A 57,671-nucleotide genomic window follows, 5' to 3' on the forward strand; every position below is an offset into this window, starting at 1 on the left:
TATTATTATGGATTTAAGAATCTCTAACTGCAACAATTTTTTCAAAATTAAAGGTATTCTAAACAAAAATAGTTTAGAAGTATTTCAAAATGAATTCAATAACATTTTTGAGAAAGTAAATAACCTAACTATTAGTATTCAAGATATAGAAAGTATGGATCGTTATGGTGTTAATGCATTGGCAGCACTTCATAATGAAGCCATTCAAAAAAATAAAAGCTTATCAATTATAGGTTTAGGGTGTAAAGACTTATATAATCATTTTAAAGCGGAAAACGCTGCGTAGAATTAGAAGGCGTTTTTTTGATGTTTAAAAAATGCATCGGCTTGAAGTTGCATAAGCTCTCTCACTTTTTTGCGCTTATAAGTATATAATTCGTCTTCTTTTTCTATGTCACCATAAATACGGTCGTTAATGGCATGATCTGTTTTTAAAAGAGCCTCTCTCTGGTTTTTATTTTGAAGGACATTCGTTTTAATGGCTGTTTCTTGGTCTTCTAACCTAAAATCGTACGCACTTTTAGGAGCTAATAATTTTGCAATGATTGGGGACGTTTCAATTGCTAAAAACAACAAGAAGATGAAAAAGGAGGGTAGCCAAGGCAACTTGCCTAATGCATTTACGCGGGCCATTAAGCCACCAAAATTATTAATAATGGGTTGCGATGTTACAATTTGGGTTTCATAATCACCTTTAAGGGCAGCTATTTGAGTTTCCTTAGAGGTGATCTTAGCTTTGTTCTCGGCCTTTAATACTTGTAATTCGGCTAGTAAAGCGTCGTGTTTTTCTCTTTTTTCTTTGTAAACAGGTCCTTTTCCTAACAATTTAGTGCCAGCAGTACCTTCGGCTTCAGCAATGTAAGTGTCGTATAATTGGTTTACCTCGGCTTCCTTACTATTTATTTCATTTTGTAAATTGGTTATATCGCTTTCAAGTGCCGTGATATTAGGCGTGAATTGCTCGGCAATTTGATTTTTATTTGCTAAGGTTAATGCGTTTTTTTGTTCTAAAAGTACCTGGTTGATTTCTTTTTCAAAAATCTTTAATTCCAAGGGTTTAGAAATAACAATGGCTATAATAATAGCTAATATGATCCTGGGTGATGCTTGTAAGAGTTCGTCTGTGAAATTCCCCGTTTTTTTTATAGTAGAAACAATATACCGATCTAAATTAAAGATGAGCAACCCCCAAATAAAGCCAAAGGCTATAGCAACAAAAAGATTGTCGAAAACAGTATAAAGCGCATAACTGCCCGCAATGGCAGCCATTAATGCTGTGAAGAAAACAGTCGCACCAATACCAGCATATTTGTTTTGTTCGCCTTTAGAACATTGTTCTAAAATATCGGTATCTGACCCTGAACAGATTATAAAAAATTGTTTTAACATATTCGTTTGATTTGATTGACTGACTATTAGAACGTCAAGGCGATCAAATTGTTACATGTTTGATGCAAAAAAAGACCAGTCAGGTTTTAAAAACCTGACTGGTCTGCTAATAAAATTTATATTCTTTTAAATATAGCTGCCGTTTCTTTGTTGTTTGGTGTTATTGATATGAAATTCCCCTTTTTTAATATACTCTATTCGTATCCTTTTCGAACTGGATAAGGTAAATTTGGGAAAATTTCAGCATTAATTTTTTCTTCGTTACTTAATTGCTTATAAAGCGAATATAAAAGCTGTATCTCTGGACGAGAGTAACGTTGACCACTAGAGTTAGGATTATTGTATTTTTTAGCTAAGGCATTATATTTTTCAACTTTTTCTGAAACCGTTTTGTTTTCCAGAATTTTTACTTTGTCTTTTGTTGGTAAAGCAGGGGCTTTAGGCGGATTATAATCCTTAATTTCTTTATCTGAAAAATTAGTATACAGGTTATCTAATTGAGTTTTTAGAATACGTAATTCTGAATTGTCTGAATGATTTGAGGTTGAAAAAACATCAATTTCGTTAACATATTTAATTAGAAGTCTATGGTAATCATTAAAATTCTGTTTTAGAATGATGTGTTTAAACCCTTCTTTTGTATATAGAGAACATCCATTTGGAGTAAAATTTTCATTTTTATTTTTGCGAGGTTTATTTGAGGTTAGCCTAAAATAAACAATATCAGAAGGAGTGTAATTGCTTAATTCGGTATTAGTCATCCGTAAACCATCTAAAGAGATTGTTAACTCAGTCGAATTTTTCCAAGAATCTAATTCGGATTGTGTAGGGTGTTTTAATTTTATTTTGCCAGGGTTAAAACTTCTTAAAAATGTTTCAGGATATTTTTTTACTGTCGCTCTTTGTGCATCGGTCATGAGAGAATAAATAGCAGCAGCCCTTTTAAGTTTATCATGATGGATGCTTTTAGTGTTTTCATATTCGGTCATATAATCATTGTATTCTTTCATCATGTTTTCTGTAGCTCCTTCTATTGATTGGTTGTCTTGAAGACTTATTTCTTCAATAGATTGAGGTTTTTCGACGGTAACTTTTTGGCTAAAACCATAGATAGATAAAGCTAGTATTGGTAAAATAAGAAAGCTTCTTAAAAATAATGCTGTTTTTGATGTTTGTGTTTTCATAATTGTAAGTCGTTTTTTGATTAATGAATAATTGATGGCATTTGACAAGCTATACTGTTTTGCATTTGATGAGAATGCTAATAAAATATTTTGATAATTTGATGTGTCTAAACCAGATTTTAAGACAGTATGGTCTGCTAAAAACTCATGATTTAGCTTGATGTCTTTTTTTATGAAATAAAGCAATGGATTAAACCAAAATACTATTTGAATAATTTCTATAAATAAAATATCTAATGAGTGTTTTTGCCTTGCATGAATTTGTTCATGCAATAAAATTTCTGTTGGAATAGTATGTTGCTCAAAGCTTGTTTTATTAATAAAAATGTAATTAAAAAAGGTATGAGGTATTACAGGATCTTGTAGTAATACATGAATAAAACTTTCATGTTTATATTTTGGATTATGACTGATTTTCTTGATCAATAGATACAAATTCTTAAAGAATCTAGATGAGAAAAGAATAACACCAAAGCCATAAAGAGACCATAAAATATAGGGCAAATAATCATGAGATATTTTGGTTTCTTCAATCTCATAATTTGGAATATTTGCGTAATTTAATGGTAGTGATGTATCTACTAGTAATGGTTGTGTTTCAATGTAGTTCGTAAACGTTATAAAGGGGATGCCAATTGAGATTAGAATAATACCAACTAAGTAAATACGCTTAAATTTATGAGCACTTGTTTGTTCTAAACAGATTTTATAGAATAACATAAAAATAGCTAAACAAGCGCTAGATTTTAATAGTAATAAAAGCATAGCTATTTATTTTTAATTTCGTTATCAATTATTTTTCTTAAGTCTTCTAGCTCTTCTTTTGTAAGGCTGGTTTCTTTAGTAAAAAAAGAAGCAAATTGAGAAGCACTATCGTTAAAAAAGTTTTTTATAAGACCGTTTACGTGTTTAGAGAAATAATCTTTCTTTTTAACTAAAGGATAATACTCGCGAGACTTTCCAAATAATTTATAGGCGATAAAACCTTTGTCTGTCATACGCTTTAAAAGTGTTGCGACCGTTGTTGTAGCTGGTTTAGGATCTGGATAAGCATCTAGTAAATCTTTCATAAAAGCTTTTTCTAGTTTCCAGAGGTAATTCATCAAGTCTTCTTCGGTTTTTGATAATTGCATATTCTACATATTTAGAATTAACTCTACAAATGTAGAGTTAATATTTGTATTCTACAAACGTAGAGTTAATTTTAATTTGATTATTTTAAATTAACCTTTCCTAGACCGAATACTCTCTATAATAACAGTTGATAGAATTAAAGTACCTCCAATATAGGTATTGAAAGCGGGAATTTCATTTAAGAAAATATAGGCTAGAATAATACCATAGATGGGTTGTGTACTCAAAATGATACTGGCCGTGCTTGCTGAAAAGCGTTGTAAACTTTTAATAAATAATGTATGCCCGATAGCTGTTGCCAGAAGTGCTAATAATATAATGTATGGGTATTCTGCATTAATATTTGAGGTATCCATAAAATATAGTATGGGTGAAAACACAATGGTTATTACCAAAAGTTGATACATCATTACCATTGTGCCATCATACTTTAAAGAGCCTCGTTTTAGGATAATGTTGCGCAGCGAGAAAAATAATGCTGAAATAATACCCCAAACAATGCCTTCAAAATCGGAATTCTGTATGTTAAACTCTGGGGCCAATACATATATACCAATTAAAACTAATAGGGCTAAAAGCAAATGGACTTTGTTAAACTTGGTTTTTGTAAGTATGGGTTCTAAAATCGTGGTAATTGCTGGAAATGTAAACATAGAGAGCATACCAATAGATACATTGGATACTTTTACAGAGTGGAAATAGGTAATCCAATGTATCCCTAGAAATATGGCACTAAAAAAGAATGTACGCTTATCTCTGTTTGTGTAAAGCTTTAGATTTATTTTTTTAATTCGACAAAAGATGTAAATAATAATTAGTGCCAATGCAGAACGCCACCATATAATGACTGCAGCTGGCATATCTATATGTTTTCCTATGACAGCAGCAGAACTTATAAGAAGTGTTGCGAAACTAAGTTCTAATAGGTTTTTTATATGCTGATTTTTCATAGATTGTTCTGGCTTGTGTTAGCGATTGTAGCGATTAGCTTTTGGTGAGGTACGCATCGAGCCAAAACTACTAGTGTAAAGCACGACCGCTTGCTCTGAGCGTTGTCGAAGAGTGTGGTAACACCCAAATTATTTTGATAGTTCGGTAAAATATTTATAAAATAATGGAATGGTTTCGATGCCCTTCAAATAATTAAAAATCCCAAAATGTTCGTTTGGTGAGTGAATAGCATCACTATCTAGACCAAAGCCCATAAGTATGGTTTTGCTTTTTAGTTCTTGTTCAAAAAGTGAGACAATAGGAATACTGCCCCCGCTACGTTGCGGGATAGGCGTTTTGCCAAAGGTATCCTGATAGGCTTTACTTGCTGCTTGATAACCGATACTATTTATAGGTGTTACGTAACCCTGACCACCATGATGAGGGGTTACTTTTACTGTAACGCCTTTAGGAGCGACACTTTCGAAATGTGTTTTAAATAATTGCGTGATTTCTTTCCAGTCTTGATGTGGTACCAGACGCATAGAGATTTTTGCATAGGCTTTACTAGCAATAACAGTTTTAGCACCTTCGCCTGTATAACCACCCCAAATACCATTAACATCTAGAGTAGGGCGGATGGAATTACGTTCGTTGGTAGTATAACCTGTTTCACCATAAACATCATGAATATCCAAGGCTTTTTTGTAAGTATCTAAACTAAAAGGTGCTTTAGCCATTTCTGCACGTTCTTCTTTAGAGAGTTCTTCTACTTTATCATAAAACCCTGGGATAGTAATATGGTTGTTCTCATCATGAAGCGATGCAATCATTTTGGTTAAAACGTTAATGGGGTTGGCTACAGCGCCTCCATACAATCCCGAATGTAAATCGCGATTAGGTCCTGTAACTTCAACTTCTACATAGCTTAATCCACGTAGCCCAGTGGTAATAGATGGTACATCTTGAGCGATCATGCCTGTATCTGAAATTAAGATGACATCATTCTTTAATTTGTCTTGATTGTTTTTTACAAACGTTGCCAAATTAGCACTACCCACTTCTTCTTCACCTTCAATCATAAATTTTACATTGCACGGTAATTGGTTTGTAGAGATCATAAACTCTAAAGCTTTTACATGCATATATAATTGTCCTTTATCATCACAGGCACCTCGAGCAAAAATAGCCCCTTCGGGGTGCCATGCCGTTTTTTTAATTACGGGTTCAAAAGGTGCTGAATCCCAAAGGTCTAAAGGATCTGGCGGTTGTACATCGTAGTGTCCATAAACCAATACAGTAGGCAGGTTTTTATCGATAGTTTTTTCACCATAAACGATGGGATATCCCTCTGTTTTACAGATTTCAACCATATCGCACCCTGCATTTTCTAAGCTGACTTTAATGGCCTCGGCTGTGTTTAAAACATCATTTTTATAAGCAGAATCGGCACTTATAGATGGTATTTTAAGCAGTTCGATTAATTCATTTAAAAATCTGTCTTTATGGTCTTTTATATAAGTTTGGATATTATTCATGTAGTAATTGTATAGTTTGCTCAAAAGTATGAAAAAAGAATGTTTTTAATGATTCATACCAATTTGATTGCGATAATGATTTTATCAATTAATTTTGTAATTAAATTGGTGTATCAGGTTTGCAATTTAAAAATCTTGTTTATATTTGCATTCCTTTTGCGGGCGTGGTGGAATTGGTAGACACGCTAGACTTAGGATCTAGTGCCGCGAGGTGTGAGAGTTCGAGTCTCTCCGCCCGCACTTTATAAAGGAAAGCTTCTTGGGAACGGGAGGCTTTTTTATTGTTATAAATTGTTTGTTTTTAAATAAACTTATTTCGAATAAAATCCACAAGGCTCGTTGGTGTATGCGCTTCTAAGGTTCGAGGGGTTGCATAGGCACCGTTAGGGTCACCCAATGCGTTATAGAGGTCGATCAATTCTTTTTGAACGGTGTCATTAGCACCAAATTGAGCAAATTGATTTTTTATATCGTCATAAGTTATCTGTTTATATACAATCTCTTGCTGTAACTCCTTCGAGAAAATTTCTGCCGCCTTCTTAAGTGTAATGTTGCTTGGACCCATAACATTTCTGGTCCATTGCCCAGCCCAATGTGCGTCCATAAGATATTCTGCTGCCAAATCTCCAATATCGTCTGCACTTACAAATGGAATATCATGATCTGCGGCATACGGAAAGGAGAAATAACCATTTTCAAGAATATCATTCTTTTGTAATAAGAAGTTTTCCATAAAGTAGCCAGGCCTTAAGAAAACTACATTCGATGCAACTTCTTTAAATGCTTTTTCCAGATTTCCTACATAAGTTACAGTTCCCAGATTATCGGAAGCTCCAGCACCTAGAGAAGAAATAGCTACGACACGGGAAATCTTATTTTCTTTAATGGCAGCTACTCCCGCAGCAATAATACGATCATACCATTCTTTTAGGCTTGACACTCCAAGTACTGGTGGCACAAGCCAGAAAAATGCATCTGCTCCTTTTGTGTGTGCTACGACCTGCTCTGCGTTACTCATATCGACTTCATATGATGAAGAATTATGGATTTTCAAATTTTTTAAAGCGTTCAGTTTGTTCCCTAATAATATAACTGAATGATTTTCTGAACCTACTTTTTTTGCGATACGGCTGCCTATATTACCTGCGGCTGCCCCGATTACTATTTTCATAATTTTATTTTTTAGGTTTGTCATTAAACATTTTATTCACCTCTTTATGACTTCCCATAGCAGATATCGCCATGGGATTCCAGTATTCCTTATAGTGAATGATTTTTCCTTTTTTAAGTTTTATACAGGCGACATAATCTTGTTGGTATAGTTGATTTGTCGATGGGATAATCACTTCTCCATGAAATTCGGCCCATATGATATGATTTTGTGATACATAACTTTTCACTTGAGAGAACGCTATATCGGGCATATTAGCAAGTGCGCCTTTTAAGTAATTGCCATATTGTGTTTTGTTCAATAAAGAAGGCGTACCCAAAGAATGTGCATACGGATATTCAATAATGGCTTTTTCATCAAAAAGTTCAAGTACATTTGCAGCACCCAAATTAAAGGCTTTCAATAGGTCTTGAACTATTTTTTCTGGTTTCTTTTCATTTGTTTTTATAGTCTTATTAGTTGTTTCGGTTTGCTTTTTTTGAGCTTGAACCGAATACATATCTGTCAGAAATAAGGCAATTAAGATTACCAGTACTGGATTGAATGTTTTTGTTTCCATCTTATTTTCTTTTTAATTTCTTATTATTTTACAAATTTATGTGGTATACTTGTATTGCACAAGAGGGCACTAAATAGTGCATAACTTACTTTTAGGTAGTAAATGAATAAACAATAGTAATGGAGGCGGAAAAAAAAATAAAAAAAATTTCATACTTGGAATCTTTGAATGCCAGAACCGTTTTTGATGAGAACTGTATTATACAGGTATCTTTTGCATTGATAGCCGATAAATGGACTTTATTGACTTTAACTACTTTGATGCAAGGCACAAAACGGAATAGTGATCTTCAAAAACAGGTTGTTGGTATTTCTCCTAAAATGCTATCACAGACACTGAAAGCACTACTGAAATATGGAATGATTTCACGAAAAGTATATCCTGAAGTTCCACCTCGCGTGGAATATACTCTAACAGAGTTTGGAGCAAGCCTTGTTGAGCCATTGTCTGGTTTCTACAATTGGTCAGTGGATTGGGAGGATAAGCTTCGCGCTGTTTACAAAAAAACAAAGGGAAAAAATGAGTTGCTGATTTAACTTCACTATTTACTAAGATACTGGCTTTTTATTTGAACCGCTGCAAAAGCTCCAAAAATCAGCGTCATCACAGGGAAAGCTCTTTTTATATATGATTGAAGTATATAGGAAGAGACTGGCTTAACCCCTTTTTTGATAATCTCCTTTTCAAGCTTTTTTAGAAGTTTAATATCTCCTTTATTATTATTCAACTCCTCTTTAGCTATAAGCTCATCGTAGAACAACCTGTTATTGATTTTGTTGTGTTTGTTACTAGGAAACAGCAAAAGCCCTCCTTTCTTTTTCAACTTAAATCGATATTTCTTAGAGATTAATTTATTCACATAATGAAACAGAATTAGTTGAACAAGCCCCCATCTGAGTTCCCCAAATTAGAAATATGTAGGGCATGTATTTGCTCTTTATTGACAACAACATTGGAATCGCTGTTAGGAATAGGATGGTATGATGAATATAAGTTGGATTCCGAAACCTTTTAGGTCTTTATAAACAAAGTTTTTTGGCAATAATTGGTTGTGTGCTTTTTCGGCATTTTAAAAAAGTTAGGTTCAGGTTACAGAAAATTGAAAAACAACTTCCAAAAGAAATAAAGCGTTTTCATCAAAGGTGCTATATGAGAATTTTAACAAGATTTATCATGATGTAAAGTCAATGTTTATAGGTAATTAAAAGGGAGCCGTATAAAAGTAAAAATACGATTATTTGGAATTGTTCTAAATAAGATTACCTTTGGCAAAAAAAATTGCTGGAATAATTGTCATTTCAAAAGCCAAATATTACAACTCTTCGTATCACCGACTTTAAAACTCCTAAAAAGTTTGAAAAGGTATACAATATCTATTGGGAAAAAGTCTATGCCATTTGCTATAACAATACTAAAAAAGTTGAGTTGGCTCAGGGCATGACCCAAGAAATATTTAAATCGCTTTGGGAACGACGAGATAGTTTACAGATAAAGAACATTGAAAATTATTTGGCACGTGCCGCAAAACTAAAAGTTTCGGAATATTATAGGAACAAGGCCATCAAGGAAAAAAATTTGAACAAAGCCTGTGAGAATTATTGCGATGCGGCCAATTGTACGGAAAACGATGTCTCTTTTTCATTATTGGTTGAAGAATTGGCTGTTTTGGTAGATAAATTGCCATGTCAATGCCGAAATGTATTTAAGATGAGCCGCGAACAAGGATTGAGCAACAAACAAATAGCGTCTCAATTACAAATAACCGAACGGGCGGTGGAATATCATATCAGCAAAGCCTTAAAGTTTTTAAAATCAAACTTAAGTGTACAACCTATATGATTCAAAGCTTCTAGCATGTCTAGGCTTATTTTATAGCTTAGGAATTTTCCAATAAACTAAAAAAAATACACTTTATACTTCGGTAAAACAGAAGTTATGCTACTACTATAATGAAGCATTAAATACAGCTCTAAATTCAACCCAAAAATTGAACGCAAATGCAAGTAGACGATAAACTTTTGGAAAAGTATTACAAGGGGCATTGTACCAAAGCCGAAAGGGAGGCTGTTGAACAATGGTTGGCATCGGACACTTTTGACGATGTGCCTTTACAACTTTCCAATAAAGCAGAAAAAGAAGTCCATAAACAACAAATATGGCAACAAGTATCACAAGTTTTTAACGTACCTACTGTTTTGTATAAAAAAATAATCAGTTATGCGGCGGCATGCATTATTCTGTTGTTTATAGGCTATAAATCAATGCTCATTTTTAATAACACAGTGGTAAATCCATCAATGGCAATTAATAATGATTGTGTTGAAAGCAGTAAGCAAATTCCTATTAGAGGAACAAACTTCACTTTGATAAACAATGATTGTATTGAAGAAACCATTATTTATTGGAAAAACACAAAAAGTGAAGTTGTCTTTTCTGGCAAAGTAGAAATAAGGCATACAAATACAAGAGCTGTTGCTTATCGAAAGCTTACAGCAAAAAATGCAGGTATAAAACCTGAAAAGGGTTTAAGATATTTTGCTTTCAATGTAAAAGATAAAAATGGAACAGAAAAAACCCATTTAGTGGACGAGGCTGGCTTTAAGGCACATTTTCCCCGATTACAGTTTTTTCTAAGTTAATAATGAATAAATAAAAAAAGCCTAGGTAGTTCGTACCTACCTAGACTGTCCTAAACCATTAAAACGGCCTAGGTTTAACCTTTAACTGTCAACAATTAAAAGTGAACACGCAATATACCAAATATTTGCTATTGGCAACCCTATGTTTATGGGGTTTTATTGGGCACTCCCAAAATAATAGCATTATAATTTCTGGGACAATTAAAACCCAAAACGGAAGTCCTGTAAGTTTTGCCAATGTGAGTTTAAAAAACACTCAACATGGAGCGGTCGCTGATGACTACGGCAACTATAAATTTTCGGGACCCGAAGGAAAATATACCCTTGTCGTATCCTATTTGGGGTTTGCTTCGGTTGAAAAACCGATTAAATTAGAAAAAGGAAAGCATGTAACCCACCATTTTACCTTAAAAGAAGCCTCCAGTGATTTAGATGAGGTCACGGTAATGGGCAAATCAAAATCGCGCCAAACCAAAGAACTTCCTCTGAGCGTTAATGCCATTGAACTAAAAGAACTTTCAAATACCACCTTGAACCTAAACGAGGTACTTAATAAGAGTACGGGAGTTAAAGTTAGGGAACAAGGCGGTATGGGCTCAGACTTTGAATTTTCTATAAACGGTCTTTCTGGCAGGGCTGTTCGGTTTTTTATCGATGGTATTCCTTTAGACGTGATGGGAAGTGGCATGTCTTTAAACAATATCCCCATTAATATTGCCGAAAGGGTCGTGGTATATAAAGGAGTGGTACCCGTTCACCTAGGCTCCGATGCCCTTGGCGGGGCGGTGAACATTATTACCAATCAAAACGTTATGGATTATTTAGATGCCTCCTATAGTTTGGGGTCTTTCAACACCCATAGGTTGTCATTAACAGGGCAGCATAGAAACAAAAAAACAGGATTGGTTCTTAAAGCCTCGGGATTTATCAATTATTCAGATAACGACTATACCATGTACGGGGTGCGTACCATTCGGGTTATCGACCAAGATAATTCAGAGTTCGTTACAGGTGACCACAAAAGGTTTCATGACCAGTACAAAACGGCATTGGGGCAATTAGAATTGGGATTGGTGGATAAATCTTGGGCCGATGTCTTATATATTGGAGGTAGTTATTCCGAAACCGATAAGGAAATTCAGACGGGCACCAATCAAGATATAGTCTATGGCGGAGTAGTGCAAAATGGAAGTGCCTATTCTGGTTCTCTCAGGTATTCTAAAAAAGATATCGTGACAAAAGGAATGGATTTAAGCATTTTCGCCTCGATATCGGAAGATAAATATAAGGTTACCGATACTTTATACAGACAATATTATTGGGATGGTTTTTATTTGGACGACCTTCCCAGTGCCGAACAAGGGGGTGGGGCATCCATATTCCATGTTAAGCGCTCCAAGAAATTCATACGTACAAATTTAAGCTATAAAGTAAGCCCACAACATTCCTTAGGCATTAATTACACCTTTGATAATGTAAAGAACTTTAATTGGGATGCCTTGGATGTAGATGAGGACGACACCCCTGGAAAATTGGCAAAGCACAATATTGGGCTATCGTACCAACAACAATTTTGGAACAAAAAACTCACTAACACTTTTTTTATAAAATATTATGGATTGCAATTAGATGAGCCTTTTGCTTTAGTTGAAGGTTCAAGAGAAAGAGCCATTTTGACCCAATGGAACGATTATACAGGTTACGGTATAGGGTCAAGGTACAATTTCAAAGAAAATTTTGGTCTTAAAGCCTCTTACGAAAAAGCCTATAGATTACAAGAAGTAGGCGAGCTTTTCGGTAACGGATATACAGTTGTTTCCAACAGTGACTTGGGACCAGAAAGCAGTAATAATTATAATTTGGGGCTGTTTTATGGGGCCAATTTTAAAAACCAAAGTCTATTTTTTGAAACAAGTGCTTTTATACGTGATGCTGAAAATTTCATAGCTCCAGTGGCCTATCAATCCAACTCGCGGGTAATACGGTATGAAAACACCTCAAAAGCCTTGGTGCAGGGTGTAGATGCAGAGGTAAAGTACAGTTATGGAAATTTTTTGAATGCCACTGCCAACGTTACCTATCAAAAAACCGTAGACAATACTCAATATCCATTTGGTTCTAATTTGGGCACCGAATCGCCTACTTATAAAAACCAGTTGCCTAATAGACCTTGGTTATTTGGGAATGCCTCCGTTGGAATTGGAAAATCAGATGTATTTAACCAAAAAGGCAATCGCTTGCAATTCAACTGGGATTTTCAATATGTGCACTGGTACTATCTTACTTGGGAAAATTATGGAAACAAAGACAATATAAACACCATTCCAGACCAGTATATTCAAAACGTATCACTTTCCTATTCCTTTAAAGGCGGTAGATACAACATTGCTGTGGAGGGTAGAAATATTACCGACCAATTGGCTTACGACAATTTTAGGCTACAAAAACCAGGTCGGGCTTTTTCAATAAAATTCCGCTATTTTATCAAATAACAAATTACATATCAAATAGGAAAAAAATGAAACAATTATTTAATTATACTATAAAAATGAAACACTTAGTAAAACCCTCTTTTTATGTTAAGGTCTTGTGTGCAATTTTCGCAATAGGACTTATTTCTTGCTCAAAAACTGACAACAGAGGAAGTGAAACTCCTCCTTCTGTAGACGATGGAAAATCTAAATTTGCCATTTGGTTGCAACTGGGTACTTGGCCCAACACCACCCAATATGTTGCAGGGGTGAATGATATCACAACGGGTAGCGTAAGTTTAGATGGTAATGGAGATGAAGTGACCAGTAAGGCCGATTACGGTATAGTTGCCAATGGTGATGGCTACTATTACTACCCAAGCTCTAGTACCGATTTTGGTAAAATGACCAAGTTTGAATATAAAGATGATAAAATGCAAGTGGTAAAAGAAGTGCCGTTTACCTATCAAAATGCTATTAACGACCATTTATGGGTTGATGACACCACTTTGGTTTTCCTAGGATACAATGGTGATTACAACGAGGTTATTTATACCGTTTTAAACACTGAAACCTTAGAAATAAACAATGGCAATCTTGAACTTCCTGCTATTCCAAATGAGTATCTATATCTACAGATTGCCGGTAGTGAATATAACAGCGGTAAAATTTTCCTAACTTTCAATTACACCAAAGAATGGCCAGAAACAGGAGATTTGCCCATTTACTTAGCCGAAATCACTTATCCGTCTATGAATGTTGCTTCAGTAAGTGAAGAAACCCGTACTTTGGGCACTGCTGGTGGTGGTGATATGTGGGAACCCACTTCTACAAAAGACGAATTGAATGATATTTATATGATGCTTGTTCCTTCTTTCGTATATGAAAAAAACAACCCATCTGCTGTATTTCGCATTAAAAATGGAGATAAAACTTTTGATGAAAATTATTTCTTTAATCTTACAGAAACCTTAGGAAGCGAAACAGACGGGATGACCTATATAGGGAATGGAAAAGCCATAATTAGCTACACAGATGGACAAATATCAGAAAACGAATCGTACAGAGGTCGTTTTGCATTAGTCGATTTAAGAACATCCTCATTGGTAAAAAAATTAGAACTTCCCCTAGATAATGCAACTACCGTAAATAGTGTACTGGTAGACAATGGAAAAGCTTATATTATAATAAATACTGAAACTGAAAAAGATTACATATGGGAAGTAGACCCCAGCACCGGAGCCGTAAAACCAGGTATTGAAATTGTTGGTGGTTATGATTATATCTTACGAATTGATAAATTGAAGAAATAGGAAACACTACCATTTCTAAAATTGGTTTTCGTTTTTATTTAGATTTTTTATAAAACCAGTCTATTGAGGCAAAGTCCTTTAGGCTGGTTTAACTAACTGATAGCATTTTAGTCTATTCACTGATTCCATTGTCGACTATTTTATTTCTTGTAGGCTTACCCATATTACAATACTTCAAAAAAGGCGGCACTGTACAAAAATATAGTGGCAAAACAAATACAAAGCTGTTCCTTGTTTTTTAAAATTACGGGGTTGATTATGTGCTTAACGTCCATTTTGGTTTAGGCATAAATGTTTTTATGGAGCTGATTTTTTTGATGACAATATGCAGTCTAGTGGCATTGCTCTTTCCTCTTGTACAACCTAAAAAGAAGTAGATGCCTGCCAACCCAAAACACCTTGAAAAGAACAATTAAATTTTTGTTTAAAAATTTTCTTTGTAAACCTAGATTCAAATTGTAATTAGGCCCGTATAAAAATACGCCTTACCATATTTAACTTCGGCGGCATATTATGCGCTATCACACAATGCTACTCGTTTAGGTTTTGCTTCTCATACTTTTTTGGAAATGGATAGTACATTGGTATTTTGAAAAACATATTAACTAAGCTTCCAAAATAAAGCTTTTAAATAGTTGTATTTTCTTCAATACCAATCTAAGAATTCAAATATTTTCTCTCTTCTAAGCTCTATACCACCTTATTGATCTACCATATCAATAGGATTTTTGTAGAAGGCACTTTGAGTTTTGATTTGTGGTGTAATTTTAAGGTAAAATAGAAAAGACACAGATGCTATAATTATCCATGTTGTGTCCACTAATAAAATATCATATTGATGCTGTTTTAATGTTACCCATAACCAGTTTCCAGAAACTACTCCGTTTATTATTGGTATAAAAAAACCTAAAATAGCACCGAGTAATAAACTGTATTTATTAGTAAGATAATTATCTCTTTTAAATCTAAAAACCAAGATCGCAATTAGCCATGTTATAAAATAAAAGCAATATATGGCAGTCTGTTTGTCTGTAAAATATCCGTTGGAAACCTTTACAAAAATGAATGCTAACGCAGTTACAGGGAGCATGGATAAACAAATAGCAAGGTAAATATGACCTACTTTTGCAGTATAAAGTCTTTGTTTAGTGGTCATACTTTTTTTATTTCTGGCTTCAATCCAAATTAGCACTCCGGTAATAATGACAAAGCAAGTGACCAATGCTAAAATAAAATATATTATTTTTATAGGAAGCCCTCCAAAATTTGCAAAATGTAAACGGTCCATTAGGCGCTGCGTATCTTGAGTATATTTTAAGTTATTCGGGTTTTTTTTCCTTTCAATTTTTCCAGTATATGGATCTAAAATGAAATATCCTAAACCAATAAAACGCTCATTATCTTCGAGTTCTCCAGTTAGGATATATTTCATGTTTGTTCCTCCATAGTTTTTTATAAAACCTCTTTGCAAATGAAAATGGTCCCAACGAGAGGCAGATCTCTTTATAAAATCATTAAAACTAGGTATTTTTTTATCAGATGTTGCAATCCATTCATTATTTACTCTATCGGGGCGCAAATCTTCCATTAATTTGTCCTGATTGTTATTGTATAATATGTTTGCAGGAATCAAGGTAAAAATAGCCAAGCACATATAACAACCAGTAACGGCAAAAATAAACTGAAAAGGAAGCCCAATAATTCCTAGTGCCGTATGCGCATCGGTCCATACGCGTTTTAAAGCTATTTTGGGGTTGAAAGCAAAAAAATTAGGAATGATTTTTTTCCAATGGACTATAACACCAGTGATTATAGCAAATAGAAAAAATAATGCTGCAAATCCAGATAAGTACATGCCAATGTTAGGTAATTGGGCAAAAAAATGTAACCGATATAAAAACTCTCCTAAGCTGTATTGTTCTGAATAAGTGTGAGATTCAACAGAGTTTATGTCTACATATAGGTAATTACTTTGTTTCCCTTTTTTAGAAGCTAAAGAATCCTTGCTAGCCTGCATATAAATGAATGTATGGTCACTTTTACCTTCTATATTTAGCTGCAGGTCTCTACCATTTAACTCATATTTAGTATCTAGTTTTTTTAAAATATGGTCATAATCAATATTATGCCTTTCTATATTTGAAATTTGATGCCCTTCTTCCCAAATCTGTATTTCTTCTTTTATTAATGCAAACGCACCTGCAAAAAAAATAATATATAGAGCCACGCTAATAACAATACCACTTACGGTATGTGTGTTAAAAAATACATTGTAGTTTCTTTTACTCATTATACAAATGGGTTGTTTTGATTTCCTAAATAGTATATTCCAAATAAAACAAACATTATAACAACGTATAATAACCACGCTTTCCAACCATTTTTATATAAAAAGGGAATTATAAGAAGCACCCCCCATAAGATAAATGAAGTAAATATGGATGTAATTAATATTTCTCGATGATTGGGTAACCATAAGGCTAAAGACATATGAAATAATGAGGTAATAATGTAGCCTCCAACAATTCCTGCAGAAATTTTTGCGAATTGATGCCATGGTGATTTTGTAAGGTGTTTTGGATTTGCTGGCATGTTTTAAAATAATAGTTCAAGAATAAAAAAGCCTGAAAATAAAATGATAATATGTTTATAAGCTATTTGTTTTAAAGGGTAGATGATAACAATAAGGCCTAAAATTAAAATAGAAGATAAAAGCCAAAACAGAATACCAGAAGTTAAACCAAAAGTTAGAATGGTGATAACACAGGCCATGATATAAAAACATAACCCTGCAATTTTTGATGAAAAGCGATTGTTTTGTATCCCCTTTTCAATATTCAAATTTGAACTTAATACTACCGCCTTGGAGGTGTTGTACAGTATAAAACTTCCTAAAAAAATGAATAAAATACTACTTGTTATCATCTTGTATTTTTAAAAGCTAAGCAACCCTAGGTTTGTTTATGTTTCCTAGAGTTGCTTGTTAACTAAACTAACTCAAAATTTATAAATCACATTTCCTAAAAATGCTCTAGGTTGTTGTGGTATTATGGTGCTCCATCCTTTGTAATAAACTTCGTCTGTGAAATTGTTTGCCTTTATTCCAACTCTAAATGTTGAGGTTTCGTAATAAACAGATGCATTAAAAATGGTATAACTAGGTAACTCAAATTGCCCCGACACACCATTGTTCATAGTATTGTATTTAGAAGCTCCATTAAGACCTACTCCTAAGCCTATATTTTTTAAAAAGCCATTTTCTTGAAATTGATAATCTACCCAAGCTGTATACACATTTTCTGGACCAGATTCAATATTCCGCCTTCCTAAAAGTTCTTGTGAAATGGTTTTGGTAATTTTGCTGTCGTTATAAGAATAGCCTATTCTTAGGTTTAGCCCATCAACTGGATTTGCATTGACTTCAAACTCTATACCTTGGCTAACTATTTTGTCTATATTAATACTGGTTTGACCATTTACTGGGTCGTTGGCCCTCATATCTTCCACCGAAATATTGTAATAACTCACGCCCAAATTTAATCTGTTATTAAAAAGATTATTTTTAAATCCAAATTCATATTGTGTGGCTTTGGTTGGGGGTAAAGTTTCAACAATGGTTTGTCCAGAATTAAGGTCTACAGATATTCTAGGATCATTATTTATAAAACCAGTTTGATAATTACCAAATACAGAGATTATGTTAAGTATGGGCTGGTAAACAATTCCAAGTTTTGGAGCAAAAGAGGTTTTTGTATAGTCATCATCTTTGGTAGATTTATCCCCGTTTTGGTTAAAGTAGTCTAAACGGAGCCCTATCATCGCGGATAATGATGGTGTGAAGTTAATAACATTAGAAGCGTAGAAGGCAAAAGTTTGAGATTTTGTCTCTATATTGTTTGCAGGAAGGTTTGCAAAAATAGGATTAAAGACAGACTGGCTATGTGGGTATTCTGTTTCTACAACATCTGGTGTAAGTGGACTGTCTATTAAAGCACCATTGGGTAAAAAGAATCCATTTAGAAGAGGAAAACCAGTACTGGGATCATTTTCTTTGTTTCTATTATAGGATGTGTTTTTTACATAATCAAGGCCTAATACAAGTCTGTTTCTTATTTTTCCTAATTTAAAATCCCCAGTAAAGTTTTGTTGTAGATTTAAACTTTCAATACCGCTATCCTGTTCTAAAACCAATCTAGTGAGGATGTCTTCTTGTAATAACCCTTCAAAAAAAAGATTGCTTCCAACTATTAAAGGGTAAGTAGGGTCACTGGGGTCTGGTAATGGTCTTAAAAAGAATTTACCAGCACCTTCCAATAAATAGGAATAGTAGCCTTCACTTTCGTAACTACCACTTGAAAAAGCCGTTTGCGATGTCCATTGATCTGATAATTTATAATCTGCTATAAAACGTGTATTTAAAACAGGGTTTTCAAGATAGATATTATTATTTGTAAAAGATGCTTCGGGATTTACACCAAACTCTTTTGGAGAAGTACCATTAAGTGGATAACCTCTTCTTAAAAATATCATACTGGGGTTAGTTTGTTTTGTTTTAGAATATTCTATACCTAAGGATATGTTAAGTCTGTTATTTACTCTATAAGAAAGAGATGGTGCAATAAAGAATGTTTTTATGAATCCAGCATCTTGAAAACTTCCTTGATTTAGGTATGAACTATTTATTCTAAAATAAGGCCCGTTTTTACCGCCCAAAGGTGTGTTAAAGTCTACCGAAATTCGATGAGAATCGAAAGACCCCATTATATAGGAAACACTTCCACCAAAACCTTCAAAAGGCTTCTTGGTAACCACATTTATGAGGCCTCCCAACGAATTAGCCGTACTGCCAAACAATGTGGCCGACGGTCCTTTAAGCACTTCTATTCTTTCAATATAAGAGGGATCTACCGAACTAAAAACAGAACCAGGTACACCATCAATAAGGCTAGGTTGTACAGGGAAACCTCTTAAAGAATAATAGCCTGTACCGTCTATTGATCGCCCTGTTGCTTGCCACAGTGTACTTAAACCTGTTGCATTTTTTATGGCTTCATCAAAGTTTATGGTTATTTGCGACTCTAATAATTCTGAAGTAACCGTACTATAAATTTGTGAATTTTCTAAATCCTTAAGTGGTAATTTTGAAACATAGGCTGTCTTTTTACGAGAAAATTTATTCTTTCGGTTGCTATTAACTATAACTTCAGAAAGAAGTTCGTTTCCTTCGTATAATACAACGGTTCCTAGAGATTTATATTCGTTATTTGATATGGTAAAGTTAATTTCTCTTGTTTTAAAACCTATGTAGGAAAAAACAAGTGTATAATTGCCGTTTACAATATTTGTAATTTCAAAGGTTCCATAGTCATTGGATTGAACACCTTGAGTGGAATTTTTAACTAAAACATTAACCCCTGATAGTGGCATTTGTGTATTGTTTACAATAATACCTTTTACATTTCCTGTTTGTGCATAAGAAAAGGAAAATAGTAAAGACGTTATGATGCTTATCCCTGTAAAAATATTTTTCATTCAATAAGGTTTGGCGCTTATAGATTCGTTATTTTTATTTAGAACAAATAAAAATAATATGCTTGCGCAAATCTATTAAGAATGATTATAAATAAATCGTTTTTTTTACTTTTTTTTTTATGAAAATATTTTTCAGGGCTGAAAATCAGTTGATTAATATGCAGGAAAAGTTCAATAAGATTAACTAGCTGTCTACTAACGTGTCGAATATGAAACGTGGTGTACTGAAAGCCACCATGATTTCATATTCATTGTTGGGTGTAGTTTTTATTCGGTCATTCTGTTTTTCAGGTCCATTCGCTCATGAAGTATTCTTATAACTTCAATTCTATTAATTGAAATTATTTCATAGAATATAATATGCTTTCCAGATTTAAACCCGAGAAGATTTTTATTTATTCCGTCATATTCCTTTCCGACATTAGGATTTTCTCCAATACCATTACAGGCAATTTTTATTGTTGCGTAATATTTGTCAGCTTGTTTTTCCGACCATTTTTCAAAAGTATAATCCCAAATATTGTTTAAATCATTTATGGCTTTTTGTCTTAAAATAACTTTAGCCATTTTTTCTTTTTTCAGATTTTAATCTTTTTAAATTTTCGTCAAAGTCAAAATCTTCAACTAGAGGACTATTTAAACCCTCTTGTATTGCATTTCGTAAAGCAATTACTTTACTTTCTTCATTTTCTAAAAGTCGAAGTCCAGCCCTGATAACTTCACTTACATTTTTATACCGTCCCGCTGAAACCTGACTTTGTACAAATTGATCAAAATAATTTCCAAGTGATATAGATGTATTTTTCATCATTTATAATTTTATATTCAAATATACCAAAAATTGGTAAATTGATCAAATTGCATTATTTAGTTTGAATTACACCCAAATTTAATATATCTCTACCATTGTCATCCTGGTCGTTTTGGTCAAAAGCTTCATAATGCAAACCTAATAAAATCCTAAACTTGCTGTAGCTTATTGAATTTTGTAAATAGATACCTTTATAACTGTTTTAAGGCAGAATTCGAAGCAATTTGGACAAAATTAAGTTTAAGTCACTAATATTTGAGTAAATGCGTCAATTATTAAATGATGAGTTTTTAATTACATTATTTAAAGTGTTTAAGCTATTTTTCTTGGTCTCTTTACTAATTTAATTTCTGTTTTATTGATTACTTTATTGTAAGAGGTTAAAATTATTTTTATAAATTTGTTAAAACAAATATTGTTTTGGATAAGCATATGGAACTAAGCAAAATTGTAGATATAGAACAAATAAAAAAAGATATAACGCCTAGAGAAAAGGTGGTTGCCAATATTCAAGTAAGAGGTAATCGTTTTTTTTCGTTATTTGCTAAGCACTTGAAACCGTATGGTATTAGTGAAGTACAATTTAATGTGCTAAAAATGTTGAATACAAAACACCCAAAACCGTTATCTGCAGGAGAAATTTCGAAACTTTTAATAAGTCAGGCATCCGATGTTACAAGAATTATAGATAGGATGTTGAAAAAAGGCTTAGTAAACAGGGAAGTACCACAAGAAAACAGACGAATGATTTTAATCTCTTTAACAAAAGAGGGCTTGAAGAAAGTTGAGGAAACAAAAAATGTGGTGAATGACATTGTAAGTGCCACCCATGTATGGTCTGACCAAGAAGTAGATATTTTAAACAAGCTATTGGATAAGCTAGAATAAAAAAATTTTACCCAATATTTGTTAAAACAAATATTGTTAAAACATTAATTTATGAAAAAAATTAAAAAGTATATCATATTAATTACAGCATTTGTTTGTTGGAGCAAATTAATGGCCCAACAACCTCCATTGCCTGTGGAAATCTTTGGAGGACACAGGGCACTATCGTATCAGCATGTTATAAACAAAAAAATATTTGAGAAACGGTTTGGTTTTTTTAATATCACCACCTTTGATGCAGAATATAAAGAAGATCCCAGAAATGTATACCTCATTTCAAGTATGTTTTCTTATAATATAGGCAAGGGTTTCTCCGCTGGCCTAGGAGGTGAAATACAAAGACCAGGTGCTTTTGTATATGTAGGGGCACAATATGCTTATACCACACAACAATTGTTATTCGTTTTATTTCCTTCTATGAATCTTAATGGGTATAAGCAATACTCTCAGTTTGCTTTATTAGAATACCGTCCTAAGCTTAATGAAAATTACAGAGGCTATTTTAAAATGCAATTTCTTGTTACTACAGATTTTCATAATTACGATAGAGGGTATCAACAATTTAGGTTGGGCTTACAACGAGAGAATATCCAGTTTGGATTGGCAACTAACTTTGACCAGTTTAATTCCAATGCCATTACAACTAACAATTTCGGTTTCTTTGTAAGAACATTATTTTTTTAACTACTAGCATTTAATAATTAAAAATGAAGGAAACGATGTGTCGTCTTATTAAAAAAACAAAGATGTCAGAATTTGAATTTATTGCTTTAATGGCCTTTTTAATGGCTAATGTTGCATTAGCTATAGATGCCATTCTACCTGGTCTTACAAATATAGGGGTGTCATTAAATGTTGCAGAGGGTTCAGATATACAGGGTGTTATAACGATGATTTTTTTAGGTATTGGAGTTGGTGAATTAATTTTTGGAACACTTTCGGATAGTTTTGGACGAAAACCAATGGTATATTTAGGTGTCGGTTTATTTGTAATAGCAAGTATTATCAGTGCCACAGCAACAAGTATAGAAACAATGCTTTTCGGAAGAGTTTTACAGGGAATTGGGCTATCGGCACCAAGAACAGTTAGTATGGCTATAATAAGAGATTCTTACCAAGGCAATCAAATGGCCAGAATCATGTCTTTTATTTCAGCAATATTTATCTTAGTTCCTATGGTAGCTCCAATGATTGGACAATTAATTTTAAACACACTTAATTGGCAAGCTATTTTTTATTTTCAGATACTTTTTATACTGATAACAATATTTTGGTTTAAGTACAGACAAGAAGAAACGTTGATTAAAGAGAAACGAACAAGATTATCAAGAAAGCTATTTACTAATGGATTTAAAGAATTCGTAAAGCATAAGCAAACATTAATTTATACAATAATGGCGGGTCTTATGGAAGGTATTTTTATTCTTTATTTGAGTACTTCCAAACAAATTTTTCAAGATCAATACCATCTTATAAAAGAGTTTCCTTATGTGTTTGCGGCATTGTCCTTTGTTTTTGGGATTTCTACATTTTTAAACGGGCGTTTCGTTGTAAAGTATGGAATGCATAATTTGGTCACCATATCTTTATACTTGTTTTCTCTTACATCATTGATCTATTTATTCGCTTTTTATAATTCAGAAAATCCAAGTATTACCATATTGATGTTATTTCTCTTTTTTCAGTTTTTGTTCCTAGGATTTATTTTCGGAAACCTAAGTGCATTAGCTATGCAGCCTATAGGCCATATCGCTGGTATTGGTGCTGCGATTTTTAGCTTCGTCTCCATGGCTTTAGGAGTGTTTATTGCAAATCTTATAGGCGAATTTATATTGACCACTGTACATCCCTTGTTTTATGCTTTTTTTGCAACAGGTTTAGTAGCTTTGATATTATTAAATATTATAATTTTTGGGAAACAAAAATTGGAGAAATTTCAGTTGTTAGATTAAAATAATTGATTAAGCAGGTTATTAGTTAAAAGTCATAAACACCTATGGCTTCATAATTCTTCATTTCAAAACTTGTTGAATCCAGTAGTTTTGCAAATTTAACGGCATCTTCATCTTGCATGAATGTTTTTTGTACATTTTCTACATCCTCTTGACTCCTCCATAAAAAAATATCCATATATCCCACTTCGGTTTTAACTAAATGTCTGCGAATAAGCCCTGGGCAACGCATACAATAGGTTTTGTTAAATTCTAGTGAAGCTTTGTTGAATTCATCTTCGGTTATTCCGTCTTTGAGCTTAAATTTGGTGATTTCAATAATCATATTCATGTTTTTTATGTTCATTATAGGAAAGAGATACCAAGCATGACTGTTACCGCTAGTAAAAATATCTTTCGTATGTTACTAAGCATCTTTTAACAAAAACGATTGCTATTTTTTCATATCATTTTATGGCCCAAACCTAAGCATAGTTTTTGGAGCGAAACAATAAGATAGTTTAAGAAAAATATTTATTTACCTGATAGCTTTTTTCGTACCATACTCAAAAACTCGGGAGTAACACCTATGTAGGAGGCTATTTGCACGTTGGAGATGCGATTGGATAGATTGGGATATCTTTTTAAAAAATACAGATACCGTTCTTGCGTTGTCGAACTAATAGTTTGAAGTACCCTTTTTTGCTGTTCAATAAATGAGTTTTCAATAATAATGCGAATATTTCTATCAAATAAGGAGGAATGATCAAATAAATGAAAGACATCATTTTTTTTGATTTGTAAAAGGAGTGATGGTTCTAAGGTCTCAATGTTTAAGTCGCTAGACTCATTATTGTAAAAGCTTCCATAGTCGGATATCCAATTATTCTCCACAGCAAATTGAAGGTTGTGCTGGCTTCCTTTTGTGTCAACTTTATACATTTTCAAGCAGCCTTTAACAACAAAAGTAAAATGGTTGCACACTTCACCTTGTTCTAATATAAAAGCTCTCCGTTTCAATTTTTTTTTCAATAATTCGATCGTTAAGAATGCCGATAGCGAGATCATCTAAAGGCCAATAATTTGAAAAGTATTCAACAACGGGAGCAGCGGTCATTTTTTATAATTAAGTCGTGGGAAAGTGTATGTTTAATATTATTGTATAAATATAAATAATCACGAAATATATTTGTTTGTTTTTTGAAACCCTTTATGAGAAAACGATTTTGTGAAAGTTTCTTGTCAACAAGAATTTTGTGATTAAAACCAAATCCTATTTCTTTTGTTAACGCTTTTAGCCAAGCTTCACTGTTTTGTCTTATTTATAGATTATAACTTTGAGGGATAAAATAATTGGAGTAAAATAATGGAGACTGAATTATAAGTTGTAAATCAAATAATTCAGCCTCCGTTAGCTTTAATAAAATGTTAAAAATTATAATCCAGGGGCCTCTGGTATAATTTGTTCTGCATCTGTAAAATATGGTCCATCCCACGAAGCTGGTAATTGATGTACACTGTTACTCAATTTAAGCTTGTATTCTTCAATACTAGTGTTGCCTCTTTCTGTAAGTCTGGCACCGCCTAAAATAACTTCAACGTTATATTGAGAAGCGAAGTTGTTATTCTCTACAATAACATCATGAACGCCTTGTACTTTATTACCATTTTCGGCACAAACCGTCATTGCCCATCCATTAGGTTGAGGTTCACCATTGCCCATTGTGTTATTAGCTACTACAACCCATCTAGTCGCACTAGATAGACTGTTTTTCACTAATCTTTCATTTTCATTTTCTAAGATGCCTTCTGCATGTATTTTAATATTGTGTTTAGTGCGAGCTGCTCTGTATAGTAAATTATGAGCAATAAAAGCTTTTACTAAATATGCAGTTCTAATATTATGTTCTCTAGGGTCAGACATTTCAACTCCTAATATATTAAGTCCTCTAGATAATACCCATGCTCCAACACCTCTGGATTCATAAATAAAGATGTTTTCTGGCCATATTAAATCATCATTTCCTTTTTCTACTACCCAATGTTTAACAGAGCTTCCAATACTAATACCGCCATTAGAACCTCTAATAACATAAACATCTTCCGATGAGTTAGGAATAGTAACGCGTTCCGAGTTTAAATCTGATATAACCACTCCCTTTGACCAATTTGAAGGAGCCGTTCCACGGTCTACGTTGACTTGTTTAACAATGGGATCTGCACCAGAACCAATTTTTCCAACCTGTATATTTTCATTTTTATATATACGAATATCTCCAAACGAAGAAAAATCTTGCCCAGCCATTAGTAAGTAACGTTTTCCAGATTCCCATTGCGGCCAGCTTGTTTGGTTCGTTAATAATTGAGCTCCAGATGGTGCTCCACTCGTATTGCCAGTCTTACTTATTACCACAGTTTTCTCACCGCTGAAAACTGTATCTGGATCGGTAACAACAATAATAACAGATTCGTCATCAAAATTACCCGCACTATCCTGGGCTCTTACCCGAACTGTATATGTTCCAGGCGTTTCGAATACGTGTGCAGCAATTGGACCTCCAATCTGAGAGTTTTTAGATTTACCACTGTGCTTCCATGTACCACTAGTAGGGTCATCAAACGTGAAATGATAGCCCAATTCTCGATAAGTATCCAGGTCATCATTTTCATGAGTCGTTCCAATAGCATCAAATTGTACGGCTAATGGAGCAGGGCCACTAAGTCTACTGGCTTTCAATGTTGTTGAAATATTGGTGTTTTCTGTTGGTGGTGGATCCTCTCCTGGGGTGTTTCCGTCAGGGTCTTCCATTACGGGGTCATCAGTAACGCATCCTACAAGGCATACAATAAATAGGAATACAGTAAATTTTGCTGTTTTTTTAATTGTTTTAAATTTCATCTTAATTGTAGATTTGGGTTTAATTTGTTTTAACATATTTTGTTAAAACAAATTTAAAGATAAGAATTTTTTATATTTATTCAAATAATTCTTCATATATACGATACAAATACCATAAATAGATTTTTTGTAGGTTTAGGTGTTTGATATCAAATAGTTTATTTGGTTTTTCTGTCCTTTTTTCTATCCGTTTTTTCTGAAAAAGGTAAATATTTTAGACATTGAAGATTGTATATGAGCACGGTTTTAGACTTTGCTATATTTGTAGGTTTTTAGATTTAATATGACTAGGATTGGTGCTTTCTTTTTCTTTATTCTGTACTATTTGCATTCATTAATTTAAAGGAAAGTATTTATTTAACAAATATGTTAATAGTTGTTATTAAATTATTTGATTTTAGTAATACCTAACAGGTTAAAGGTTATATATTTGCAAAAAATATTTTTTAGATGAAAATCTATTAAATAAAATATAGTATTAATAGTAAGGTATTAAACATAAATCCTAATTTTAAAATGAATAAAAAAATTGATCAGCAGGCAGCAGATAATATTAGAGCATTAGCTGTAGCTATGGTAGAAAAAGCGAATTCAGGACACCCTGGTGGCCCTATGGGAGGTGCAGACTTTATGCATATCTTATATTCTGAGTTCTTCAATTACGATCCATCAGATATGGCATGGCCGTTTAGAGATCGATTTTTTATGGATGCTGGGCACTTATCTACTTTAATGTATGCGCAGTACTACCTTTTAGGAAATTATGAGAAAAAAGATGTTGAAAACTTCAGGCAATGGGGGTCTATAACACCTGGTCATCCAGAAGTTGATGTGGCCAGAGGTATAGAGAATACATCAGGTCCATTAGGACAAGGACATACGATGGGAGTTGGGGCAGCCATTGCGGCTAAGTTTTTAGAAGCAAGATTTGGAGATTGGATCAACCACAAAATTTATGGTTTTATTTCAGATGGTGGTATTCAGGAGGAGATTTCACAAGGTGCAGGTAGAATTGCTGGTCATTTAGGGTTAAGTAATTTTATCATGTTCTTCGATTCTAACGATATTCAGTTATCTACATCAACAGACGAGGTGACTACTGAAGATACAGCTATGAAATATGAAGCTTGGGGTTGGAAAGTTGTTACTATCGATGGACATAACCATGACGAGATAAGAAAAGCATTAACAGATGCCAATAACGAAACTGAAAAACCAACACTTATAATTGGTAAAACTATTATGGGTAAAGGTTGTGTGGCAGCCGATGGTAGTATGTTTGAAGGATACTGTGAGTTACACGGGCAACCTATTGGTAATACAGGAGCAGATTATACAAAAACCTTATTGAATTTAGGTGCTAACCCAGAAGCTCCTTTTGATAAATATGAAGATGTTAGTGCTTTCTACGAAACACTCGTAAAAGAAAAGACGGTAAAGGCAGCTAAGAAGAAAGCAGAAATTGAGGTATGGAGAAAGGAAAACGAAACACTTTCAAATAAATTAGACTTCTTCTTATCGGGAGAACTACCCGAATTAGATTTTGAATCTGTAGAACACAAAGCTGGTATAGCAACAAGAGCGGCGTCGTCTAATGTACTTGGGTATTTGGCCGAGCATGTAGAAAATATGATTGTGTCATCTGCAGATTTATCCAATAGTGATAAAACAGATGGTTTCTTAAAGAAAACATCGGCACTTCAAAAGGGTGATTTTAGCGGTTCGTTCTTACAGGCAGGTGTTGCCGAGTTAACCATGGCTTGTATTGCTAACGGACTTGCACTTCACGGTGGTATTATTCCAGTAGTAGCAACATTCTTTGTGTTTTCAGATTATATGAAACCAGCCATTCGTTTAAGCGGTATTCAAGAATTACCAGTTAAATATGTTTGGACGCACGACGCGTTCCGTGTTGGAGAAGATGGTCCTACACATCAACCGATTGAGCAAGAAGCACAAATAAGATTATTAGAAAAACTTAAAAACCATAGTGGTAAAAATAGTTTCTTGGCATTACGTCCAGCAGATTCAGCTGAAACAGCAGTTGCATGGAAAATGGCTTTAGAAAATACTAATACACCTTCTGGTTTAATATTATCCAGACAAGGCATTAAAGATGTTCCAGCTCAAGGTGAGTCAAGATATCAAGAAGCTTTAGCAGCAGAAAAAGGAGGTTACTTAGTAAAAGAAGTTGAGAATCCAGATGCCGTGTTAATCGCTAACGGGTCTGAAGTGTCAACTTTGGTCGAAGCAGCAAAATTACTTGAAGAAAGAGAGAATATTAAAGTAAATATAGCTTCAATAATCTCAGAAGGTGTGTTTAGACTTCAATCTAAAGAGTATCAAGATAGTGTGATTCCAAAGAACAAACCTTTATACGGTTTAACTGCTGGTTTACCAGTAAACTTAGAAGGGCTTGTTGGTGAAAACGGTAAGGTTTTCGGAGTAGATCATTTTGGATATTCAGCACCTGCAGGTGTTTTAGATGAAAAGTTTGGCTTTACAGGAGAAAAAGTATGCCAAAATGTAATTGAATATTTAAATGAAGCATCTGTGGCTAAAATTTAATCATATAAATAAAACAAAAAAATACAAGTAGATGAAATTTTTTATAGATACAGCTAACCTAAATGATATTGCAGAAGCTCAAGCTTTAGGTGTTTTAGATGGTGTGACGACCAATCCATCATTAATGGCAAAAGAAGGTATTACGGGTGCTGAAAATATTTTAGCACACTACCAAAAAATTTGTGATTTAGTTGATGGTGATGTTAGTGCAGAAGTGATATCTACCGATTTTGAAGGGATGGTATCTGAAGGAGAGAAATTAGCAGCTTTACATCCGCAAATCGTTGTGAAATTACCATTAATAGCAGATGGTATTAAAGCCTGTAAATATTTTTCAGATAAAGGGATAAGAACCAATGTTACCTTGGTTTTTTCTGCAGGACAAGCATTGTTAGCTGCAAAAGCGGGAGCGACTTATGTATCGCCATTTATTGGTAGATTGGATGACATTTCTACCGATGGTTTGAATTTGATTGCAGAAATCAGACAAATTTATGATAACTATGCTTTCGATACTCAAATTTTAGCGGCTTCAGTACGTCATACCATGCACGTAATAGATTGCGCTAAATTGGGATCTGATGTTATGACAGGACCATTGTCGTCAATTAAAGGATTACTTAAGCACCCTTTAACAGATATTGGTTTAGCTAAATTTTTAGAAGATTATAAAAAAGGAAATCAGTAGTTTCCTTTAATTACTCCATAAATAAAAAGTGTCTCAAATACTTATTTGAGACACTTTTTATTTGAATTAGTCTGAGTCGATATTATTATTCTATAGCAAATTTACCATAAACTAAACTTGCCAAAACACCCATTATAGCGAAATGGACTATGTAAATTAGAGCGTTGGCAAGGGTGCCAGATAAATCTAAAAGGTTAGATGTGGAATGATCGATAAGTCCGCTGCCTAAACCTATTAAAATGCCTATCCATATACCAAATTGAATACCGTGAGAGAAACCATGTGTACCCCGTGCCCATTTCGAATATAAGGTGGAAAATGCAAAACCAACGACTAAGCAGCCAATAGCCAGCATAGCCATATCTGGCATTTCTTTCATAAGGCCAGAAGTAACCGTATGATTGGCTAACATGGGGTCTCCTATAATTCCCCAAAGTAGCCAGCCACCTAGAAATCCCCATATGGCAGTAATAATTGTCGAAATTAAATTTGTTTTTGTGAACATAATATTATTTTTAATTAGTTAGTATGTAATTAAATATAATAAAAATTATTAAATTCTTATTTTTTATATAAAAAAATTGTTAAAAATTCAAATTATAAGATTTTAGAGGCGTGGTTTAAAGATTTCTTTTTTAGAGAGGCACTGTTGTAAAAACAGGAACTATAATCAATTTTAATAAGTCGAAATTTATTTGTTTAGCAAAAGACTAAAGGTTTTTTAATTAGAGTTTGTTAGGTAGAAATTAAAAGAATATAAAAATGTAAAATTTAACATTTAAACTTGTAACATTTCTAGTGTTATCAAGTCTAGTTTATATCGACTAACCCAATAATTTGTAAATTTGTATTCTAAGAAATCAAATATTATGGATATTAACGATAATATTGAATCTCCTTTAAATTTAAAAGTGAGCTTTAATTTGCTGCTCAAGCATTATGAAACTTTGGCAAAAAGTGATGATGAATTTGTCGCGGCCAGAGCAAAACGTATTTTAGATACAGCTCAAGCCTACCCAGAATTAAAAGAAGGTTTTAGTGATTTTTCGATATTGAAAGAAAGAGCAAAAGAAATAGCGATTATTCTTGAAGATTCGTTTAGTCCAGTGCTTACTAAGAATGAAATAAAAACGGCATCCGTTCCTTTTCACAATTTAATTTTTAATTCGTCAGAACGATTTAAAAGTATTATTAAAACTGCTGGTGATGATTTTGAGCTTCAAATAAAAAATATGCCGAAGGATGACACATACATTATTGCATGTACTATCATTTTGAACTTCTGTTATGGCCATAATTTAAATTTTAAAAGACCATTTTATTACGAAATACCAGATGCTAATGGTATACTTCGCTATTATAAAATATTGTATAATGCAGATTTTTGTGAAATCGTTCCAACTAAAGCAGCTAAAAAGATTACACAGGAAGATTACGATGAATTACTAGATAATTTTGAAAATATAGATCTTTGGAAAGAGAAATTTCCACCAAACAGCTATATATTCAGAGGGTTTGTCATATCAAATATTTTTGATGTTACAGACGACCAATCTATATCCAATATCAAGTCTAATCTTATAGGTGAAGACAAGAGAAATGATGAAGGTTTTATGGAAGACTTTCATGAAATCTTTAGATCCCTTTTAGGGATAAATGATCTAAAAGTTGGTTTTTCAATCTTTAACGATGAAGAGCAAACATTTGAGCGCGTTTATGGTGTTGGAATAGACAGTTTTTTAATTAATAATTTAGAAAGTGTTTGCTGCGAAGGTGCTTTATGTAGTTGGTCTTACGATAGGTTGCTAAATGAAAATAAATACTTTTCCATTTCAGATGTGGAAAAGGCGTATAAACAATCTAAAGGGAAAGCGCCACATATTGCTGTATTGCACGAACAAGGTATTAAAAGTGCCATTTTTGCACCCATAGCTAACGATAAAGGTTTGATGGGTATATTAGAAATAGTATCAAGTAAACCTCAGGTTCTTAATAGTATAAATGCCAATAAGTTAATTGATGTTATGCCATTTATTATATCGGCAGTTGAAAGATCAAAAAGCGAAGAGGAAAATTTAATAGAAGCGATTATTCAAAAAGAATGTACCTCTATTCATCCAAGTGTGCATTGGCGATTTGAAAAAGAAGCGAAGAATTTTATTAAATCTGAAATGAATGGTGAGCAGGCTATTTTTAAAAAGATAGCTTTTGAAAATATTTATCCACTTTACGGACAGATTGATATTAAAGGATCATCAGAGGCTAGAAATAAAGCAACTCAACAAGATTTAACCCTTCAATTAAATGCTGTTAAAAACATATTTGAAAGCGCTTCAGAAATAGAGAGACTGCCTATTTATGAGCAGTTTATATATCAAGCCAATAATTATTTAAACGATTTAGGAGCTCATTTTCAAGTAGATAGTGAGCAGCAAATCTCTGAGTTCTTTACACAGGATATAGAGCCCGTTCTTAAGCATTTGTATACCATAGATGAGCTAAAAGAACTAATTGATGCTTATTTTGGTAGTATTGATGATAAGGTAAATGTACTTTATAGACATAGAAAAGACTACGATGATACCATTGCATTGATTAATAAAGAAATGGCATCCCTTTTAGATGCAAAACAAGTAGAGGCACAACAAATGTATCCGCATTATTTTGAGCGTTTTAAAACAGATGGTGTTGAACATAATATGTATGTTGGTGAATCTATTACTAGAGAAGATAGCTTTAATCTTATCTATTTGTATAATTTACGTTTGTGGCAACTTCAGGTTATGTGTGAAATGGAAAACTCGTATTATCAAATGCAACCAGATTTTCCTGTATCATTAGATGTTGCATCAATGATATTGGTTTTCAATCAGCCATTATCCATAAGTTTTAGAATGGATGAAAAGCAGTTTGATGTTGACGGTACTTACAATGCGCGTTACGAAATCGTGAAGAAACGTGTAGATAAAGCTTATATAAAGGGCACTACAGAACGTGTTACCCAAAAAGGAAAAATTAGTATCGTATATTCGCAAAAACAAGATGAAAGGGAGTATTTAAGATATATTAAATTTTTGCAATCCAGACATTATTTAGATACAGATGTTGAAATAGTTGAGCTTCAAGATTTACAAGCTGTTACAGGGCTAAAAGCCATTCGGGTAAGTGTGTTGTATCATAAAGATGAAAATGATAAAGCATTTTACACATACGATGATTTAATGAAGGAAATTAGAGCTTAACTTTCAAAACTAAATCAAATAAAGGTTGAAATTAAGACCTCGAAGTCATGCCTCATTATCAGATTGTCTATTTTATTAAACGATTTCTCCTTAAGCCAAAAAAACATTTTTTATATCGATTGGAGTAATCACGCAATACTAAGTTGATACTTGTCAAGTAGCCCAGCAATATTGTCTTTCGAGAATTTTGCGTGCTTCATTTTATTGTTATCAGGATCTAACGATATGTTGTAAGCCGATTTAAAGTCTACCCGCTCCAGTATGGTGCTTTGAAATAGGGTGTTTTTTAAGTTACAGTTTTGAAACGTCGAACCTGTTAAATTGGTTTCCGTAAAATCAACACCCGTTAAATTACAGTCTTTAAAGAGCATTTTTTTTAGAGTTAAATTATAAAATACAGAGAGTTCCAGATTACAATTGTTAAAAGAGACAGATAAAAATAAATCATCACAGTCATTAAAGTGTATGCCTAACAATTTACAATTGGAAAAATAAACATCGTTAAGTACCGCGTGCTTTATTTTGGTTAAACTAAAATGACAACCTATAAACTCGCAATCTGTAAAAGACATATTCGATAGATCTGCATTGGCAAAATTACAGTTTATAAATCTACAGTCTTCATATTCTCCTTTCTCTAAAGGGTTTTTAGAGAAATTTTGATCTTCAAAATCTTTATTTTCAATCAAATTATTTTAAGGTTTTATTATAAGACGTTGGCTCTGGAGAAAAACTGAAATGCAATAGCAAATGAAATAACACTCACTATAATACCCACCATGAATACACTATAAGTTAAACGAAGTATTTTATATTTTTTGTCTAAAACCAGTCCTAGGAAATATAAATCTTTTTTCATGGAAGAATAAAGATATTCTCTGTCTTGCATCATTTCTCCCATGGCCCATTCGAAATCTTTAAGGCTCATTTTATGAAAATTCCCAAAAAACAATAAATTAACTTTTTTATTGGCAACATCTTCCTTGGTAAATTTACCACTAGTCACATTGGGTCTGGTAGCTAAAATGGATAGTACGATAGATATAACTGTAAATACTACAAAAATAATTGTAGGGACAATTAAATAATGGTTGGATTCATTATCTAATTTCGAAACCAAATTAGAAAGCACTAAAGATACGATGATGGCATTGACCGATAGTAAAATATTAGCCTTGGTGTCTGCAATATTGCTTAATGTGATATGGTTTTTGAGAGTCACCCTAAACATGGTCTCAATACCACGTTCTGGTAACGCTACTTTATTTTTTTTAAAGCTTAGTTCTTCTTTTTTATGCTTTAGTTTGGAATTCTCTTGCTTTAATTTATTCTGTGCTTTTAGTAATTGGGCTAGATTTTTACTCTTAGTTTTGTCCCATTTAGCAGAAGCTTCGCTTGTGTAAAAACGATGACTGTTAGATAAAAAGTCAATATTCATACTCAGCCATTCTTCTTCGCTAAGTTTTTTATCACAAGCAAGTTCCCATTCTTTTCTAAGTAACTCGGTGATGTCACTAAATCTTTTGCTTCCAATATGGGCGCAATCGGCATCCCTAATTATTTTTTCTAACCCATTCTTTGGCTCATAGCCCATTTTAGTAGCTAAAATCAAATCGGATATAATTTTTATATCGTTTTCAGGTACATTATGACCTTTCAAAAATGCACTCGTAATTTTCACACTTTCTGCTTCATGATTGTCAATGTTTTTTGTGTAACCAGTATCATGAAACCAAGCACTTAATAATAAAAGGGATTTGTTTGTTTCTTCTAAATTGCTAAGTTCAGCCAATTCATTAGCCTTTTTAACGACATCTTGTGTATGTGATAAATTGTGATAAACAAATTTGCTATCAAGATGCTCATTTAAATATTGGATGACATATTTTTCCGCTTCAGCAATAAGATTTTCCATAGAAAAGAAATGATTTTTAGTAAAAATACTAAACTTTAATTAATGTAAACTAAACGCTATAATTTGTCGTATATTTCAATATTACTTTACATGGGAGCTAATAGATGGATGCCTGTAAGGTATTAAACTTAATTTAGACTAGTATTAAGGTGAAGGCATATTAATATTAATTAAAAAAGAAAGGAAACATTACTATGCTAACTTGGAAAGATGTAATCAATTTTTCTGTAAAGGGAAACCCCACTCCAGACAGACGTGTTGAGAAAACAAATGATGAATGGTACAAGCTATTAACTCCAGAACAATTTAGGATTACCAGACAAAAAGGAACTGAGCGTCCGCATAGCGGTGCCCTTTGTAGTATACATGATGCGGGTAAATATAACTGTATATGCTGTGATGCGCCTTTGTTTGATTCTACTATAAAATTTAGCTCAGGGACTGGTTGGCCCAGTTTTACACAGCCTATTAAGGAAAATGCGATTAAGTACGAAAGAGATACAGCATTTGGTATGGTACGTGTAGAGGTTATGTGTAATACTTGCGATGCGCATTTGGGGCATGTGTTTCCAGATGGTCCAGAACCTAGTGGATTGCGATATTGTATAAATTCCGAATCGATGCAATTGGAAAAAGAGACGGCCAATGACAAATAAAAATTTGCAATTAGCCACATTTGGTGGTGGCTGTTTTTGGTGTACTGAAGCAGTGTTCCAAGAAGTAAAAGGTATTGAAAAAGTAGTGTCTGGTTATTCAGGAGGTCATGCACCTGGGCATCCAACGTATCGTGAAATTTGTTCGGGTTTAACAGGACATGCTGAGGTGATACAGGTAACGTTTGATGCTAACATGATTTCTTATCAAGATATTTTGGTTGTTTTTATGACGACTCATGACCCAACAACCTTGAATCGACAGGGTGCAGATAAAGGAACACAATACCGATCGGTAATTTATTATCATAATAAAAAGCAAAAAGAAATCGCTGAGCTTGTTTTAAAAGAGATGGGGCCTTATTATGATAACCAAGTGGTTACAGAAATAAGCCCTTTAGACGTATTTTATGAAGCAGAAGACTACCATCAAAACTACTACAGAAATAACCAAGAACAAGGTTATTGTAGTTTTGTGATTACGCCTAAATTGACAAAACTGCGCAAGCTTCACGCAGATAAACTGAAATAATTTAAAAAGAAAGGACCGTTATAATGTCAAATCATTTAGGGCAAGCACAAGTGTTTAATGCTCCAGAATTTTATGTTAATGATTGGATTGATGCTCATGGAAATAAAACAGAAGCCATAAAACTTTCAGATTTTAAAGGTAAGTTTAAAATTGTGTACTGTTTTCAAAGCTGGTGTCCAGGCTGTCATAGTAAAGGGTTACCCGATCTAAAAAAAATGGTAGAAGCTTTAGCAGAGTTTCCAGATATCATTTTTTTAGCTGTACAGACTGTTTTTGAGGGTCACCATGCTAATACGTATCAAAAAATGGTAGAGACACAAAAAAAGTATGATTTAAAAATACCGTTTGGACATGATGCTGGAGATGATGGTAAGTCGCGATCAAATATAATGACCAACTATCAAACAGGAGGAACCCCTTGGTTTATTTTTATTGATAAGCATGATCATGTGGTATTTTCAGATTTTCATTTGAATCCAGATGCTGCAATTAATTTTTTAAAAACCATTGATTAAGTTAAAGAGGCTATTAAGCTTTCGACGCAACAAATTCTGTTATCATTTATTGAACACCTCCCCTTTTTTAGGAAAGGTAAATAGGCATGGGTAATATAGAAATTTATATGAACAACGAATTAGATAAAATAGCCATGGGTGGTGGTTGTCATTGGTGTACGGAAGCTGTATTTCAATCATTGGCTGGCGTTACAAAAGTTGAGCAAGGTTACGTGGCTTCAGTTGATGAAAATAGTAGTTTTTCAGAAGCCGTTATTATACATTTTAATCCCGATGATATTTCATTAAAAACACTCATTGAAATTCATTTGCATACACATAAAAGTACAAGTAATCATTCTATGCGAGGTAAATATCGATCTGCTGTTTATTCATTCTCAGAAATACAAAAAAAGGAATCGGAATGTATTATTAAAGATTTTCAGATAGATTTCGAGTACAAGTTAATAACTAAAGTCTTTCCATTTCAATTTTTTAAACCCTCACGGGAAGCCATTCAAAATTATTATCAAAAAAATCCTGACAAACCTTTTTGTAAAACATTTATAGACCCTAAATTAAGGTTGTTATTGCAAAAGTTTTCTGATCAAGTTAATAAAACCAAGGTAGCATTTATGGCTACGACTACAGTATAAAGATTTTTAAAATGAAACGTTCGAAATTAGATATTCAAAATAATAAAGGCTTAAAGCTTCAGGCCTATTTAGAGTTGCCAGCAAATCAAAAGCCAAATTATTTTGCCATTTTTGCACACTGTTTTACATGTACAAGTTCACTTAGTGCTGTTAAAAATATCAGCCGTTCTTTAACAAACCACGGTTTTGGGGTCGTGAGATTCGATTTTACAGGTCTGGGTAAAAGTGAAGGCGAATTTGCTGAGAGTCATTTTTCAGCTAATGTAGACGATTTAATAGCTGTGAGCCATTATATGGAATCTAATTATGAAGCACCTTCCTTATTGATTGGACATTCGTTGGGTGGGGCTGCGGTATTGTCGGCCGCTTCCCAATTAGAAAATATTATGGCCGTTGCAACTATTGGAGCCCCAGCGACAGTGAGTCATGTAAAACATTTATTTTCTCATGGTATTGATGAGGTTAAGGAAAAAGGAGAGGTAGAAGTTAATATTGGAGGTCGTCCTTTTAAAATCAATAAAGATTTTGTTGAGGATTTCGATAAAACCGACTTACCCGCTATTGTAAAGAAGTTACGGAAGCCATTGTTAATTTTACATGCCCCTACCGATACTGTAGTTGGTATAAAAAATGCAGAGCAATTATATCACCATGCACACCATCCAAAAAGTTTTGTAACACTTGATGCTGCCGATCATCTATTATCCAATCCAAACGATAGTAAATATGTAGGGAATGTAATCGGAACCTGGGTCCAGCGTTATTTCGAACCCAAAGAAAACAGCATGCTTGAAACTAAAGGAGAACAACTAGTAGGTCATTTAAATTTAGTGGAGGACAATTTTACAACCTCAATTCAGACTAAAAACCATTTTATGATAGCAGATGAGCCTACCTCAATTGGTGGTGACGATTTTGGGCCTTCTCCCTATGAGTATCTCAATGCTGGTTTGGTTGCTTGCACAGCAATGACCTTAAAGATGTATGCACAACGTAAACAATGGGATTTACAAGAAGTGTTTGTGTATGTAACACATTCCAGAAAACATAGTGATGATCTAGGTGTAGAAACAGACACTCCAACTTATTTAGACCATATAAGCAAAAAGTTAAAATTTATTGGAGATTTGGATGAAAAACAAAAACAGCGTTTAAAAGAAATTGCATCAAAATGCCCTGTACATAAGACTATTGCAAGTCAGGTTGTTTTTAATACAACCATAATAAACGATTAATTAGTATCTTTAATCATTCATAAAACCCTCGTATGAATATTAACTATAAAGCTATCTTAACTTTAATTGCCTTGTTTGTATTTAGTGCTTGCGCTACTTATAAACCGCAATATGCTCAAACAGGTGAAGCTCATGCTTACCCAGATAAAGAGATTGTACATTCCTTTTATTTGATAGGCGATGCAGGTAATTCCCCTCTGGGAACTTCTTCAAAAGCATTACAATCTTTTAAAATGGCATTAAGTAAAGCTTCAAAAAATAGCACAGCACTTTTTTTAGGAGACAACATATACCCAAAAGGTCTGCCTAAAAAAGGAAATGAGGGTAGGGAATTTGCAGAACATCAGTTGAATATTCAAACAGAGGCTGTAAAAGATTTTAAAGGAAAAACGGTTTTTATTCCCGGGAACCATGACTGGTATAGTAACGGGCTTAAAGGCCTTAAAAGGCAGGAAAAATATATCGAAAACAGTTTAGGTAAAAATACATTTTTGCCAGAAAATGGTTGTCCTATTGAAAAAGTAAAAATCTCGGATGATATTGTTATGATTGTTGTGGATTCCGAATGGTATCTAACCGATTGGAACAAACATCCAACCATAAACGATAATTGCGAAATAAAAACGCGAACCAAGTTTTTTGATGAATTTGAAAGCGAAATAAAGAAGGCAAGAGGAAAAACTACCATTGTGGCTTTGCACCATCCCATGTTTACTAATGGTTCTCATGGTGGGCAATATGCTTTTGAAAGCCATATGAAACCCATTCCTGTTCTAGGAACGCTAAAAAATTTAATCCGCAAAACAGGAGGCGTAACAATTGTGGATATTCAAAATAAGATGTATAATGAGTTTAGAAAGCGCATTATTGCATTATCTCAGGAAAATGATAAAGTCGTTTTTGTATCTGGGCATGACCATAATTTACAATATATTGTGCAGGATAATTTACCTCAAATTATAAGTGGGTCAGGCTCCAAAGAAATGGCTACTCGCAATGTTGGAAACGGGCAATTTTCTTACGGAGCACAAGGCTATGCGCGACTAGATGTCTTTAAAGACGGTTCTTCACATGTTCGTTTTTATTCGACGGAAGAAGATGTTATAGTATTTCAAGCTCAAGTTTTAGAAGCGAAGGAAATAAAAGCAGTAAAAAACTATAAAGAACATACGGAAAAAGAAGTTATGGCCTCTGTTTATTCTAAAGAAGAAACTACCAAAGGAGGGGCTTATAAGCTATTTTGGGGAGCACGTTATCGAGACGCATTTAGTACCAAAGTTAAGGCACCTACAGTGAGGTTGGATACACTTTTTGGTGGATTAACTCCAGTTAGAAAAGGAGGAGGGCATCAGTCAAAATCTTTACGATTAAAAGATGTGCAAGGTAGGGAATATGTCATGAGGGCGCTTCGTAAAAAGGCCCTTCAATATTTGCAGGCCGTGGCATTTAAGGATCAATATATTGAAGGGCAATTTGATGATTCCTACACGCAAGGCTTGCTACTGGATGTTTTTACAGGATCGCACCCTTATGCACCTTTTACCATAGGAACATTATCTGATGCTGTTGGCATTTATCATACAAATCCAGTGCTTTATTATGTGCCGAAGCAATCTGCATTAGGTCAATTTAATAGTGAATTTGGAAACGAACTTTATATGATAGAAGAACGTACAGATTCAGGTCATGGAGATAAAGCGAGTTTTGGTTTTTCAGACGAATTAATAAGTACAGACGATTTACTAAAAGAATTAAAAGAAGATGAAGACCATATTTTAGATGAAGCCGCTTATATAAGAGCACGTTTGTTTGATATGTTGATTGGTGATTGGGATAGGCACGAAGACCAATGGCGTTGGGCAGAATTTAAAGAAAAAGGTAAAAAGATATACCGTCCCGTACCAAGAGACAGAGATCAAGCATTTTCTATTATGGCAGATGGCGCCTTGCTCGGTTTTGCTACTACTGTAGTGCCTTCGTTGCGTTTGTTGAAAAGTTATGATGAAGATTTAAAAAGCTCTAAATGGTTTAACTTGGAACCTTATCCATTAGATATGACTTTAATTAGTCAATCTAACAAAGATATTTGGGATGCACAGGTAAAACATATTGTAGATCACTTAACCGATGCTGTTATTGATCAGGCATTTTTAAATTTTCCACCAGAAGTCAATCAAGAAACGATTAGAGACATTAAACGAAAACTAATAGGAAGGCGTTATAATCTACAAACCATTTCCGATACATATTATGACCATATTAATAAGTTTGCTGTTATTAAAGGAACCGATAAAGATGATTGGTTTCAAATAGAACGGATGCCTGGGGGATTCACTAAAGTAACGGCGTATAGAATAAAAAATGGTGAAAAAGCAGAGGTATTTCATCAACGAACGTATAGCTGTGCCAATACCAAAGAAATTTGGGTTTATGGTTTAGATGATGATGATGTATTCGATGTTTCTGGTAAAGGAGATAAACTTATTAGAATACGATTAATAGGAGGGCAAAATAATGATACTTACGATATTAAAAATGGTAAGCGATTAGATATTTATGATTATAAATCTAAAACCAATACATTCGTTACTAAAAATGGGCGAAAAAGACTCACTGATGATTACGAAACAAATGTGTATGATTATAAAAAGCTGAAAAATAGTAGTAATCAATTTATACCTACTTTTGGGGCTAACCCAGATGATGGACTTAAAATTGGGTTTGCTAATACGTTGACCAATTATGGTTTTATGCGTAACCCTTTCACATCCAGACATACTATTTCTGGAGCCTATTATTTCGCAACGCAGGGTTTCGATTTTGGGTATAATGGTGAATTTGCAAAAGTTATAGGAAACATGAATTTGGGCTTTCAGGCCCGGTTTACAAGTCCTAACTATGCGATTAATTTCTTTGGATTTGGTAATAATACACTAAACCCTGAAGCCGACGATAATGATGGCCTAGATGTAGGATTAGATTATAATCGTGTGAAGTTAAAAACGCTAAAATTTGAGCCATCATTAATTTGGCGAGGCCGTTTAGGAGCTAGTTTTAAAATAGGGTTGTTATATGAATCTTATGAAGTAGAAGAGACAATAGGGCGGTTTATTAATGATCAATTTATTGGAGATGATGTAGAAGTTGAAAACGATTTTTATGGCATAGATGCCAAATATCAATATGAAAATTACGATAATCAAGCATTTCCAACTTTAGGAATGATGGTAGCGCTCCAAACTGGATACAAAAATAATGTGAACAAATCCAAAGGCTTTGCATATATCATCCCTGAACTTGGTTTCGATTATAAACTAATGCCTAGCGGACAACTGGTATTGGCAACAAAATTAAAAGGTCATATTAATTTTGGAGATGATTTCGAATTTTATCAAGGAGCTAATATTGGAGCAAATAATGGTTTAAGAGGCTATAGAAATGAACGATTTACAGGAAAGAGCTCTTTTGTACAAAGTACCGATATACGATTAAATTTGCGTAAGTTAAAAACAGGGGTGCTCCCTTTAAATATAGGGTTTTATGGGGGTGTAGATTATGGTCGTGTTTGGGTTGATGACACATTCTTATTAAATCCAAATGATCATTCAAATACTTGGAATACCTCTGTTGGTGGTGGTATTTTTGCTAATGCAGCAGATATGGTTACTTTAAACCTATCGGCATTTAATAGTGATGATGGTTTGCGTTTAGCCTTTAGGTTAGGGTTTGGGTTCTAATCCTGAACTCGTTTCTGGATCTCATTATTTTCCTTTGCCTTAAAAAAATAGGTGAGATTTTATCAATATTACTTTACTACTATATTCAGTCCGACTCATTTTAAAATTAAGACTGTATAATTTTAGCCTTTCTATATAAATAGAATGCATAGCTGACTGTTTATAACGAATCTCAAATAAACTAGAAGGGATTAAGACAACCACAAGGGTATCTTGCAATTTTTCTACGTTTATCAAAAAAATAGAAGCGTTAATCAAAATAGATTAATACCTCTGTGAATAATATATATTTTCGGAGAAACAAAACATAAAATTATGACTTCAATCTCATCTAAAATTGTACTACTTACTGTTTTTTTAGTTCTAGGATACACTAAAATTTCAAGAGCACAAGGAAACCTTCGTGACGAAATAAAAAATGATAAAATAGCTGCTCTTTTGGAAGAAAAGCTTGCTTTTTTTCCCAATCAGACAGAAATATCACTTGCATTGATAGATAACAAACAAAGTGAGTTTTTTGGAATTATTCGAAAAAGTGATACCCTGCAAACCAAAACTAATCAAAATGCTATTTTTGAAATAGGTTCTGTTACAAAAGTATTTACGTCTACGCTTTTAGCAGCATTGGTTATCGAGGAAAAATTATCATTAAATGATCGCGTCGTAGATTTACTTCCTTTTAAGCTGGAAACACCATCTGAGGATCAAGAAAACATAACATTAAAAACACTTGCCAATCATACGTCAGGTTTACCAGCACTTCCTCAAAATATAATGCCTTTGATAGCTCTTGATGAGAGTGATCCGTACCATTCTTATACTTCCGATAAATTACACGAGTATTTAAAAACAGATTTCAAAACAGAATCTAGGGTAGGTGAAAAAAGTACTTACTCTAATCTAGGTGCAGGTTTATTAGGTCATTTGTTAACTCTAAAAACCAAAAAGAGCTATGAGGCATTGTTGCAAGAAAAAATATTCAAACCCTTAGGGATGAATAGTTCCACTACGGTTTTAAAACAAGTTTCAGAAATAAGTCTAGTTAGAGGACTAGGTCCACAAGGGCAAGTAGTGTCCAACTGGAATTTTGATGTTCTTGAAGGTGCGGGTGCAATAAAATCAAGTGTAACCGATTTGGAAAAATTTGTAAGGATGCACATGGGGAATTCCAGTGTTTATAATTTAACACAAAATGTTACGCATATAGAAAACAAGCAAGTTTCCTTAGGGTTAGGTTGGCACATTATTAGTCAAGGTGATCAGAAAATCCTTTTTCACAATGGAGGAACAGAGGGATATACTTCCTGTGTTCTTATTAATAAAGAAACACAAAAAAGTGTTATTATGCTCACCAATATTTCTACTTTTCACCCGAAAAGAAACGTTATTGATACCTTGTGTTTTGAGATTCTCAATCTCATCAATTAAATAAATCAAGCATAAAGAATTCAAAAACTATTAAATTGCCGAATAATTTCACTTTGAAGTATTCATGACAGAAGTGGTTTGAACTTATGATAAAGAAAACATTGCAAAGTTGGATTTTTATTGCACACTTGATTTTTTGGAGTGCACATTGGAGTCTTGCATTTCTGGGTTTTGAAAATCTTTCTTGGAATGGTTTTTCTACCGAGAACAACTTATTGTACATCGCTTTTACTTATGGGATTTTAAGTAACATGTTGCTGTTTTATTGGCAATACTTTTTTACAGTTCCCTATTTTTTTATAAAAAATGAAGTTTCAAAATTCCTGCTATCAACCATACTCTTTTTTATTTTCGTTAGTAGTATTGAAGGTTATTTAAATTACCACTACACTGTTACTAACAATGTTTTAGATGAACCATTTACTTTCTTTGAATTCTTTGTTATTTGGTTGTTTCCAGACTTCATTTTTAATGTCTTTTATACCTTTTTAGGCTTTTTATTTCGGTTTCCTTTAGAGTATTTCAAATCTGAAAAAATGAAACATGAACTTTTGAAAGAAACACACAATAGCGAACTTAAATATTTGAAAGCACAGCTCAACCCTCATTTCTTATTTAACGGCATTAATAGTATTTATCATCTAATAGGAAAAAATAGCACACTCGCAAAAAACACGTTGCTTCAATTTTCTAACTTGCTCCGCTATCAATTGTATGAAAGTGGTACCCAAAAGATAGCTTTAAAAAAAGAACTAGACTATATTTCACAATATATAGAGATAGAAAAAATTAGGAAAGGGGGTGACATTACGTTGAAATATGATATTTCTAATGAAAATAAACAACAACAGATTGCTCCATTGCTACTCATCCCGTTTATTGAAAATGCCTTCAAACATCTAAGTGATTATGATGATCCTGAAGAAAATACAGTAAGTATATTAATAAAAGAGGTCGAAGGGGCGTTAATTTGTAAGATAGAAAATACTTTTGATACGTTAGAAAATACGAAAAGCGTTGGAGGTATCGGATTAAAAAATGTTCAACGAAGATTAGCCCTTTTGTACCCAGATCAATACAGCTTACAGAGTTTTAAGGATGGAAATATCTATAAAGTGTCTCTAAAAATATATTTTAAATGACTGTATTAAAATGCCTCATTGTAGATGATGAACCTATAGCTAGAGAAGCTTTGAAAGGATATTGTTACGATATCGTATCATTGGAGGTTATTGGGGTTTGTAAAAATGCCAGACAGGCTCAAGTGTTTTTGCAAGAAAATCACGTAGACCTTTTATTTCTTGATATTCAAATGCCTATCATTACGGGGATAGAATGGCTTAAAAAACAAAAAGACACACCCCCAGTTATTATGACAACGGCTTATTCCGAACACGCATTAGAAAGCTACAACTTCAATGTGATCGATTATCTTGTAAAACCTATTTCATTTGAGCGTTTCAAGCAAGCCGTAGGCAAAGCACGTGATCTTATGTATAACAAAGCTCCAGAAAGCTATTTGTTTGTTAAACAAGATAAGGAAATTAAAAAAGTAAAATTGAATACTATTCTATTTGTAGAAGCACAACAAAATTATGTTAAGATTGTAACTACCGCCGAAACCCTTATTACCCATAGTACCCTCAAAGGTATTAAGCTTTCTTTGCCAGAAGAAGATTTTATAAAAACACATAAATCATTTTTAGTAGCGTTGCATAAAATTGACAAGATTTCAGAAAATAAGGTTTTTGTAAAAGAGCACATATTACCCTTGAGTACCCGTCTTAAAAAAGAAGTAACTACAAAAGTTAAATCGAATAATTATCTTAAATAGAATTAGTTAAACTGAATTCTAGTGCCTCTGTAGTTTCCTAAACTATTTCAATTTAAACTCATACAAATTTCCACCTTCGCCATGAGCTCTTTCGTCTGTAATATAAACGGTATTGTTGTCTTTAAAGCAAATACTCTCTTTTTGCGATATGTTTTTAAAATTATAGGTTCTAAGTTTGCCGCTAAAGAAATCATCAGACTTGAAATCGGTAAATACCAAGAATGATTTTTGGGTTAATAAAACCATTTGTTTGCCATCGTTACTTATATCGGCAGAAGTTACCCAACAATGTACATCGTCACAAGAACTAAAGGTACTAACCAGTTGTGCTACATGATTTCCCTTTTTTGCAGGGATTTTATATAAATATGTTTTTCCAAAATTGTTTTTCACACGACTTTTGGTGAATAAATAGAGGCTATCATTATAATGGAAAAATGCTTCACAGTCAAAATGTAATTTTTTCTTTTTGGGAGGAAATTTTTTCTGATTCGAATATTTAAAAGAAATACGTTCAACCTTGGCTTTTTTTGAGTTTTTTAAAGTTTCGGTACTCACTTTTAAGATAGCTAAATTTTTGCGTTTGTTCTCATTATTTCCAAAATCGCCTATGTAAAGATTACCTTTTTTGTCTGACGCCAAATCTTCCCAATCATGATTTTTTGCATTAATTTTCAACTCTTTTTTAATAGTTCCCTTTTTGTTTAAACCATAAATTTTAGAGACATTCCCACCGTCATTCAGCATCCATAGTAAATCTGAGTTTGGTACTGTTTCTATGCCTGAAACCTCATCTAAGGTTTTTGGTAAATTAGCAATTATGTATACACTATCCTGGTTGCACGAAGCTGTTAATAGTATTGCTAATAAAAGAAATTTATTCATGTGGGTGATCATCATTTATAATGCTAAATTTACAGAGATATTTTTGGTATAAAAACTTATTAATGAATAAAACATGTTTAAGAATAGGTCATAGAGGAGCGAAAGGGTATGTTGCCGAAAATACTATAGAATCTATTCAACACGCTTTAAGTCTTGATGTTGATGGTATTGAAATTGATATTCACCAATGTGCTTCGGGTGAATTAGTTGTGTTTCATGACTTTACCCTAGACAGGGTAACTAACGGAAGCGGTGAGATTTCAGAACATATACTTTCAGAATTGAAACATTTAAAAGTGAAGGAGCAATACAGTATTCCAACTCTAGAAGACGTTTTGAATCTCATTGACAAAAAATGCCTTTTGAATATTGAATTAAAAGGAAAAAATACGGTAGAAGAAACAAGTAGGTTAATCGATTTTTATGTAGACAAGAAGGGTTGGAAATATCAAGATTTTATAGTGTCCAGCTTTCAACAGGATTTATTGGCTTCGGTTTATAAAATCAATAAAAAAATACCATTAGGCGTATTAACAGATACCGATTTAGATCAAGCTATCGCTTTTGGGAAGACAATACATGCTGTAGCTATACACCCAGATTATACGATGTTGACCAAAACACATATTTCTACAATAAAAAGTTTAGGGTTTAAGGTCTTTACTTATACTGTTAACGATAAAAAAACGATTTCTCGCATGAAAAAACATAAAGTAGATGGGGTGATTTCTGATTTTCCAGATAGAATATGATAGAAAAAGACATTATTATTGTTGGAGGTGGCGCAGCAGGTTTTTTTGCGGCCATTAATATCGCTGAGCAAAACCCGAGTTTGAAAGTAGCCATCCTTGAACGTGGTAAGGAAGGGCTTCAAAAAGTGAAAATATCTGGTGGTGGTCGTTGCAATGTAACACATGCAGAATTTATTCCTTCAGAATTGGTACAAAATTATCCGAGAGGTGAAAAAGAATTACTGGGACCTTTCCATCAATTTATGACTGGCGATACCATAGAATGGTTTGAAAAACGTGGTGTGATATTAAAAATTGAAGACGATGGCCGTATATTCCCTGAGTCCAATTCGTCTCAAACCATTATTGACTGTTTTTTAAGTGAGGCAGAGAAAAAAGGAGTCGAGGTATTGTACAACCATCCGGTAAAATCCATTAAAAAGAAGCGTAATCTATGGGAATTAGAAACAACTGAAGGAGGATTTGTTTCAGAAAAAGTTGTGATGACAACAGGTAGTAACCCAAAAATGTGGAACCTATTGGAAGGTTTAGGACATACTATTTCGCAACCCGTACCTTCACTTTTTACTTTCGATATTAAAGACCCCCGAATAAAAGATATTCCAGGAGTCGTGGCTCAAAATGTAAGTGTTAAAGTTGTTGATAGTGATTTAGAGTCTGAGGGACCGTTGCTCATTACGCATGTTGGTATGAGTGCGCCAGCCATTTTAAAATTATCTGCATTTGGTGCCTTAGAATTGGCAAAACGCGATTATAAATTTCAAATTAAAATCAATTTTATAAAGTACGCCTTTGAAGATTGTTTAGCAGATTTAAAAGTATTCAAACAAGACTTAGCAAAAAAAACGGTGTTTAAATTTTCTCAATACGAATTACCAAAAAGGTTATGGCAACAATTGGTGTTAGCATCCCATATTTCAATTTCAACGACATGGGCAGACCTAAATAGGCAACAATTAGAAGCTTTGGCATCGCAATTAACGGAGGCTGTTTTTAAAGTTACAGGAAAAAGTACCTTTAAGGAAGAGTTTGTTACGGCTGGAGGAATAGATTTAAGAGAGGTGAATTTTAAAACTTTTGAAAGTAAGCTACACAAAAACCTGTATTTTGCAGGTGAAATTTTAAATATTGATGCCATCACAGGAGGATTTAATTTCCAAAATGCCTGGACAGGAGCTTATATCGTAGCTAAATCTGTTTATTAATTCAAGGATTGGTCAGTTTGGTATATGTTTTATATATTTGATATATATAATCTATATTATGGGAAAAACAAAAAAACTGATAGAATTAGACGATAAAGCTATCGAGATCCTTGAAAAACAGGCGAAACTCCAAAAGCGTTCACTTAAAAATTATATTGAATATACATTAGAAGATACTGCAGCACGATTTAGCGAACCTTCAGAAGCGTATAAAACTATGATGGATGATATGATAAAAAGAGACGAAGAAGGAAGTTTGAAAACAACATCTGTTGCTGAGGTTTTAGCTCGCTATGGAAGAAAATTATAGATTTTCGTCAGAAGCTAAGCTAGAACTTCACAGAGCTTTATGCTATTTTAAGTTGATGAATAAAGATGGTATGTTTATGGATGAATTAATTAGTCAACTGAGGCTCATTACTTCTATGCCAACAGCATTTCAAATTAAGTACAAAAACATTAGAGTGCTTGGGTTTAACAAATTTAACTACTCAATCCATTATGTTATTAAAGAGGGAGGTAATATTATAATTTATCATATATTCAATCAAAAACAAGATTTTTAAATGAAAAAATACATCGCACTTTTAAGAGGCATTAATGTTAGCGGACAAAAAAAAATCCCCATGGCAGAGTTGCGAGAGTTGCTCACTAATTCTGGTTTAGAAGAAGTACAGACCTATATTCAAAGTGGGAATGTTATTTTTAAATCAACAGAGAAAGATAGCCAAAAATTGGAATTGAAAATACATAAGGCTATCAAAACACATTTCGGTTTTGAAGTTCCCATTCTTATAAAGACACCAGAAGACTTACAAAAGGTTTTTGACGATTGCCCTTTTCCTGAAGAAAAGAAAATAAACAGTTATTTTACGTTGTTATATGCTATTCCAGATAAAGACTTAATTGCTGAAGCTTCGAAAATGTCATATTCAAACGAAGAATTTGTTATAACAGACACCTGTATTTATTTCTATTGTTCAATGGGTTACGGAAAGGCGAAATACAACAACAATTTTTTTGAGCGTAAACTAAAAACAACGTCCACAGCTAGAAACTATAAAACAATGGTAAAGCTTTTGGAATTGGTATCATCTTCAAACGTGTCTTAATTTCTTGTGAATTCCATCAAAGGGCCGTCTATTTCTGGATGATCAGATAAAAATAAGTTTCCATTTTTGAAATAGTAATCATATTCTACAGATAGAATTTTTATTTTCTTTGCTTTCAATGTAAAAGTATAATCTCCTGTATCTAGTATTTGTAGATTTTCATCAGGATTATTAAGAACACTTATTTTCTTGTTTGATAAATCAAAATTCCAAACATGTTCCCCTATTTGAAAATCGACAGGCATGCATTCACAGGTAACATCTATTAAGTGCCAAGTGCCATTTAAGGTATTTTGATTTGTATTGTCATCATTTGAACAAGATGAAATAAATCCGATTAGAGAAAAAAGTAGTATGATTTTTTTCATAATATTTTCAAGGTTTATTTTTACTAGATACTAAATAGCCTATTTGGTTGCGTCAAATTGTAATTTACAAATAGGTGACCAATTGGATATTTCCTATTTTTGCCAAATATTAATTCTCGATATTATAAAGGTAGATTTAAATTAGAATGCTAGAAAAACGATTTATCCCTAAAGTTTATGCAAACTCAGTTGAAAACGGAAGTTTTACATGGTCATCGCCAAGTAATATCGCTTTAGTTAAATACTGGGGTAAAAAAGAACACCAAATTCCAGGAAACCCATCAATTAGTTTTACACTCGATAGCTGTAAAACAACTACAATCTTAAGTTTTTCTAAAAAGGATAATCAAGATGATTACTCTTTTGATATTTTTCTTGATGGTGATAAAAAAGATGATTTCAAACCAAAAATCGAAACTTTTTTCAAACGAATAGAAGTGTATCTACCATTTTTAAAAGCCTATCATTTTAAAATTGAAACATCAAATACCTTTCCTCATAGTTCTGGTATCGCGTCTTCTGCAAGTGGTATGAGCGCTTTGGCCTTATGTTTAATGAGCATTGAGAAATCATTAATAGAATCTGATACTTCTTTAAAAACGGCAGAAAGGTTTTTGAACGACGATTTCTTCATTCAAAAAGCGTCGTTTTTAGCGCGATTGGGTTCTGGAAGTGCATGTAGAAGTTTAGAAGGTGATTTAGTAGTTTGGGGTAAACATGGAGAAATTGATGGTAGCTCGGACTTATTCGGTATCAAGTATCCTTTTGAAGTGCATAAAAATTTTAAGAATTACCAAGACACTGTTTTGTTGGTTGATAAAGGTGAAAAACAAGTAAGTAGCACGGTTGGGCATAACTTAATGCACGGTCACCCGTTTGCGCAAAAACGCTTTAAACAAGCACATAGAAATCTATCTAGTTTAATAAGCGTATTTAAGAATGGCGACTTGGATACATTTATAGGCATTGTTGAAAGCGAAGCATTAACGCTTCATGCCATGATGATGACCAGTATGCCATATTTTATTTTGATGAAGCCTAATACCTTAGAAATAATCAATAAAATTTGGACGTTTAGGCAAGCAACAAACTCAAAAATTTGTTTTACCCTGGATGCGGGTGCTAATGTACACGTCTTGTACCCAGAAAGTGAATGTGAACAAGTTTGTGAATTCATTAAGAATGAATTAGTTGTATTTTGTCAAAAAGGTCAGTATATTAACGATAAAATTGGATTTGGAGCGAAACAATTGTAATTTTGCTAAACCAAATCAAAAGTGATTTATGAAAGGACCTCTTTTTTACTCAAAAATACTACTCTTTGGAGAGTATGGTATCATTAAAGATTCCAAAGGGTTATCTATTCCTTATAACTTTTATAATGGTGCATTAAAGACGGATGAAAATCCTTCAGAGACGGCTATTGAGTCTAATAAAAGTTTAAAGGGTTTTGTCAGCCACTTGGAAAATGTCGATTCAAAACTAGTGACTTTTGATTTAGCATTGCTAAATCAACATGTCCATGCAGGCATGTATTTCGATTCATCAATTCCGCAAGGCTATGGTGTAGGAAGCAGTGGCGCTTTGGTTGCCGCTATCTACGATAAATATGCCCAAGACAAAATTACAGTTTTAGAGAATTTAACCCGAGAAAAACTTCTGAAGCTAAAAGCCATTTTTTCAGCTATGGAGTCCTTTTTTCATGGCAAATCTTCTGGATTGGATCCATTAAATAGTTATTTAAGTATTCCTATTCTCATAAATTCTAAAGATAATATTGAAGCCACAGGTATACCTTCGCAAAAGAATGAAGGTAAAAATGCTGTATTTCTATTAGATAGTGGTATTATAGGGGAAACAGCACCTATGGTGAGCATTTTTATGGAAAATATGAAGCAAGAAGGTTTCCGTAGTATGCTTAAAGACCAGTTTATAAAACATACCGATGCTTGTATTGACGATTTTTTAAATGGAAATATTAAATCGTTATTTAAAAATACGAAGCGCTTGTCAAAAGTCGTTTTAAGCCACTTTAAACCCATGATTCCACAGCAGTTTCATGAGCTTTGGAAAAAAGGTATTGAAACAAACGAATATTATTTAAAGCTTTGTGGTTCTGGAGGTGGCGGCTATATTTTAGGGTTTACTGAGGATATTGATAGAGCAAAACAATCACTTAGTGACTATAAATTAGAGGTCGTTTACAATTTCTAACTTTCGTGTATCGTTATTGTTCTGAATTTTTATATTGAGCCTTTCTTTGCGCTCAAGGTAAACTAAAGCGAAGTGTGTTTCATAATTTCAAATATTTGGTCTTTTTATGCTAAGCAGAAGGCAAAAACATATTTTACTTAAGTTTTTTAGCTTATTTTCTGTTGTAAGAGGCTACAATATTTTAATTATTATTATTGCCCAATATTTAACATCCATCTATATTTTAGCCTATAATAAAACATTAAAACAAGTTGTTTTAGATCTTAATTTATTCATGATTGTTTTGGCATCTGCCGCAACTATAGCAGGGGGCTATATTATAAATAATTTTTATGATTCGGAGAAAGATTTAATCAATAGGCCTATTAAATCCAGATTGGACAGATTAGTGAGTCAAAACACAAAACTCTCTTTTTATTTTGTTTTGAACTTTTTAGCAGTTATTATGGCTAGCTATGTTTCTTTTAAAGCAGTCCTTTTCTTTTCTATTTACATCTTTGGTATTTGGTTTTATTCCCATAAATTAAAAAAGTTACCGTTTATAGGAAACCTAACATCTGCTGTTTTAACCATAACACCATTTTTCGCCATTTTTATGTATTATAAAAATTTCGAAACGGTCATTTTTGTGCATGCTATGTTTTTGTTTTTAATTATTTCTATGCGGGAGCTTACCAAAGATTTGGAAAACATAAAAGGCGATTTGGCTCAGAATTATAAAACTATTCCCATTGCCTATGGTGAAAAAATGTCTAAGTTGATGTTGACTATTTTATCTGTTTTAACCCTGGCCCCAACATACTTGTTGTTGTTTAGGTTTGAATTAGGGCATATGTATCTGTATTTTTATTTAAGTACATTATTATTGTTGGGTTTTTTGGTAGTGCTATGGAAATCTAACACAAAGACACATTACCTGATACTTCATAATACGCTAAAATTCATAATTGTACTAGGTGTTTTTAGTATTTTGTTAATTGATATTACAATCGTTTTAAATAGAATTTAATGAGAGACAATATATTAAAAGTAGCACTTGCTCAGGTTTCGCCAGTTTGGTTGAATAAAACAGAAACTCTAAAAAAAGTGGAGCAATCTATGGTCGATGCATCCAAAGAAAGTGTAGAACTAATTGTTTTTGGAGAGGGGTTGGTACCAGGATACCCATTTTGGTTAGCATTAACAGGGGGCGCAGAATGGAATAAGGCAGTAAATAAAGAATTGCATGCGCATTATGTTTCTCATGCAGTTTGTATAGAAAAAGGAGATTTAGAATCCATTTGTGCACTATCAAAAGCGCATAAAATGGCTGTTTATTTGGGGGTTATAGAACGTCCATTAGATCGTGGTGGACATAGCGTATATGCTTCTTTAGTATACATAAATTCAGAAGGAAGTATTCAGTCAGTGCATAGAAAATTACAACCAACTTATGATGAGCGCTTAACATGGTCGCCAGGCGATGGCCATGGTTTGCAAGTGCATCCTTTAAAGCAATTTACTGTTGGCGGATTAAATTGCTGGGAAAATTGGATGCCATTGCCAAGAGCTGCTCTGTATGGTTTGGGTGAAGATTTGCATATTGCCGTTTGGCCAGGGAGTGATCATAATACAAAAGATATTACCCGTTTTATAGCGCGGGAATCACGTTCATTTGTCATATCGGTATCTAGTTTAATGGCTAAGAGTGATTTCCCAGAAGACACGCCGCATTTGAATAAAATATTAGAAAAAGCTCCAGATATTTTGGCCAATGGTGGTAGTTGTATAGCAGGGCCAGATGGAGCGTGGATTGTCGAACCTGTATTGCATAAAGAAGGTTTAATTATAGAAACAATCGATTTTAATCGCGTATTGGAAGAGCGTCAAAATTTTGATCCCGTTGGACATTATTCAAGACCAGATGTAACCAAGCTCAGTATTAATAGAACACGTCAATCTACAGTTAAGTTTGAGGACAAAAACAAATAGACATTCCTAAGCTGTCAATCATAAATTTAACTATATCTTTGCAAAAAAACAGAGTCATGGCTAAGCAACAAGGAGGACAAAGAAAAGGGAAAACTTCGGTTGGAAGTTCTAAAAAAGACTTCAAGAAAAGTTTTGCAAAAGGAAAAGCCCCCTTTAAAAAGAATGATGGTCATCAAAATAAAAAACCATCCAACCCTAGCGAGATTAGATTAAACAAATACGTAGCCAATTCTGGAGTATGTTCTCGCAGAGAAGCCGATGTTCATATTGCTACAGGTTTAGTTTCTGTAAATGGAAAAGTCATTACAGAAATGGGTTATAAAGTTAAGATAGGAGATGAGGTACGTTATGATGGTGCTCGTATTAACCCAGAGAAAAAAGCTTATGTGTTGCTTAACAAGCCAAAAGGTTTTGCTACAACGACTAGTGAAGGTAAGGGGCGAACCGTTATGGATTTAGTTGCTAATGCTACAACTTCAAAAATAAAACCCATTGGTCGTTTAGGTAGGAATTCTAAAGGCTTATTGTTATTTACCAATGATGATACTATTGTAGACAAGTTTACAAACTCTAAAAATGGAGTAGCTCGTTTGTTTCATATAGAGTTGAATAAAAACTTAAAACTAGAAGATTTAAAAAAGATTCAAACAGGTTTTAAAGTAGAAGGAAAACTAATTGCAGTTGAAGAAATTAGCTATATTCAGGGAGCTTCAAAGAAAGAAATAGGTCTTAAGGTTAAAAACACAGGAAACACGATCATTCGTACAATATTTGATTATTTAAAATATGAGATTGAAAATTTAGATTGTGTTGCCATAGGACACCTTACTAAAAAGGATATTCCTCGCGGTTCGTGGAAGCATCTCACTGAACAGGAATTAAATACTTTAAAAATGCTTTAATAGCAACGATTGCAATTATTGCGCAAAAATTCCAATAAATAATAACCCTTTTTTTCTTTATAATAACATTATTCCGTTGTTTTTATAATAAGCAGGAGTATGAAGTGATTAAACGTAGGTTTGTTTTCTTGCAGGTCATTTAAATAATCTTTTGTTAATCTTTAGTTAAAACCCGTTTTTTGAAATCTAAAAAAAATGCTGGTGCGTAACTTATAATATAATAACTATCAATAGTTTTAGACGTAAAGCTATAGGTATATTATGAACTTAACCTACAGGTTGATTCCTGCAAATTATTTTATTTTAATTTTTTAAATTTTATCAAAATGAGAACAAAGTTTTTATTTATGTTATGTAGTTTTATGATGCTGTTTTTTACATTGTCAAGTTTTAAAACAGAAGTGCCTTTAAATGGAGTGCAATTGGTTATTCAAGATTCTAAGGAGGTTGATGCCGTTTATGATGGTCATGATGGTAGCGCCTATATTTTTACGGTTCAAAGTAATGGTGAAACCCATAAGTTGGCATTTCAGAAAATTGACGATGCTGTTTCAGGTAGTTTCGATTTAGGTTCACAAGCTTTGGTTGGCAAAAGTTTTAAGGTAACTTATACAACCGAAGTTGCATTAACGAAAGATGCAGATGGTAATGATGTTGAAACAGACGTTAATACGATTACCCAATTAGAAGAGTTGTAAACAGCAATAATTAAGTATATACTTTTAGGCTGCCCTTTGGGCAGCCTTTTTTATGAACTCATCTAAAAAGTATTTTTTCTTTCTCTAAAATTTTCACAAAAAATAATATAAAAAAAACCTAAAATTAAATTTTTTATATTTCATTTGTAATAGCACTTAGCTAAACATTATGAAATGTGTTTACACGTTCGGGCTTTTGAAAATTAGGAAGTCAAATTCAAAAGTAGTTTGCTGGATAAACCACCGAATTTTAGAGCTAACTTCCGTTTATTCCAAAATATCTATTCTTAATAGATATACATCTGCTTTGTTTGTTTGTGAAAGAAAATTCCTAATAAATATTTATTTATTTCAAAAATTAATTTGTATATTAACAGTACCAATATATGTTAAAACTTAACCAATTTTAAAAAATGAAACGCATTATTGTAGATTATCAAAAACTTAATAAAGATATTTTGAATCTTTTAGTTGAAAAATTCCCCGATGGATATGATGATGACCATATTATTTCGTTTAGAAATGCACATAATGATTTAATTGAAGCTGTTGAAGTAAAAACTGATGATACTATCTATCTAGTTAAAGTAGGGACACGTTTAGCAAAAGCTATGGCAGACTTTGGGGACGAAGAAGATACTCCCAGTGTAAATCCTCCAGTACCAGATACAAATTTTGATAAAGAAGATAAATAAACGTATTTATTAAATTATTTGTAAATGGAAACAGCAATTTTTAAACATTATGAAGACGGCTATTACACGTTTTTATTTGATGATGGCGTACAGTTAGATTTTGAAGAGATTCATCCTAAAGCACTTTATCATTATGACTTAAAAAATGATAATTCTTATGTTGGTAAATCTTTTAAGTTGTCGTTTATAGAAGTTTTTGATGATAGGGATCAGGCTCTTTATAGAATAGAACGCTTAAAACTCGTTTGAGGCATTTCTTTTTTGATAAAGATTTCCCAAAAAAAGACACCATAAACAATCATATATTCTATACCAATAACCCAGAGGTTCTCTGATTTGTCTGCTTTATTAAGGTTTATATAAGCTAAATAACTTAGTATAATAACAAAACTCCAGACCACAGGGAACTTATATTTGGTGAAAATGGATAGTATTAAAAGGGTGGCTATATACCAGGGATGTACTGTAGTCGCAGTAAAGTAGTAAAATGATAGAACCAATAGCATAGCGGTTATAAGTTCGATATTTGTTTTGTTTTTTCTGAAAAAGGTCATTATTAAAACAAACAAAATAACTATTATTGGTGTTACCTTACCAATAATAGCAATTTCATTATAACCTCTAAATAAGTAACCTATTTCTCTGGCTAAATAATAAGCACTGGCATTAAACTCAAAATTTTGGAACCACAACCCAACCGTTTGGGCATAATTGTTTACAAATTCAGAGGAGTAAAAAGGCGCAAATAATAATAGAGTTGTAGTTATAACAATTGCGTAAAATGATATCAATTTTGTCATTCTGAACCATAGTGGAGAATCTTTTTTGGAATCTTGAATATTGGCGTCAAGTATGGTTAAAGAAGGATTCGGGTTCTTGTCGTTTGGTTCATTCGAAATAAGGTACCCTTTTATAAACCACTGAAAAAACAGAGGCAAAAATATTAATGGAATTAACTTAACCGAAATCGACAAAGCTAAAACGACCGCAGCCCATTGCCATTTCCCAGAATATAATAAATATAAGCTCCAAATAAGAAAAAAGATCATAACACCTTCAAAGTGTAGATTTCCAGTAAGTTCAATAATTATAAACGGATTTAAAATATACCAAAAGATATTGTGTGCAGGAATGTTTAATTTTTTCAGTAATTTCTTGCCAAAATAAAGGGTGCCAAAATCGGCAGCAATGATAAGTAAACGCATTACGATGGCAGACCCCAAAATGCTTTTGCCTGCAAATAAGCCAGCTATAAAGAAGCAAAGTTGATTTATGGGTGGGTAATTGGTAAAATGACTCGCATTCAAGTTCCCCATGCCCCCATATAATTCCTGAGCTTGGGCAACAGGGAATTCGCCTTTACCCATAAAAGATTCTACAGTGTAAAGGTATGGGTTAAAGCCTTCTAAAATCATACGACCATCCCATATAAAGCGATAAAAATCTTGTGATAAATTAGGTATAGCTAATATAAACACAGCTCGAAATCCAAAAGCGA

General features: G+C 33.2%; 56 protein-coding genes and 1 tRNA gene (1 of these 57 cut by a window edge). 35 read left to right on the top strand and 22 right to left on the bottom strand.

What is annotated here, in order from left to right; translation table 11 throughout:
* Positions 1–7: 7 nt before the first annotated feature.
* Positions 8–286: a hypothetical protein gene (locus HHX25_RS06875; protein WP_169671523.1), complete on the top strand. Its 279-nt coding sequence runs from the start codon at positions 8–10 to the stop codon at positions 284–286.
* Between the two features lie 2 nt (positions 287–288).
* On the opposite strand, the gene HHX25_RS06880 is transcribed toward HHX25_RS06875, so the two are convergent.
* The 5 genes from HHX25_RS06880 to HHX25_RS06900 form a co-directional block, all read right to left on the bottom strand.
* Positions 289–1,389 (bottom strand): DUF4407 domain-containing protein, encoded by a 1,101-nt coding sequence (locus HHX25_RS06880; RefSeq protein ID WP_169671525.1) that lies wholly within the window; start codon positions 1,387–1,389, stop codon positions 289–291.
* Between the two features lie 194 nt (positions 1,390–1,583).
* Entirely contained in the window at positions 1,584–3,338 is a 1,755-nt protein-coding gene (locus HHX25_RS06885) for a M56 family metallopeptidase (protein ID WP_169671527.1), read from the bottom strand.
* Positions 3,339–3,340: 2 nt separating this feature from the next.
* Entirely contained in the window at positions 3,341–3,706 is a 366-nt protein-coding gene (locus HHX25_RS06890) for a BlaI/MecI/CopY family transcriptional regulator (protein WP_169671530.1), read from the bottom strand.
* 90 nt (positions 3,707–3,796) lie between these two features.
* Positions 3,797–4,657, bottom strand: coding sequence for a DMT family transporter (locus HHX25_RS06895; protein WP_169671532.1), 861 nt, complete (start codon positions 4,655–4,657; stop codon positions 3,797–3,799).
* Positions 4,658–4,786: 129 nt separating this feature from the next.
* Entirely contained in the window at positions 4,787–6,175 is a 1,389-nt protein-coding gene (locus tag HHX25_RS06900) for a dipeptidase (protein ID WP_169671533.1), read from the bottom strand.
* A gap of 158 nt (positions 6,176–6,333) precedes the next feature.
* Between HHX25_RS06900 and HHX25_RS06905 the strand changes: the two genes are divergently transcribed.
* Positions 6,334–6,415, top strand: a tRNA-Leu gene (locus tag HHX25_RS06905).
* 61 nt (positions 6,416–6,476) lie between these two features.
* On the opposite strand, the gene HHX25_RS06910 is transcribed toward HHX25_RS06905, so the two are convergent.
* Both HHX25_RS06910 and HHX25_RS06915 read right to left on the bottom strand, forming a co-directional pair.
* Positions 6,477–7,370 (bottom strand): NmrA family NAD(P)-binding protein, encoded by an 894-nt coding sequence (locus HHX25_RS06910; protein WP_317169070.1) that lies wholly within the window; start codon positions 7,368–7,370, stop codon positions 6,477–6,479.
* Positions 7,351–7,905 carry a nuclear transport factor 2 family protein gene (locus HHX25_RS06915; protein WP_169671537.1) on the bottom strand — a complete coding sequence of 185 codons (555 nt, stop codon included), beginning with the start codon at positions 7,903–7,905 and terminating at the stop codon, positions 7,351–7,353. The genes HHX25_RS06910 and HHX25_RS06915 overlap by 20 nt, the downstream gene beginning before the upstream one ends.
* A gap of 119 nt (positions 7,906–8,024) precedes the next feature.
* Between HHX25_RS06915 and HHX25_RS06920 the strand changes: the two genes are divergently transcribed.
* A complete protein-coding gene (locus tag HHX25_RS06920) occupies positions 8,025–8,441 on the top strand; it encodes a winged helix-turn-helix transcriptional regulator (RefSeq protein ID WP_169671539.1) in 417 nt (138 codons plus the stop codon).
* 5 nt (positions 8,442–8,446) lie between these two features.
* Here HHX25_RS06920 and HHX25_RS06925 read toward each other — a convergent pair whose 3' ends face one another.
* Positions 8,447–8,728 carry a hypothetical protein gene (locus HHX25_RS06925; protein ID WP_169671540.1) on the bottom strand — a complete coding sequence of 94 codons (282 nt, stop codon included), beginning with the start codon at positions 8,726–8,728 and terminating at the stop codon, positions 8,447–8,449.
* Positions 8,729–9,195: 467 nt separating this feature from the next.
* Here HHX25_RS06925 and HHX25_RS06930 point away from each other — a divergent pair, with 467 nt between their 5' ends.
* From HHX25_RS06930 to HHX25_RS06945, 4 genes are all read left to right on the top strand, one after another.
* Positions 9,196–9,744, top strand: a complete 549-nt coding sequence (locus HHX25_RS06930; RefSeq protein ID WP_205958006.1) for a sigma-70 family RNA polymerase sigma factor — start codon at positions 9,196–9,198, stop codon at positions 9,742–9,744.
* 158 nt (positions 9,745–9,902) lie between these two features.
* Positions 9,903–10,544, top strand: a complete 642-nt coding sequence (locus HHX25_RS06935) for a hypothetical protein (protein WP_169671542.1) — start codon at positions 9,903–9,905, stop codon at positions 10,542–10,544.
* 101 nt (positions 10,545–10,645) lie between these two features.
* Positions 10,646–13,036 (top strand): TonB-dependent receptor, encoded by a 2,391-nt coding sequence (locus tag HHX25_RS06940; protein ID WP_169671544.1) that lies wholly within the window; start codon positions 10,646–10,648, stop codon positions 13,034–13,036.
* 26 nt (positions 13,037–13,062) lie between these two features.
* A complete protein-coding gene (locus HHX25_RS06945) occupies positions 13,063–14,328 on the top strand; it encodes a DUF4374 domain-containing protein (protein WP_169671546.1) in 1,266 nt (421 codons plus the stop codon).
* 700 nt (positions 14,329–15,028) lie between these two features.
* Here HHX25_RS06945 and HHX25_RS06950 read toward each other — a convergent pair.
* The 5 genes from HHX25_RS06950 to HHX25_RS06970 form a co-directional block, all read right to left on the bottom strand.
* Positions 15,029–16,618: a PepSY-associated TM helix domain-containing protein gene (locus tag HHX25_RS06950; protein WP_169671548.1), complete on the bottom strand. Its 1,590-nt coding sequence runs from the start codon at positions 16,616–16,618 to the stop codon at positions 15,029–15,031.
* Positions 16,618–16,920: a hypothetical protein gene (locus HHX25_RS06955; protein ID WP_169671550.1), complete on the bottom strand. Its 303-nt coding sequence runs from the start codon at positions 16,918–16,920 to the stop codon at positions 16,618–16,620. Before HHX25_RS06955 ends, HHX25_RS06950 begins: the two co-directional genes overlap by 1 nt.
* Before the next feature lie 405 nt (positions 16,921–17,325).
* Positions 17,326–19,860: a TonB-dependent receptor gene (locus tag HHX25_RS06960; RefSeq protein WP_169671552.1), complete on the bottom strand. Its 2,535-nt coding sequence runs from the start codon at positions 19,858–19,860 to the stop codon at positions 17,326–17,328.
* A gap of 267 nt (positions 19,861–20,127) precedes the next feature.
* Positions 20,128–20,427 carry a type II toxin-antitoxin system RelE/ParE family toxin gene (locus HHX25_RS06965; RefSeq protein WP_169671554.1) on the bottom strand — a complete coding sequence of 100 codons (300 nt, stop codon included), beginning with the start codon at positions 20,425–20,427 and terminating at the stop codon, positions 20,128–20,130.
* Positions 20,420–20,671 (bottom strand): type II toxin-antitoxin system ParD family antitoxin, encoded by a 252-nt coding sequence (locus HHX25_RS06970; protein WP_205958007.1) that lies wholly within the window; start codon positions 20,669–20,671, stop codon positions 20,420–20,422. The genes HHX25_RS06965 and HHX25_RS06970 overlap by 8 nt, the downstream gene beginning before the upstream one ends.
* 420 nt (positions 20,672–21,091) lie before the next feature.
* On the opposite strand from HHX25_RS06970, the gene HHX25_RS06975 reads away from it, so the two are divergent.
* The 3 genes from HHX25_RS06975 (at position 21,092) to HHX25_RS06985 (ending at position 23,511) form a co-directional block, all read left to right on the top strand.
* Positions 21,092–21,559: a MarR family winged helix-turn-helix transcriptional regulator gene (locus HHX25_RS06975; RefSeq protein ID WP_169671556.1), complete on the top strand. Its 468-nt coding sequence runs from the start codon at positions 21,092–21,094 to the stop codon at positions 21,557–21,559.
* A gap of 51 nt (positions 21,560–21,610) precedes the next feature.
* Complete coding sequence (locus HHX25_RS06980) at positions 21,611–22,243, top strand: hypothetical protein (RefSeq protein ID WP_169671557.1); 633 nt, start codon at positions 21,611–21,613, stop codon at positions 22,241–22,243.
* Between the two features lie 62 nt (positions 22,244–22,305).
* A complete protein-coding gene (locus tag HHX25_RS06985; RefSeq protein WP_240964308.1) occupies positions 22,306–23,511 on the top strand; it encodes a multidrug effflux MFS transporter in 1,206 nt (401 codons plus the stop codon).
* Between the two features lie 25 nt (positions 23,512–23,536).
* Here HHX25_RS06985 and HHX25_RS06990 read toward each other — a convergent pair whose 3' ends face one another.
* The 3 genes from HHX25_RS06990 to HHX25_RS07000 form a co-directional block, all read right to left on the bottom strand.
* The gene (locus HHX25_RS06990) at positions 23,537–23,836 is read right to left on the bottom strand and encodes a hypothetical protein (protein ID WP_169671560.1); all 300 of its coding nucleotides are present in this window, start codon (positions 23,834–23,836) and stop codon (positions 23,537–23,539) included.
* Positions 23,837–24,024: 188 nt separating this feature from the next.
* Positions 24,025–24,558 (bottom strand): Crp/Fnr family transcriptional regulator, encoded by a 534-nt coding sequence (locus HHX25_RS06995; protein WP_240964309.1) that lies wholly within the window; start codon positions 24,556–24,558, stop codon positions 24,025–24,027.
* A gap of 367 nt (positions 24,559–24,925) precedes the next feature.
* Positions 24,926–26,389, bottom strand: coding sequence for a PKD domain-containing protein (locus HHX25_RS07000; RefSeq protein WP_169671562.1), 1,464 nt, complete (start codon positions 26,387–26,389; stop codon positions 24,926–24,928).
* Positions 26,390–26,905: 516 nt separating this feature from the next.
* On the opposite strand from HHX25_RS07000, the gene HHX25_RS07005 reads away from it, so the two are divergent.
* Both HHX25_RS07005 and fsa read left to right on the top strand, forming a co-directional pair.
* On the top strand, positions 26,906–28,957 hold the full coding sequence (locus tag HHX25_RS07005; RefSeq protein ID WP_169671564.1) for a transketolase family protein: 2,052 nt from the start codon (positions 26,906–26,908) through the stop codon (positions 28,955–28,957).
* 31 nt (positions 28,958–28,988) lie between these two features.
* The gene (fsa, locus tag HHX25_RS07010; RefSeq protein ID WP_169671566.1) at positions 28,989–29,645 is read left to right on the top strand and encodes a fructose-6-phosphate aldolase; all 657 of its coding nucleotides are present in this window, start codon (positions 28,989–28,991) and stop codon (positions 29,643–29,645) included.
* An 85-nt stretch (positions 29,646–29,730) separates the two neighbouring features.
* On the opposite strand, the gene HHX25_RS07015 is transcribed toward fsa, so the two are convergent.
* On the bottom strand, positions 29,731–30,150 hold the full coding sequence (locus tag HHX25_RS07015) for a hypothetical protein (RefSeq protein ID WP_169671568.1): 420 nt from the start codon (positions 30,148–30,150) through the stop codon (positions 29,731–29,733).
* A 364-nt stretch (positions 30,151–30,514) separates the two neighbouring features.
* Between HHX25_RS07015 and HHX25_RS07020 the strand changes: the two genes are divergently transcribed.
* Entirely contained in the window at positions 30,515–32,887 is a 2,373-nt protein-coding gene (locus HHX25_RS07020; RefSeq protein WP_169671570.1) for a GAF domain-containing protein, read from the top strand.
* Positions 32,888–33,015: 128 nt separating this feature from the next.
* Here HHX25_RS07020 and HHX25_RS07025 read toward each other — a convergent pair whose 3' ends face one another.
* Positions 33,016–33,576, bottom strand: coding sequence for a pentapeptide repeat-containing protein (locus HHX25_RS07025; RefSeq protein ID WP_169671572.1), 561 nt, complete (start codon positions 33,574–33,576; stop codon positions 33,016–33,018).
* 17 nt (positions 33,577–33,593) lie between these two features.
* Positions 33,594–34,802, bottom strand: coding sequence for a Pycsar system effector family protein (locus HHX25_RS07030; protein WP_169671574.1), 1,209 nt, complete (start codon positions 34,800–34,802; stop codon positions 33,594–33,596).
* 194 nt (positions 34,803–34,996) lie between these two features.
* Between HHX25_RS07030 and msrB the strand changes: the two genes are divergently transcribed.
* The 9 genes from msrB to HHX25_RS07075 all read left to right on the top strand — a co-directional run bounded on the left by msrB (position 34,997) and on the right by HHX25_RS07075 (position 45,371).
* Positions 34,997–35,458: a peptide-methionine (R)-S-oxide reductase MsrB gene (gene msrB, locus HHX25_RS07035; protein WP_169671575.1), complete on the top strand. Its 462-nt coding sequence runs from the start codon at positions 34,997–34,999 to the stop codon at positions 35,456–35,458.
* Entirely contained in the window at positions 35,448–35,987 is a 540-nt protein-coding gene (msrA, locus tag HHX25_RS07040) for a peptide-methionine (S)-S-oxide reductase MsrA (RefSeq protein ID WP_169671577.1), read from the top strand. Before msrB ends, msrA begins: the two co-directional genes overlap by 11 nt.
* 23 nt (positions 35,988–36,010) lie before the next feature.
* Positions 36,011–36,502 carry a peroxiredoxin family protein gene (locus tag HHX25_RS07045; protein WP_169671579.1) on the top strand — a complete coding sequence of 164 codons (492 nt, stop codon included), beginning with the start codon at positions 36,011–36,013 and terminating at the stop codon, positions 36,500–36,502.
* Between the two features lie 107 nt (positions 36,503–36,609).
* Entirely contained in the window at positions 36,610–37,137 is a 528-nt protein-coding gene (locus tag HHX25_RS07050) for a peptide-methionine (S)-S-oxide reductase (protein WP_169671581.1), read from the top strand.
* 11 nt (positions 37,138–37,148) lie between these two features.
* The gene (locus HHX25_RS07055) at positions 37,149–38,372 is read left to right on the top strand and encodes a bifunctional alpha/beta hydrolase/OsmC family protein (protein WP_169671583.1); all 1,224 of its coding nucleotides are present in this window, start codon (positions 37,149–37,151) and stop codon (positions 38,370–38,372) included.
* A 32-nt stretch (positions 38,373–38,404) separates the two neighbouring features.
* Positions 38,405–42,109: a metallophosphoesterase gene (locus HHX25_RS07060; protein WP_169671585.1), complete on the top strand. Its 3,705-nt coding sequence runs from the start codon at positions 38,405–38,407 to the stop codon at positions 42,107–42,109.
* Positions 42,110–42,424: 315 nt separating this feature from the next.
* Positions 42,425–43,537: a serine hydrolase domain-containing protein gene (locus tag HHX25_RS07065; RefSeq protein WP_169671587.1), complete on the top strand. Its 1,113-nt coding sequence runs from the start codon at positions 42,425–42,427 to the stop codon at positions 43,535–43,537.
* An 86-nt stretch (positions 43,538–43,623) separates the two neighbouring features.
* Positions 43,624–44,679: a sensor histidine kinase gene (locus tag HHX25_RS07070; protein ID WP_169671589.1), complete on the top strand. Its 1,056-nt coding sequence runs from the start codon at positions 43,624–43,626 to the stop codon at positions 44,677–44,679.
* A complete protein-coding gene (locus HHX25_RS07075) occupies positions 44,676–45,371 on the top strand; it encodes a LytR/AlgR family response regulator transcription factor (protein ID WP_169671591.1) in 696 nt (231 codons plus the stop codon). Before HHX25_RS07070 ends, HHX25_RS07075 begins: the two co-directional genes overlap by 4 nt.
* A 42-nt stretch (positions 45,372–45,413) precedes the next feature.
* Here the strand turns inward: HHX25_RS07075 and HHX25_RS07080 are convergent, their stop codons facing one another.
* Entirely contained in the window at positions 45,414–46,256 is an 843-nt protein-coding gene (locus tag HHX25_RS07080) for a hypothetical protein (RefSeq protein ID WP_205958009.1), read from the bottom strand.
* Between the two features lie 62 nt (positions 46,257–46,318).
* On the opposite strand from HHX25_RS07080, the gene HHX25_RS07085 reads away from it, so the two are divergent.
* Genes HHX25_RS07085 through HHX25_RS07105 form a run of 5 tightly spaced genes read left to right on the top strand, consistent with a single transcriptional unit; the run spans position 46,319 to position 49,325 of the window.
* Complete coding sequence (locus HHX25_RS07085) at positions 46,319–47,008, top strand: glycerophosphodiester phosphodiesterase (RefSeq protein ID WP_169671593.1); 690 nt, start codon at positions 46,319–46,321, stop codon at positions 47,006–47,008.
* The gene (locus tag HHX25_RS07090) at positions 47,005–48,213 is read left to right on the top strand and encodes a BaiN/RdsA family NAD(P)/FAD-dependent oxidoreductase (protein ID WP_169671595.1); all 1,209 of its coding nucleotides are present in this window, start codon (positions 47,005–47,007) and stop codon (positions 48,211–48,213) included. Before HHX25_RS07085 ends, HHX25_RS07090 begins: the two co-directional genes overlap by 4 nt.
* A 58-nt stretch (positions 48,214–48,271) precedes the next feature.
* Complete coding sequence (locus HHX25_RS07095) at positions 48,272–48,523, top strand: hypothetical protein (RefSeq protein ID WP_169671596.1); 252 nt, start codon at positions 48,272–48,274, stop codon at positions 48,521–48,523.
* Positions 48,507–48,779, top strand: coding sequence for a type II toxin-antitoxin system RelE/ParE family toxin (locus HHX25_RS07100; RefSeq protein ID WP_169671598.1), 273 nt, complete (start codon positions 48,507–48,509; stop codon positions 48,777–48,779). The genes HHX25_RS07095 and HHX25_RS07100 overlap by 17 nt, the downstream gene beginning before the upstream one ends.
* Entirely contained in the window at positions 48,780–49,325 is a 546-nt protein-coding gene (locus tag HHX25_RS07105; protein WP_169671600.1) for a DUF1697 domain-containing protein, read from the top strand.
* On the opposite strand, the gene HHX25_RS07110 is transcribed toward HHX25_RS07105, so the two are convergent.
* Entirely contained in the window at positions 49,322–49,693 is a 372-nt protein-coding gene (locus HHX25_RS07110) for a hypothetical protein (protein WP_169671602.1), read from the bottom strand. The two genes, HHX25_RS07105 and HHX25_RS07110, sit on opposite strands and share 4 nt — an antisense overlap.
* A gap of 146 nt (positions 49,694–49,839) precedes the next feature.
* Between HHX25_RS07110 and HHX25_RS07115 the strand changes: the two genes are divergently transcribed.
* The 8 genes from HHX25_RS07115 to HHX25_RS07150 all read left to right on the top strand — a co-directional run bounded on the left by HHX25_RS07115 (position 49,840) and on the right by HHX25_RS07150 (position 56,422).
* The gene (locus HHX25_RS07115) at positions 49,840–50,949 is read left to right on the top strand and encodes a diphosphomevalonate/mevalonate 3,5-bisphosphate decarboxylase family protein (protein WP_169671604.1); all 1,110 of its coding nucleotides are present in this window, start codon (positions 49,840–49,842) and stop codon (positions 50,947–50,949) included.
* A 28-nt stretch (positions 50,950–50,977) separates the two neighbouring features.
* Positions 50,978–51,907: a mevalonate kinase family protein gene (locus HHX25_RS07120; protein WP_169671605.1), complete on the top strand. Its 930-nt coding sequence runs from the start codon at positions 50,978–50,980 to the stop codon at positions 51,905–51,907.
* A gap of 106 nt (positions 51,908–52,013) precedes the next feature.
* Positions 52,014–52,916: a geranylgeranylglycerol-phosphate geranylgeranyltransferase gene (locus tag HHX25_RS07125; protein ID WP_169671606.1), complete on the top strand. Its 903-nt coding sequence runs from the start codon at positions 52,014–52,016 to the stop codon at positions 52,914–52,916.
* Entirely contained in the window at positions 52,916–53,878 is a 963-nt protein-coding gene (locus HHX25_RS07130; protein WP_169671607.1) for a carbon-nitrogen hydrolase family protein, read from the top strand. Before HHX25_RS07125 ends, HHX25_RS07130 begins: the two co-directional genes overlap by 1 nt.
* A gap of 56 nt (positions 53,879–53,934) precedes the next feature.
* Positions 53,935–54,780, top strand: coding sequence for a pseudouridine synthase (locus HHX25_RS07135; protein ID WP_169671608.1), 846 nt, complete (start codon positions 53,935–53,937; stop codon positions 54,778–54,780).
* Between the two features lie 326 nt (positions 54,781–55,106).
* Positions 55,107–55,478 (top strand): hypothetical protein, encoded by a 372-nt coding sequence (locus tag HHX25_RS07140; RefSeq protein WP_169671609.1) that lies wholly within the window; start codon positions 55,107–55,109, stop codon positions 55,476–55,478.
* Positions 55,479–55,891: 413 nt separating this feature from the next.
* On the top strand, positions 55,892–56,173 hold the full coding sequence (locus HHX25_RS07145) for a hypothetical protein (protein WP_169671610.1): 282 nt from the start codon (positions 55,892–55,894) through the stop codon (positions 56,171–56,173).
* Positions 56,174–56,197: 24 nt separating this feature from the next.
* Positions 56,198–56,422: a hypothetical protein gene (locus HHX25_RS07150; protein ID WP_169671611.1), complete on the top strand. Its 225-nt coding sequence runs from the start codon at positions 56,198–56,200 to the stop codon at positions 56,420–56,422.
* On the opposite strand, the gene HHX25_RS07155 is transcribed toward HHX25_RS07150, so the two are convergent.
* Positions 56,392–57,671 carry the 3' portion of a mannosyltransferase gene (locus tag HHX25_RS07155; protein WP_169671612.1) on the bottom strand. The gene runs 202 nt beyond the window's last position, so only the last 1,280 of its 1,482 coding nucleotides appear in the window; the start codon falls outside the window, past its right edge — the gene reads right to left on this strand; the stop codon is at positions 56,392–56,394. The two genes, HHX25_RS07150 and HHX25_RS07155, sit on opposite strands and share 31 nt — an antisense overlap.

This window comes from Flavivirga algicola, assembly GCF_012910715.1.
In the GTDB taxonomy this organism is placed as follows: domain Bacteria; phylum Bacteroidota; class Bacteroidia; order Flavobacteriales; family Flavobacteriaceae; genus Flavivirga; species Flavivirga algicola.

What these genes read in the sequence shown, in the direction of transcription:
- HHX25_RS06875 (WP_169671523.1), top strand. Translation starts at nt 8, where the DNA reads ATGGATTTAAGAATCTCTAACTGCAACAATTTTTTCAAAATTAAAGGT.
- HHX25_RS06880 (WP_169671525.1), bottom strand. Translation starts at nt 1,389, where the DNA reads ATGTTAAAACAATTTTTTATAATCTGTTCAGGGTCAGATACCGATATT.
- HHX25_RS06885 (WP_169671527.1), bottom strand. Translation starts at nt 3,338, where the DNA reads ATGCTTTTATTACTATTAAAATCTAGCGCTTGTTTAGCTATTTTTATG.
- HHX25_RS06890 (WP_169671530.1), bottom strand. Translation starts at nt 3,706, where the DNA reads ATGCAATTATCAAAAACCGAAGAAGACTTGATGAATTACCTCTGGAAA.
- HHX25_RS06895 (WP_169671532.1), bottom strand. Translation starts at nt 4,657, where the DNA reads ATGAAAAATCAGCATATAAAAAACCTATTAGAACTTAGTTTCGCAACA.
- HHX25_RS06900 (WP_169671533.1), bottom strand. Translation starts at nt 6,175, where the DNA reads ATGAATAATATCCAAACTTATATAAAAGACCATAAAGACAGATTTTTA.
- HHX25_RS06910 (WP_317169070.1), bottom strand. Translation starts at nt 7,370, where the DNA reads ATGACAAACCTAAAAAATAAAATTATGAAAATAGTAATCGGGGCAGCC.
- HHX25_RS06915 (WP_169671537.1), bottom strand. Translation starts at nt 7,905, where the DNA reads ATGGAAACAAAAACATTCAATCCAGTACTGGTAATCTTAATTGCCTTA.
- HHX25_RS06920 (WP_169671539.1), top strand. Translation starts at nt 8,025, where the DNA reads ATGGAGGCGGAAAAAAAAATAAAAAAAATTTCATACTTGGAATCTTTG.
- HHX25_RS06935 (WP_169671542.1), top strand. Translation starts at nt 9,903, where the DNA reads ATGCAAGTAGACGATAAACTTTTGGAAAAGTATTACAAGGGGCATTGT.
- HHX25_RS06945 (WP_169671546.1), top strand. Translation starts at nt 13,063, where the DNA reads ATGAAACAATTATTTAATTATACTATAAAAATGAAACACTTAGTAAAA.
- HHX25_RS06950 (WP_169671548.1), bottom strand. Translation starts at nt 16,618, where the DNA reads ATGAGTAAAAGAAACTACAATGTATTTTTTAACACACATACCGTAAGT.
- HHX25_RS06955 (WP_169671550.1), bottom strand. Translation starts at nt 16,920, where the DNA reads ATGCCAGCAAATCCAAAACACCTTACAAAATCACCATGGCATCAATTC.
- HHX25_RS06960 (WP_169671552.1), bottom strand. Translation starts at nt 19,860, where the DNA reads ATGAAAAATATTTTTACAGGGATAAGCATCATAACGTCTTTACTATTT.
- HHX25_RS06965 (WP_169671554.1), bottom strand. Translation starts at nt 20,427, where the DNA reads ATGGCTAAAGTTATTTTAAGACAAAAAGCCATAAATGATTTAAACAAT.
- HHX25_RS06970 (WP_205958007.1), bottom strand. Translation starts at nt 20,671, where the DNA reads ATGATGAAAAATACATCTATATCACTTGGAAATTATTTTGATCAATTT.
- HHX25_RS06980 (WP_169671557.1), top strand. Translation starts at nt 21,611, where the DNA reads ATGAAAAAAATTAAAAAGTATATCATATTAATTACAGCATTTGTTTGT.
- HHX25_RS06985 (WP_240964308.1), top strand. Translation starts at nt 22,306, where the DNA reads ATGTCAGAATTTGAATTTATTGCTTTAATGGCCTTTTTAATGGCTAAT.
- HHX25_RS06990 (WP_169671560.1), bottom strand. Translation starts at nt 23,836, where the DNA reads ATGATTATTGAAATCACCAAATTTAAGCTCAAAGACGGAATAACCGAA.
- HHX25_RS06995 (WP_240964309.1), bottom strand. Translation starts at nt 24,558, where the DNA reads ATGATCTCGCTATCGGCATTCTTAACGATCGAATTATTGAAAAAAAAA.
- HHX25_RS07000 (WP_169671562.1), bottom strand. Translation starts at nt 26,389, where the DNA reads ATGAAATTTAAAACAATTAAAAAAACAGCAAAATTTACTGTATTCCTA.
- HHX25_RS07005 (WP_169671564.1), top strand. Translation starts at nt 26,906, where the DNA reads ATGAATAAAAAAATTGATCAGCAGGCAGCAGATAATATTAGAGCATTA.
- fsa (WP_169671566.1), top strand. Translation starts at nt 28,989, where the DNA reads ATGAAATTTTTTATAGATACAGCTAACCTAAATGATATTGCAGAAGCT.
- HHX25_RS07015 (WP_169671568.1), bottom strand. Translation starts at nt 30,150, where the DNA reads ATGTTCACAAAAACAAATTTAATTTCGACAATTATTACTGCCATATGG.
- HHX25_RS07020 (WP_169671570.1), top strand. Translation starts at nt 30,515, where the DNA reads ATGGATATTAACGATAATATTGAATCTCCTTTAAATTTAAAAGTGAGC.
- HHX25_RS07030 (WP_169671574.1), bottom strand. Translation starts at nt 34,802, where the DNA reads ATGGAAAATCTTATTGCTGAAGCGGAAAAATATGTCATCCAATATTTA.
- msrB (WP_169671575.1), top strand. Translation starts at nt 34,997, where the DNA reads ATGCTAACTTGGAAAGATGTAATCAATTTTTCTGTAAAGGGAAACCCC.
- msrA (WP_169671577.1), top strand. Translation starts at nt 35,448, where the DNA reads ATGACAAATAAAAATTTGCAATTAGCCACATTTGGTGGTGGCTGTTTT.
- HHX25_RS07045 (WP_169671579.1), top strand. Translation starts at nt 36,011, where the DNA reads ATGTCAAATCATTTAGGGCAAGCACAAGTGTTTAATGCTCCAGAATTT.
- HHX25_RS07050 (WP_169671581.1), top strand. Translation starts at nt 36,610, where the DNA reads ATGAACAACGAATTAGATAAAATAGCCATGGGTGGTGGTTGTCATTGG.
- HHX25_RS07055 (WP_169671583.1), top strand. Translation starts at nt 37,149, where the DNA reads ATGAAACGTTCGAAATTAGATATTCAAAATAATAAAGGCTTAAAGCTT.
- HHX25_RS07060 (WP_169671585.1), top strand. Translation starts at nt 38,405, where the DNA reads ATGAATATTAACTATAAAGCTATCTTAACTTTAATTGCCTTGTTTGTA.
- HHX25_RS07065 (WP_169671587.1), top strand. Translation starts at nt 42,425, where the DNA reads ATGACTTCAATCTCATCTAAAATTGTACTACTTACTGTTTTTTTAGTT.
- HHX25_RS07070 (WP_169671589.1), top strand. Translation starts at nt 43,624, where the DNA reads ATGATAAAGAAAACATTGCAAAGTTGGATTTTTATTGCACACTTGATT.
- HHX25_RS07075 (WP_169671591.1), top strand. Translation starts at nt 44,676, where the DNA reads ATGACTGTATTAAAATGCCTCATTGTAGATGATGAACCTATAGCTAGA.
- HHX25_RS07080 (WP_205958009.1), bottom strand. Translation starts at nt 46,256, where the DNA reads ATGAATAAATTTCTTTTATTAGCAATACTATTAACAGCTTCGTGCAAC.
- HHX25_RS07085 (WP_169671593.1), top strand. Translation starts at nt 46,319, where the DNA reads ATGAATAAAACATGTTTAAGAATAGGTCATAGAGGAGCGAAAGGGTAT.
- HHX25_RS07090 (WP_169671595.1), top strand. Translation starts at nt 47,005, where the DNA reads ATGATAGAAAAAGACATTATTATTGTTGGAGGTGGCGCAGCAGGTTTT.
- HHX25_RS07095 (WP_169671596.1), top strand. Translation starts at nt 48,272, where the DNA reads ATGGGAAAAACAAAAAAACTGATAGAATTAGACGATAAAGCTATCGAG.
- HHX25_RS07100 (WP_169671598.1), top strand. Translation starts at nt 48,507, where the DNA reads ATGGAAGAAAATTATAGATTTTCGTCAGAAGCTAAGCTAGAACTTCAC.
- HHX25_RS07105 (WP_169671600.1), top strand. Translation starts at nt 48,780, where the DNA reads ATGAAAAAATACATCGCACTTTTAAGAGGCATTAATGTTAGCGGACAA.
- HHX25_RS07110 (WP_169671602.1), bottom strand. Translation starts at nt 49,693, where the DNA reads ATGAAAAAAATCATACTACTTTTTTCTCTAATCGGATTTATTTCATCT.
- HHX25_RS07115 (WP_169671604.1), top strand. Translation starts at nt 49,840, where the DNA reads ATGCTAGAAAAACGATTTATCCCTAAAGTTTATGCAAACTCAGTTGAA.
- HHX25_RS07120 (WP_169671605.1), top strand. Translation starts at nt 50,978, where the DNA reads ATGAAAGGACCTCTTTTTTACTCAAAAATACTACTCTTTGGAGAGTAT.
- HHX25_RS07125 (WP_169671606.1), top strand. Translation starts at nt 52,014, where the DNA reads ATGCTAAGCAGAAGGCAAAAACATATTTTACTTAAGTTTTTTAGCTTA.
- HHX25_RS07130 (WP_169671607.1), top strand. Translation starts at nt 52,916, where the DNA reads ATGAGAGACAATATATTAAAAGTAGCACTTGCTCAGGTTTCGCCAGTT.
- HHX25_RS07135 (WP_169671608.1), top strand. Translation starts at nt 53,935, where the DNA reads ATGGCTAAGCAACAAGGAGGACAAAGAAAAGGGAAAACTTCGGTTGGA.
- HHX25_RS07140 (WP_169671609.1), top strand. Translation starts at nt 55,107, where the DNA reads ATGAGAACAAAGTTTTTATTTATGTTATGTAGTTTTATGATGCTGTTT.
- HHX25_RS07145 (WP_169671610.1), top strand. Translation starts at nt 55,892, where the DNA reads ATGAAACGCATTATTGTAGATTATCAAAAACTTAATAAAGATATTTTG.
- HHX25_RS07150 (WP_169671611.1), top strand. Translation starts at nt 56,198, where the DNA reads ATGGAAACAGCAATTTTTAAACATTATGAAGACGGCTATTACACGTTT.